Raw genomic sequence first — 57,671 nt, forward strand, 5'->3', positions numbered from 1 at the left:
GACCACAGTTACCCGTCGGCCGGCAAGCACCGAAGCCACCGCATGGTCCCTTATCTTCTGTGTTGATCGTTGAACCACCACGAACCACCTTTCTGGTTTGTGGTGCATTCACAGCTTGACACCGCCCAGGATGCCCCCAACCCCCAAAACCAACCACCTGCAAAGTTCGGCAACAAGGGTTCGCCAACAACCCCAACGCAAAAGCACCGACCCCCGATAAAGGGAGCCGGCGCTAGAGAAAACTACGAAACTACTTAGCGATCGCCACGAAATCCGCCGCGTCCACCGCGGAAGCCACCGCGATCATTACGGTCATCTCGGTTGCCTCGGTGTCCGCGATCATCACGATCTCGGCCGCCACGGTAGCCACCACGGCCACCACTTTCTTCCCGATTTTCCCGGCCACCACGGTAACCACGGCGATCATCGCGGCTGCGACGACCGTCAGAGTCCCGATTACGGAAGCCACCGCGTGGTCCCATATCGGCGCCTGGAGCAGCCTCAATGTGGATCAGCTGACCGGAGATGCGGGTGTCTGCTAGGCGCTCCAGCACGGAGGTCGGCATGTTCTTAGGCAGCTCGACTAGCGTGTGGTCAACGGCGATGGTGATGCGACCGAAGTCCTTGGAATTCAGGCCGCCCTCGTTCGCCAGCGCGCCAACGATGGCACCCGGGCGCACGTTCTGGCGCTTACCGACGGCCAGCTTGTACACTTCCATGTCCTCGCTGGAACGCTCGAAACGATCCCCGCCGCCACGTGGGCCACGGTCTTCACGATCAAAGCGGTCACGTCCACGGCGGTCATCCCGCTCGGGGCGATCGTTGCGCTCACGGCGACGCTCTGGTGGGAGTTCTTTGAGCAGGAAGTCGTCGCCAGCTTGTGCTTGAGTAGCCAGCGCTGCGGCGATGTCCTCGAGAGGCACGTCGTGTTCCTCGGAGTATTCCTTGACCAGGTTGCGGAACAGCGAGATCTGGGAATCTTCCAAAGACTCCGTGATCGAGTCAGCGAACTTCGCCTTGCGAGATTCATTGACTTCGTCGACAGTCGGCAGTTCCATTTCGATGAGGGTCGCGTTGGTGGCCCGCTCGATGGAACGCAGCATACGGCGCTCACGAGGGGTCACAAACAGGATCGCCTCGCCGGAGCGGCCTGCACGGCCGGTGCGGCCGATGCGGTGCACGTAGGACTCGGTGTCGTGCGGGATGTCGAAGTTGAACACGTGCGTGATGCGTTCAACGTCGAGGCCACGGGCAGCGACGTCGGTAGCCACGAGGATGTCCAGGCGACCGTCCTTGAGCTGATCCACGGTGCGCTCGCGCTGTGCCTGTGCGATGTCGCCGTTGATGGCGGCAGCGGAGAAGCCACGGGCGCGCAGCTTTTCGGCTACTTCTTCGGTTTCATGCTTGGTGCGCACGAACATGATCATGGCTTCAAACTCGGTGACCTCGAGGATGCGGGTCAGCGCGTCGAGCTTGTTGCGGTGCGAGACGTTGAGGAATCGCTGCGTGATGTTCGTGTTGGTGCGAGTCTCGGACTTAACCGTGATCTCTGCAGGGTTGTTCAGGTACTGCTTGGACAGGCGGCGGATGCCGTTTGGCATCGTTGCAGAGAAGAGGGCTACTTGCTTCTCTTCTGGGGTGTCTTCGAGGATGCGTTCCACATCTTCTTGGAAGCCCATGTTGAGCATCTCGTCTGCTTCGTCGAGCACCAGGAAGCGCAGGCCGGAGATGTCCAGCGTGCCCTTCTTCAGGTGGTCGATGACGCGACCTGGGGTGCCCACGATGATCTGTGCACCGCGGCGCAGACCGGATAGCTGGATGCCATAAGCCTGGCCACCGTAAATTGGCAGCACGTTGATGCCACCGAGGTGATCAGCAAACTCCTGGAAGGCATCTGCAACCTGCAGTGCCAGCTCGCGAGTTGGCGCCAGTACCAGCGCTTGTGGCGCACGGACAGACTTATCAATACGGGAAAGCACAGGCAGCGCGAAGGCTGCGGTTTTACCGGTACCTGTCTGGGCCAGTCCGACGACGTCGCGGCCTTCCATGAGGACAGGGATTGTCTCTGACTGAATTGGGGACGGGGTTTCGTATCCGACCTTGGCGATTGCCTTCAGCACTTCTGCAGGCAGTCCTAGGTTTTCAAACCCTTGCGTGGAGTCGTCCTCAGAAGTGTTCGCATCCCTGATGTCTTCTGCAGCCTGATCGGCTACGACATCCTGCGAATTATCCTGAGATTCCGACGTTGTAATATTTTCCAGCTCTTGTTCGCCGCTGGCAACGTTCTCGATGTTACTCATTGTCTCCCCACGGTACGCTATCTGCAGCATTTTTGCGAAGCCAACGCTGCAGCGCATGCTCCGTCGCAGTGCAACCTCGCTTCTTGCGACTGAAAAAGTGGTGGCTACAAGTGGGCTGCGCAGCATCCCGACCCCCGCTAGAATACTGCGCAAGCACTGCTCAATGAGGAGGTCAGGATGCCTGCACGCGGCACCGCCAGCGCTACGCTAACTGTCGTGGTGCTGTTTGTATCTCTCTTGGCAGGCACGGCGATCGGCTTAGTGATTAATTTTTACCGCTCCTACCAATCGAGTATTGACAGGGCTTATAGCGATCTTGCCGAGCAACACGAGGTCGTCGAGTTTGCTAAAGGGTTTGTGCACAACACCCCGGAACCGTGGGTGCTAGAGGATGCCTGGCATTTCGGCGGCACCACCACTTTTGATATGTCGCTATCCCCTACCACCGCGGCAGCGCTGCCAGCGCACTGGGACGAGCTGGAGTCAGTGCTCCCGAAGATTGGCCCGAACACCGTGGTTCACACCACCTCAATAGTGGATTCGCAGCGCATGACCATCGTGGGCATTGACCGGCAGCGCTGGGAGCAGCTTGCCCCTGTGCTTGCTGAAATTCCTCCGGCGGAGTCGATCTACATCCCGATGTATTACGAGGAAGTTTTCGTCTGCCCACCTGCAGAGGTTGATCCGGCGTTCCGCTCGCACCTGGCTGGGCTGGCGGAGCAGCATGACATTGCGATTCAGCTCAACCCAAAGGCGTGCTCGCATGCGTAAGTGGCTGGCACCGATCTTCTTTTTCGCGCCGATACTGGCGTTTTCTCTCATCCCTTACGAGATGGAGGACCCCGCGTTGGACCCGGCCCGGGAGGTGGCAGCGGCGGCGCAAGCGATCGACGACGCGCTCCCCGATGGCTCCTACGCCTACATCGATAATGACCATCACTACCGTGTGGTCGTTCGATGCACGCATCCCTCCCCCGCTTCTGAGGCGCCGCGGCTCTACGCCGAGTGCAGTGCGCTTGCCGACGCCCACATGCCTAGCGCTCGCCCACACCGAGTCATTGTGGTGACCAAGCAGGATGAAAACTACGCCACCTACGCCCCCGCACCCTGAATGTATTTTTTCAATCCACTGAATAACATGTAGGATTTGGGCTGATCTCACCCCTCTCAAATACCTAGAAGGCAGATATGTCTACACAGGCCACAGCCCCTGCACCACTCCCACGCGGAGCTGGACTCAAAGCGCGACACATTCATTTCATTGCGTTGGGCTCGGCCATCGGCACTGGCCTGTTCTACGGCTCGGCTGGCGCTATTCAGGCCGCCGGTCCGTCAGTGTTGTTGGTATATCTCCTCGGCGGCGCGGTGGTCTATTTCATGCTGCGCGCCTTGGGCGAGATGGCAGTCCACCTCCCGGTTACCGGCTCCTTTGCTGATTATGCACGCCGCTACCTTGGTGGTTGGTCTGGCTATATTACTGGCTGGATGTACGCCTTCGAGATGGTCATCGTCTGTCTAGCGGACCTTACCGCCATCGCGGTGTATATGAAGTTCTGGTTCCCGGATTCACCGCAGTGGATTTGGGTGGCGGTGACTTTGCTGATCGTGGGTGCCGCGAACCTTGCTAGCGCTCGCTGGTTTGGCGAGCTTGAATTCGGCATGACGATCATCAAGGTAACCGCCGTAGTGGCCATGATCATCGGTGGCGCCGCAATCCTCATCTTCGGCCTGGGCAGCGGTTCCCAGCATGTGGGGGTGGACAATCTGTGGAATGACGGCGGCTTTATGCCACATGGTTTCGGTGGCATGATTTCGGCCTTCATCCTGGTCCTCTTTGCGTTCGGCGGCACAGAGATTATCGGTGTGACCGCTTCTGAGGCGGAGAAGCCGGAGAAGTCCATCCCGGAGGCCGTCAACACCGTCCCGGTCCGCATCCTGCTGTTCTACGTTTTGGCGATCTTCGTGATCGTGGCGATCAACCCGTGGCGCACCATCACTGGCGACGAGTCCCCCTTCGTCCAGATTTTCACCGCATTGGGCGTTAACTGGGCCGCTGCACTGCTCAACGTGGTGGTCATCTCTGCCGCGCTTTCCGCCATCAACTCGGATCTCTTCGGTGCCGGCCGCGTGATCACCGGCATGGCACGCACCAACCACGCCCCGAAGTTCATGGCGACGACCAAGCGTGGCGTGCCCGTCATGACCACCATTGCCCTGCTCATCGTCCTCGTCATCGGTGTGGCGCTGAACTACTTCTTGCCGGAATCGGTCTTCGAGACGGTCGCCGCCCTGGCCACCTTTGCCACCGTCTTTGTATGGCTGATGATCCTGCTGGCGCAGGTTGCTTCTCGACGCCACATGTCTGCCACCGAGCAAGCTGCGCTGAAGTTCCCAGTTCCACTGTGGCCATACGGCCAGTACTTCGCCATCGCATTCATTATCTTCACCTTCGGCATCATGGCCTGGCAGCCAGATTTCCATTCCGCACTCATCGTGGGCGTGGCATTCACTCTGGTTATGACGGGGCTGTACTTTGCCACCGGGGCTTCCAAGAGCCAGAGCGCCCCGGCTGAATAGCCAGCCCTCCCCTAGCTTGAACAAGCACCCACGACCGCAGGAACAAGTCCTCCTGGTCCTGGGTGCTAATTTTTCACTTGAAGCCACCGCTTGAAAACTCCTCTAAGCGGGAGCTTTTCGACGCCGGCTAAGTCTTGCGCCGTGCTGGGAACATCAGGGTACAGATAGCGCCGATGACGGTTGCCACAGCAAACACCATGAAGGCATCTGACGCGCCGAGCCCCATCGTGATGAGAATCCCGCCCAGAGCTGGGCCTGCGATGCCACCAAGTCGACCAAATCCAGAGGACCAAGACATGGAAGCTTGGCGAGCCTGGGTGGGGTAATAATTCGAGGTCATGCCGTAGATCAAAATTTGGGTGCCGGTACAGCCCATTCCGGTGAGCGCGACTGCAGAATACATTACAGCCGGCACCGTCAGATATGGCATGGCAAACATACAGAGCGCGGCGGTGGCGAAGGTGAAGACGATGACCGGCTTCGGCCCAATCATGTCAGCGACTTTCGAGGTTGCGAGTGCGCCAACAGCAGCACCAAAATTCAGCGCAACCAAGGTATAGAGGGAACCGCTAGCGGACATACCATTGGCCTTCATGATTTGCGGCAGCCAAGTATTGAGGCCGTATGTAGCCATGATGGCCATGAAACTCATGATGCCGATCAAGACAGTGGGAACTAAATACTTGCCAGAGAAGATCGCCCCGAAGCCAATCTTTTCCTTCTTCACCACTTCACCTGAGTGAGTTTCCTCAAGGACCACCTTTTCCGCAACGAATTGGGATTTAGGAAAGTCGAACTTTTCGCAGATCGCGTTGGCTTCATCGCGGCGCCCCATGGCCGTGAGCCAACGCGGAGATTCCGGAAGCATTACTAGAGCCATCGGGAACAAAAACAGGATCGGGCTTGCGCCAATAAGGAACAGGCCACGCCAGCCAATGAGGTCTTGGAACCAGATGGCAGACAGAGAGGCTACAACGCCGCCGATTGGAATACCCACGGCAAGGCGCACCCCCTACAACACGCTGTGCGTGCTGGCACCGGCGGGAATGGCAGTGGAAACTATCGGTAGCAAGTTCATGGTTTTGGCGGTATCCGACGATCAGACGGCCAGAACCTAGTACTCAAAGTCACGACGTTCGCAATGTGCAAACACTCTCAAGATCGAATGTGCTCGGGCTGCTCTATGCCGGCAGACTAAAGATCGTCATCTCCCCCGTGGAGACTGCCACTCGAGAGGTCTCCCGCGTCGAGGCCAGACGGTCGGACGACAACGTACTGCACATGACCAGCTGAACCTGCGCTTATCGAGGGCGTTAATGCTTGGAAAGTTTAAGTAGGCTAGCGCATTCCAAAGCCAATCTCTAGCCAACTTCCAAGAAACGACGCGACGCTTGGACCACGAGACGCCGATGGGGGTAGGGTGTCCCTAGGAAACGTACGACAATAGCACGTTTGTTCCAATTCAAAAGGGGAATGTCCTCCCTATGATGCATAGTGCATTTGTAGTGAATTTCGATCCCAGAGGCTAAAGGAAATATCGTGAACGCAAAACCTCGAGTAGTTTCAACTTTCGCTGGATGCGGAGGACTAGACCTCGGCTTCGAACTGGAAAACTTCCGGACCGTATGGGCAAACGACTTCTCTGAATTTGCCTGCGACACATATCGCCACAATATTGGCGACCACATTGTCCATGGCGACATTACTAAAATCGACCCGTTCAACGACAAAAGCATTCCAGATGCAGATGTGGTGACAGGCGGATTTCCCTGCCAAGACTTCTCGGTTATCTGGAAACGTCCGGGACTTGATGGTGAACGTGGAGGACTCTACAAGAATTTTCGCGACTTCGTCGCAGCCAAGCAGCCAAAAGTCTTCGTTGCGGAAAACGTAAAGGGGCTTCTGACCGCCAACAAGAAGATGGCAATCAAAACTATCGTAGAAGATCTGGAGTCACTAGAACCCGGATACATCGTAAAACCTCGCCTATACAATTTCGCTGAATACGGTGTACCCCAATTTCGCGAACGTGTATTGATCGTAGGCATTCGACTCGATACAGGCTTCAATTTCAAGCACCCAAAGCCCACTCATGGCCCACGCGGCGATCAGCCATACCTGACCGCCGGAAAAGCACTCGAAGGAGTCGAGTCAGCCAAGTTCAACAACGAACTCATGCGACAAATGCCTCGAACTCGAAAGATCATCGAAATGATCCCAGAGGGGGGAAACTTCACGGACATTCCGAAAGACCATGAGTTCTATGTAAAAGGAATGATCAGCCACGTCTACAGAAGAATCCACCGAAACGAACCAGCAAAAACGATTATCGCTGCAGGCGGAGGGGGAACATGGGGATACCACTATCCCGAGCCACGAGCACTCACAAACCGCGAAAGGGCACGACTACAATCCTTCCCGGACTGGTTCGAGTTCCTAGGTTCCACAACCGAAGTACGACGCCAAATCGGCAATGCGGTTCCGCCAGAAGGCGTTCGACCTTTGGCCAAGCGAATTCACACGCTCTTCAAAGGCGATTACGAACCAGTTGATCTTTCAAAAGAGAAGACTCATTTGGAATCACTGTCAATCGCTGAAAGGCTCCGACTCTCAGAAGAAGAAGTCAATTAGATGTGCAGTTTACGACTATCGTTTACATCTGCAAATCCAAAATTCAGAGAACTTGAATTTTGCAAATACTTCTGGGACATGGCTGCTGCAGCCAAACGAATAGACATCGCTGTTGGATATATCAACCCAGGAGCCTTAGCTGACATTTCAGGATTTCTGCATGACTACCCCAAAACCGAGCTCCGGATGCTTGTTGGAATGCAATACTTGGAAGGATTTACCCAACCACAAATTGATGCACTCGAAAAGCTGAATGAACAACTCCAGGGTCGAATGGAAAGCTCTCTCCTAGTTTCAACACGAGTCAAATACCACGGAAAAGTTTACCACTTTACCGAGGAAGATACCTCAGAATCTGCATATATCGGGAGTGCAAATTTAGCTGCGATTCAGGATGCGTATCGATCCACATTTGAGGCTGGCGTTGTCATAACATCTGAAGCCTACGATATTGGCGAATATTTGAAATCACACGTCTTTCCACTGGGAACTGAATTCGATACTCTCGAAATCCAGGCTACTTGCACCGAGACCACTCCATTGGAGAATTTGGTGCGAGACCGGTTAGTCGAGAAAATTCCAGAAGGAGAACCTAAGGAGCTTACCAAGTATCAACCGAAGTTCTCATACGAAATCCCTTTAAAAGACACGCCATCCAGCAATCTTAACTGCTTTTTCGGCAAGGGACGTGAACACAAGCCAACCGGCAAAATTTTACGTCGCCCTTGGTACGAAGTCGAGTTAATCCCCGGCGTTGAAATTACTCGACAAGAAGGCTACCCCCAGAACAAGGCTCGCTTTGAAGTTGTGACTGACGACGGCTATTCATTCGAATGCAATGTGAATGGCCAAAATGGAAACAAGAATTTTCGGTCGTCAGAATCACTGTCGATTCTCGGTACTTTCCTTAAAGGAAGACTCGAAGCGCAAGGAGTTCTGAAGGTGGGCGAACCCGTCACCAAAGAACATCTGGAGAAATACGGACGTTCGACAGTTAACTTATCGTATTATGAAGAGACAGGCCGCTGGATCCTCGATTTTAGGAATTAGGAATGCTCGAATTAAACGCTCATTACCAGGCATACCTCGAGAGGTTTTCTGATCTGAAGTATCGACAAGCTGTAGAGAAAACAGCTGAAGACTTCAGTCAAAATGTTCTGGATGGTTTTGACTTTTTTTCATCCAAGCAGTGCTTGATGTACGGAGATGTACAAAGCGGAAAAACATCCCATGTGATGGGCGTTATTGGCAAAGCCATCGAAGCTGGGTTTGAAGTAATTATGTTCTTAACTTCAGACAACACTCGATTGGTAGATCAATCGTTCGATCGCATTGACGACACTTTCCCTTATGTTTCGGTCTTGCGCTCTGACGATGATCGTCGCTTCAACAATAATCTAAAGCGTAAAAGTGATCGTAAGCCGATGATTATTGTGCTCAATAAGAACAAATCTGTACTGACAAGTTGGAAACGCAGATTTCAAGCAACCGGAATTCTCCATGGCATGCCACTATTTATCGTCGATGATGAAGCCGATGCTGCAAGCCTCAATAATAAGGTCAATTCAGGTGAGGTGACAGCGATTAACGAGCTGTTAACTGAAATTCGGAGGCTATCCACTGCTTGTGTCTACCTCCAAGTAACCGGGACTCCCCAAGCGATCATCTTGCAGTCCCAACTTCATGGTTGGCGACCCGACTATGTATTTTCATTCGACCCTGGTCCGAGCTACATTGGCGGTAATCTACTTTTTGGCACAGACTACGAAAAATATGTGAAAGTATATCCGCCGTCCGAGGAATCCGAGCAACGCGAATTTTCATCACAGATATTTTGCCATCTCGTAACCTCAGGCATTTCAAGACTTGACGGTCTCGAATGTTGCAATATGCTCATCCACCAAAGTCGTTTCAAAACTCAGCATAGTGAGGCGGCAAAGATGGCTAATAAGCTTATAGACAGTTACAAGCAGGAATGTTTTACAGAATCGTTTCTCAACTCGGTGAAGGAGTGCCTGGACACTCGCTATCCACTTTACGATCATTCCAAGCACAGTTCGTCTGACGTCGTTCGCGCAGTTCAAGACAATTTCAATGATGGAATGGTTAAAGTTCTTACAGTAAACTCCGAGTCAGAAATCTCAGACGATGACAATACAATCGAGCGAGGCATCAACATAATAATTGGAGGAGACTCCCTCGGCCGGGGACTCACTATACCTGCACTTCAGACAGTCTTATACTCACGACCAACTAAATCACCTAACGCGGATACCCTTTGGCAGCATGCACGCATGTTTGGTTACGATCGCAGGGCCGAACTCTTGAACATCTCATTGCCTGGACCAATTTTCAAAGCATTCCGCGAGGTGAACGAAGGAAATGAGGCAATTAAGCGCCAAATTTCTAAGAATTCCAATATCGACGAAATTGGGGTTATTCTTGACAAATCTATCAATCCAACTCGAACCTCTGTAGTGTTTAATTCGGCTACTCGCAAAATTGTAGGTGGCGTAAATTACTTCGCTTCGGATCCAAGGATCAAAGACTTCCGACATTTGGATGCACTGTTGAGGAAGTTCAAGAACGATCAAGAATCGTTCATGGTTTCGCTCAAGGCACTTTCCACAATTCTTGACTATTTCGAAACTGATTCTGAAGATTTCCCAATTCAAGGATATCAGTCAATACTCAACGATTTGCACAACAAGGACCCACGCAACCTAGGTGAGCTCTTGATCAGAACTGGCCGGCAAGTCAGTCAAGGGAAGGGAACACTGCTTTCACCTAACGACCGTAAGATCGCTGATGAGGTTAAGCAACACGTAATTCTGATCTTGTACCGAATCGAGGGACCGTTGGGGTGGAGTTCAGATCCAGTTTGGGTTCCGAATATTAAGTTCCCCGAGAACAAAGTACATTATCGTTCTGTTCTTTGATGAGACTTCAAGTGGATTCACCGATGTCGTCATAGCATTTGGACACTCCAGATGGGCGAAAAAGGTTTGTACCTGGCATTTTGTTGTCACGTACAAACCTGTGATTAATCCTGCTCCATCAGATGAACAACTGACGATCTGAGTATGTGTCTCAGTTCAGCCGGCTCAAATGTATCTAGATTCTGATAGCCTGCAATTGCATTCGTTTCTCGTGCGATGCTCTTGATAATCTCCTTATTTTTGGTGCCTTCATATTCCGCCGCAACCTCACAGATGGCCCACCGCACTACCTCAGATGAACCGATTTCGTTTTCAAGAATGTTTTGAACGCGGTCTTGTTTTTCAAGAACCCACTTGGTAAATGCAAACTCGTCTGAGTTCTTGGCAGAGAGGGAGTATTCCTTTTTCGGATCGAAGGTCAGGTATGCCACCCACCAAAGACGTGCTATCCCGTGCCGAATCAACTTCCTTCTCGAACTGTTGGTCAGCATCCAACGGTTTTCAATTGTTTTCTTGAAGTTTTCTTTTTCACCTAATGGCCAACGCTGCCACATGTAGCTTCTAAAAGGAACCAAAGCAAGATACGTCCACAAACGAATGTCGGAAGCGTTTGCACGGTCTAGGTCCCCAACGGCCTCGAAAAGAGAGATCGCAGATTCAGAATCGAATTTGCTATTTGGACGTAGGTCTTCTCCAAAACTGATAGGCTGTGGCAAACGCAATAGGTATTTCGGATCTCTTGCTAGATCATCCACGTAAGCGAAGAACTCGTCTGCGCAGTCAACTCGGTCCAGTTTGATTGCCAGAAGAACGACCGCGTCTTCAGTAAAAATACTTTCAACTTCGTTACTCACCATCATCCGTCATACCTTCCAGTTTTGCCATGAAACCAACAATTGGGAATTGGAGAATTTCCTGAGCTGCCTTAAATGATTCCTCGTAGTTCAGCGAACGTGAATCGAGCATTTGCTTGATGGTCCGATACCAAATAAAGTCCTGCTCATCTACGAAATCCGGCATTTTTTCGCTCATTGCAATCTTATCGATGGTGCCAATTAGGGCAGGTAGTATCACACAATTGATAGCAAATTCCGGCATATCGGGATGTGCCGAAAGAAAATCCGCAGTTTCAGTTGGAATAAGTAGGGTGATCTGTTCTTCGTTTGAAAAACTAATTTCCATGCGCTTCTTCAAGCGGTCATCAGGCACCAGACGAAAACATGAACCTAGTGGCGGATCAAGAGGATCGTAGCTCTTTGCTGCATCGAATCTAATCATTCCTCCGTCTGCAAGCACATCGCCACGCTTTAGTGAAAAGGTTGCATCGCCGTACTCACTATGCTGCCTCTGCCATTTGAAGAAGTCTTCTGGCACTGTTGACAGAAGCAAGAACTGAGCATCGACATTTCCACGCAAATCACGTTGGTCAAACGAAATCTCGTACTTGCCACCGTTCGTCTTTCTGCTCTTAGGCTGCAGCAACAAGGTCTGATTGTAAAAGGTTGTCGCACAGCTCACCTTGACTGCCACGATAGCTAGTTCTTTGTCCATTCGCTCCAGGACATCTGGGTCATCCGTTTGAAGCTCAAACTGCAACTCCACAAAGTCGGTGTCACAAGAAATCACCACGTTGAATACACGAAACGTCGAATTCACGTCGTCCAAATTGCCAAGAACAGGGTGCGGATAAGAACCGTTAGAGTTTGACATCACTGAACCTCCAGTCTGAAGCGACGATCATTTCTGAACTTGATCCGAAGCTCAGTGGCATGCTTTGGGCCTCTCAACCTAATGTCCTTCAGCACATTTCCAGCAATTTGAATTTCGGAAATCCCAGTCGAAGTTTCTAGATTGACATATTCGATTGGCAAATTATATGAATTATCGGGTCGTCCATCGCTTCCAATCGCTACAAGCGCCAAGTCGCCTCGAATTTCCTCCTTCGAGTGAATTTTAAACACGGTTTCCTTGGTTGCAGCATCCGCCCAGGATCGAATCGAAAGCCTTCCACCATCAATTCGGCCATTTCCTTCTCCGGCAGCGCCAGCTCCAGGCAGATCTCCCCCCTTTTGCTTCCGATTGCCTTCACCTCCGGATTTCTTACCTTGATCTATTTCATTGTCTCCGGGGGAATATGCCAATTCATGAACTTTGGCGGCGCGTCTGACGGGTGAATTTGTCTCAGGTGCTTCTTGTTTGCGATGCCCAGAGACACGAGCAGACTCCTGCTTATCAGGTTCACCAATTGATGGCGTACCGCCCTTAACCTGAAGAGACTCCGAAGTGCGGGCAAAATTCATTACTGGAAGGTACTTCTCAAGACCTTCAATTTTAATCTCCTTTCCAACTTCGGTTTTGATTCGAGCACGCAAGCTGTCCAGTATGAACTTCCGGATCGCCTTATGAACTTTTTCACCACCGGAAGTTCGATCGGTTTGCCAATTGTCATGGCTCGGCGCTTCCAAGCTACGAAGCAACTCATTGCCCACTGGGTTTTCGCAAATAAAGACGGCTGCATACTTTGCTTGAATTGCAGTAGAAGAGTATTCTTTGATTCTCATCAGAGGACTTCGCATTGCAACGGTGTGCAGCTTCTTTGGCAATTGGTCGTCAAACCGAACGAGCAGCTTAACTTCTCCGAGGTACGGGATTTCTCTGATTGTGGGCGACTCATCTTGCAATGCCTCGACAAACGGACGAACTTCGTCTAAGTGACGAACGTGTTCCTCCAAGGTTTCGCCGCTCAACTTCCAAGTTCCGTTCGGTGAGCGTCCCTCGACAATCAAATTCCCTTGGAAAATTGCAGCGAAAAAGTTCTTGCAAAATGCATCTCTGATTTGAAGCAACTCTGGATCCTCCTCTGCCGCTTCATATCCAAGAATGTAGGTATCTGTTCCCGGGCTAGTACGCATTGCAAACGGTCCCACTGGGGCTGGATTTCTTAGATAACGAACGTCGTCATCTAGATCTAAATCCATGAATAGACCAGCTGCTTCGTACCGATTTTTGTTCTCATCAGCATGAGTTGCCAACTGGCTGTAACCAGCGAATACAACATCCTTAGCCTCCTCTGCCAAAGAAGTCCACAGAACCGTATGAAGTGTGGAAGCCAAAGGCCCAACAGCCGAGCCAATACCGAAGCTGCCTCCACCTCCATCACGCTTGACACTGATGCCTGCGCCTCTGGTCAGGGCGAAAAGTGGACTCTCCTGGTCATCATTACTCTCGCTACCTTTGAGACCAACCGTGCCGTAGTCGCTGATTCGCAGAACAGGTACTGTCGGCTTTTCCACTTCTTGCCCAGCCCGTTGAAGCCGTGTTTGCTTTCCATCTTTGCTTCGAGTTGCTTTATCAGCCCACTTGATGTGATTTTTCAAGTTCTCAAAATCAGGAATACTGCTGGTGTTCATTTTCGCGAGCTCGAGGACCAAGCGAACCGCATTTTCGTCATTCGCCCGAGCATCAATTGAATTCTGGCCAAGCTCGCGTGCGAGAGCTTCAGCGAGCTTCATTCCTTTGAAGTGCTCTTCTTCAGCAGATTTGTCCCCGTGAGTGCGTCCTCGGCTCGACCGTTCGAAATGGAATCCAAAATTGCTACCCATCGAAATCAACTCTCCTCTCTGAAGGAATCTGTGGGTCGAACATTGCTTTTACTTCACGAAGCTCACGTTCCAATGGTTCAAACAAGTTCTTCACATCCTCCGGTTCGAAGTCATAGTTCTTAGTGTTCGATAGGTTGCCTAGAAGCCTAATTTCGCGAAGCATTCGCTCTCCGCGACTTTTTCCCAGCCTCTTGAACCGCTCGTGCTTTGTTTCCGACACACTCTCACCTCTACAGATTAGCTACATATCGGATATCTAGACAATAGCTAACTGGATATTCCCTGTCAAGAGTTAAGATCCCATCAATTTGACGGATCATTTTGAGGCCATCACTACCCCGCAACCCGCGTAACCTTTCCGGCATTCCCCAACGTCTCTTTCCCATGGAAGATCCACACCAGTGCGGAGATCAATGCGACCCCGGAGCAAGCCAGGAACGCCGTAGAGTAGCCATAGACGTCGGCAAGCATGCCCACCAGGATCGGGCCGGTGATGGCGCCGAAGTCTTGCGCCATCTGGAAGTTTGCAAGGACTTTGCCACCGGAGCGTTCGTTGCCGATCAGGTCGGCGAGGGTTGCCTGCTGCGCCGGGTTGAGTAGTCCACCTCCGATGCCGGCGAGGAAACTGAAACCGATGACCATGGCTGAGGTCGTCGCAAAGCCCAGCACGCCGGTGAACACCAGGTTCACCAACAGCCCGGCGACGATCAACGGTTTGCGGCCGTTGCTGTCGGCTAGGCGTCCGGAGAATTGGATGGAGATTGCGCTGCCGAGGGCGAACGCGGCCATCGCGAGACCCGCGATCGCGCCGCCTTTGTGGAAGATCGAGGCGGCAAAGAGTGGGAGGATCGCCACGCGGACGCCAAAGTTGACCCAGCCGTTAGCAAAGCCCGATAGCAAAACTGCCTGGTAGGACGGATTGCTGATCACCTCGTTGACCTGCATCGCAGGGATCGTCACCTTGACGGTTTCCACCGCGTCTGGCTTCGGGCGCAGCATCGTGCCGACGAATCCGGTGACCACCAGCAGCGCCACTCCGTAAATCAGAAATGGGACGCGCATACCCAGTGGCTCCACCAGCGCTCCCAGCACCGGACCGAGCACATTACCGATCAGGAACGCCGAAGCATAAGCCGAAGACGCCTTGCCGCGAATGTTTGGCGGAGAATGCTGCACAATAAAGCCCATCGCGGACACGGTGAACATCGTAGAACCAACCCCGCCGAGCAGCCGCAGCACAATGATGTGCCAAAACTCCTGCGTAAAAGCGATGCTGCCGCTGGTCACCGCCACAATCACTAGCCCCAGCATGTAGACCCGCCGGCTACCGAGCTTATCGACGGCCCTGCCTGAGGACGGCGCAAAGAGCAGCCGCGAAAGCGCGAACACCGAAACGACTGCGCTGGCGGCAGCGGCGGAAACATCAAAGCTACGGGCAAATTGGGGCAAGATCGGCGCGATTATGCCGAAGCCAAGAGCGATGACGAAGGCACCGCTGACCAGGACCCAGATCTCATAGGGGATTTTATCTGTGCTTTTTGTTGACATTGCACCCTATAGGCTAGCCCTTCCCCTCCGACTGAGCACATTTCGAACGCCTGTTCTATACTGGTGGATAACATGTCCGCCTCCACCTCTAGAGTCAGAGCCATGAAAAGTCTAAACAACACAACCCACTTGCCCATCGACATCGCCGCAGCTACCAGCACCATTCGGTCCCGATGCGCAGATAGCCTTGACCTCATCGAGATGACTATCAAACATCCCCGTTCGCTCGCCCGCGAGACCGCTGCTTGGCGACCCCCAACACTTCGCATGCCTCCCCAGTTCGGACTCTCCCCTATCAATGTCACCATCACCCGGCGCCGCGTCGGACACCTAGCCCGCGCCCGAATCCGTGGCTACGGCGAATCACGGACTCCCGCCTACATGCTGATGCTGCGCCTCACTGCCACTGATGGACGGGTACTAGAACACGGCGAAGCAGAAGCCTGGCTGCGTGCAATCCTTCCCGATGCCGGCACGTATTCCATCCACGAACTCTCTGGGCTAGGTGCCCCAACCTATTGCTGGATCGTAGACCAACATTTCACGCCCATCGCTTCCCCATCATCACTATTTAAGACGGAGAAGTCAGCTGCTTAAAGATTGTCGAATACAAAGGTTGGGGATGCTCGCGCTGAACATTACCCAGCCAGCGATATCGCAAGGCGCTGAATTGCGTGCGCAACATCCTCCACAGCAAGATGATGATCAGCGAAATCAAGTGCGTCATGGTTGCCCACGCAATAGCTCACTCCCGCCCGTTCAAGCATGAGCATATCGTTTGCGTCATTGCCAAATGCGACATACCTCCGATCAGCAATACCAAGTCTGCAGATCGCATCATGCTTCGTAATCCCAGCGGGAGCGATGTCAATAATGCTCTCGTCAGGGTGAACCGTGAAACTCAGCGAGGTTCTCCCCAACTCTTCAATAACGGCGGAGTCCTCAGTAAACAAAACTACTTTGGAGTAGGTCGCAATCTGATCGCGCGCTACATTCTTAGCTAGCCTTCCGGCATCCAATTGCCGGAAGATGCGGTGGGAGCTGTCGCCACTAAAGGAATAGTCCCAATCGCCGTCGACTAGCACCCTCAAGCCATGTTCCTCGATGATTGCGTCCAGAGCCTGCCGCCCTTCCCGCGCAATACCAAGCACCGTCAACTGCCCACCATCTCGCAGAAAAGCGCCATTGCCTCCGATCAAGGCACAGTCGTGAAGATCCTCGGGCAGCACCGGGAGCAAATCGCGGACAGGGCGAGCAGACGCAAACACTACCCTGACTTGCTCTCTTAGACTTCGCAATGCTGTGACAATCTCAGGAGACACGGACGTGCCATTAAAGCAGATCGTGCCATCAACATCGAAAACCACAGCATCCATAGCCATTAGTAAACCTTTCGCATTTTCATAGCCCCTAATACGAACTTTGTTGCACCGCCATACTCGACGGCGCGACAACCTAAGGTACCAAACCAAACCTCAGCCAAACGCAGGCTGCTACCGCCTGCAGCCATCCCGATCTCGAACATGACAAACTCCAGTTGAAAAATCGACCCGATTCCAAATTTACGTAATTTCGAACTTTCGCTATATTGACATCATGGCTACACAAACGGACCTAGAGGAACTCAACACCAGAGTCACACTGCTAGAGCAGCGGCTCACCGCTATCGAAAATCAGGATGAAGCTGCCGAAACTCATAGCACCAGTTCAGCAGAATCTCCCCAACAACGCGGCACCAGCGACCACCTCTGGGCCCTACACGGCCTAAAGGAACGCGAAGGCGAGAGTAATGGCGGGACGGTTATGGTCGTAGGCTCCATCAATCTCCCCAGCACTGGCCCAGTTTCGTGGCAAATTGGCGCCCACGCCGAAGAATTCCTCCACGACTACTGGGACGAGGCAGCCACAGTACTAGACGCGCTAGCCCACCCGGTGCGGTTACGCATCCTAAAAGAAGTGCTTGAAGGGCGAATGCATACTGCAAAAGAACTCGCAGAGTCTGAATCAATGGGATCAAAAGGTCAGGTGTACCACCACCTCAGAGTCCTCGTCTCAGCAGGATGGCTCCGCTCAGGCCCCGGAGGAAAGCACGCCGTTCCCACCGAACGAGTTGTCCCACTTCTCACCACCCTGTTGGGAGCTCGCCGATGATACGCACTGTTAAAGCGCTATACACGTGGCTCATTTGGGTCTTTTTCCTGCTCGTATTGGCGAGCCTCTTATTTCCGATCTCCTGGTGGCTAGTGTTCTTCCCGCTCATCCTCGCAATCGTGACCCCGTCACCACGCGCAGACCGGCAGCCACCACGAACCATCCGACCACCAGTGATCGGTCGCTGGATCACTGGTAATAGTCCTGCTAACAAAGTACCCAGTCATGGAGTCCGAACTCTCGGCCAGGCTTTCGCTATCGACATTCTCCAATCACCGAATTCCCCCGAAAGGACTTCACCAGGTTGGGCACTGCGCCAAGCCCCGCCGGAAGACTACGCCTGTTTTGGTCAACCAGTGCTCGCCAGTAGCTCAGGAACTGTCGTCGCCAAGCTCGACAAAATGCACGATCATCGAGCTCGAAATACCTGGCCCGGGCTGATCTTCATGATGTCGATCGAAGCCTTCGTGAGAGGACTAGCGAGTCCTCGATTCACCCTCGGAAACCACGTAATTATTGATCATGGCGATGGCGCGTTCAGCCTTTACGCCCACCTAAAACACGGATCCGTCAGCATCACTACAGGTCAACAAGTTCAAGCAGGTGACTTTCTTGGTCAGGTCGGAAATACTGGCAACTCCAGCGAGCCGCATCTCCATTTCCAGCTAATGGATCGAGCGAACCCCACAATGGCTGCTGGCCTACCATTCCGATGGGCTCACATCACTACCGATCCGGAGCCAGATCCATACTGGACTCCTAAGAAGCCAGCTCTTGAGCAAGTTGCAGGCTTGCCAGCGACGGGACAGGTTTTCCATTGCCCTGGTTAGGTTGGTTCATCGCTACACGTTCTCCCTCCAGCCATCGGAAGTCCAAGAAGGCATAACCGGCAGAAAGCTGTAGCCAATTGTCCCGGCGGCGCAACTAAGTGCTCCCGCAACCGAATTGGGAATCAGAGGTCTCCTCGGACTTCAGCCGCTGCTTGCACACGAGTCCTGGAAAGCAGGTGTCGGCGCGATGCGACGACTATCCTGCACCACTACGCGCGCACGTCCACCAATCGGGAAAGCCGTCAGCAGACTCATATGCCCGAAATCGACATTGCCCAAGACACCGTAAAACTCCGCACAGATTTACACGGCGCGCTACTCGAGCGACTCAGCCACACCAATGTCGAGCGCAGCATATGCAGCACGCATCTCTGTTGCCACGTCAACCCCCGTGCACTCGATCTGACTCAACGTTGGTTGTCGCCCGTTCGTGTGCGCACTGTACCCAGAGACTGCTTCAACGTCCTTCGCACTGACCTCACGCGCGAGGATTAACTCGAAGCTCTGCGACTCAAAAACCAGGAACACTGCAGTGTCAAAATCGAAACTACGAAACGGACTGAACTTGCCCTTCTTGCCACCCATCCGCCTACCCATGGCCTTGACCTGAATCCTGTGTCCTCCGGGGGTGGTGACATCATGCGACTTTGTAGAATTCGGCTCGAGGATACCGCCACGAGCAGCAAGAACCACTTGTTCAGCGATGTCCCCTAGAGGCTTGTTGTTAGTGCGCACCAAGCCCCGCTGTCGCAACTCTGCGACAATGGCAGCTTCCGTTTGGAGCAGCTCCTTCACACGAAGCTTGGATACGTCAGGTAGCATCGGTTCCTCCCTTTCCACCAAAGGCTTGTCCACGACGGAATTCCACCGATCCACAAAACCATAAATCATTACGAGACAGGGCGTGAACAACTCCGAACAACCCGCACACTGTTTTCGCGTCGGATCCCGGAGTGCGACTAGTCGCTCCTGCAAGCACAGCACTCGCGTGTCTACGAAAGTACTGCAGCCAGCTTCGCCTGCATCGCAGAGCCAAACAAACCCCAACTAGGAACCACCGACCTTGAAAGCTTGAACTACGCGTTAAAGCGGAACTAGACCGAATTCCGATGGATAGAACCATCTGGCGAGCACGCCTCACCATGGCTCCGACTCTGTGTCAACCATGAGCGGAGCCTCCTGCCACACGAAGTGGGCGGAAGCGGCTATGTACCATGATCACATGCAGAAGCGAAACATCCTATGCGTGGGAGACAGCCTCACCCGCGGTGGAGTCGGATGGTCATACGTCCATTTCTCCGAACACCGGGAGTGTCTTCGCAACGAAGGCGTCGATGGCAACACATTGTGGGGGCTCACGCAAAGACTCCCCCTCCTACTCCACTCCATCCGAGCAGAGTCAGTCTGCATTATTGGCATCGGCACGAACGACACACTGCTCCCCCACCTGGCAACTGTTCGCGGTTGGAAGACATCGATGTCCGTGCGTAGCACCAAGATGCATTGCATCCGCGACGACTCAGCGTTCGCCCACGCATACCGCAACATGCTGAACATCGTGACGAACGCAGGTCTTACGCCGGTGATCCTTGGCCTGCCACTCACAGAGATGGAGGACTACCCCATCGCGGAGCACGAGGCCAGGAATCTGCTTCTTCGCCAGATCGCGGCCGACGACGGGCACTCCTTCGTAGATACCGCCGCAGCGATGAGACGAGCAGTCGCATCAGCTGAGCGTACTATCCGCTGGTCAAGAACTCCCATCCCGCGCATCATCGATGCGGCCACCATGCAGACGGTTCCCGCAACCAAGGACATGTGGGCGCATCACCGGCAGCTCAATCTCACCGTCGACGGAGTTCACTGGTCCAGCAAAACTGCGAAGGCCGTCGCATCGGAAGTGGACGTTGCACTCCGAGCACTGAAGACCAAAGGCACCCAGTCCTAACCGGATGACCGCCTGCATGTTGAAGCGGAACTCCACCGCATTCCGATGGATGCGGCCATCATGCGACGAGACCGAGCGGGTCGCCGCCTGGCAGCCTGAATACGCCGTATTCAGCCGTAGGAGATACGGACACCATGCCAGTGCGCATGAGCGGACAGGATGTCGCCCTCGTCCGCAAGTTCGAGGGGCGTCACCGTCAATACTTTCCCTCATAGTTGCCGCAACCCGACCTAAGTCAAAAGCGCAAGAGAACTGTCGGTTGGCCACAATATCGCCCGCTTACAGACTCGAACGCAGATTATGGATACGCGGATAGTGCGTTGCGTTGATTTCGGGCTCCCACGTGGGTGCATGCTGGAGAGCAAGTTCTACAAGCTCGGGTGGAGTGACAACCCTGTACTTTGCTGCCTGATCGAAAGGCGGATGGGTAAGCTCGGCGACGTGCTTTGACGTTTCCTGACCGTCAGCTTTACGGACTACCGGGCCCCAGACATACACACTCTCTAAATTCCATCGGCCATCAGAGTAGCCCCAATGGGCAACCGCCTTCTTGATCAGAGCGCTCCGAGCCTTGATCGGGGCGATGAAGTCGACCGGCGAGAATTCTACTTTGACCTTGAGGAGAACCTGCGTTGTGGTTGAAATATGTTCGATGCTCACAGGCTTGACTCCCGCTCCGGATCGCGCTCATACGGAATCTCACTCATCTCCGGAACCCAGTCAGGCTTCCATTCAAGCGCAGCCGCCTCGATCTCCGCTGGCAGCGCAGGATTGGATGGGCGGGAAGAACTGAGCTTCGTCGCAAACGAGGCGGTCTGCTTGGAGTCCGACCCATCCTTTTTGATGTAAGGGCCAGAGAGTTGAATAAAATCAATGCACCAGTCGCTGCCAATGTAACGCCAGTACACCTCAGCCTCCGCGACACGAACTCGGAGACCATCGCGCTCAACTTCGACCCCCGACACAGCCAACGCCGTGTAGGCCTTTATCTCCACCCTAGCGAGCGGGGCATAAACCTTTGCCTCGAGACTCATACTCAAGGAGTCTACAGCTACACGTTGAAGCGAAACTCGACCTTATTCAGGTACAGATGAGCATGACACCCGACCGCACGGAGCCGCACCACGAACCTCGGAGCAACCGATCGATAGGCCAGTCCTTCAATTCGCAGAGGTTTGCCGTAACCAGCTGGACGTCACGGCCTGCTGCGCATCCAGCTCCGGTGTGGTCACCCCGAGTTGCCGTGCAGTAGTACAGATGTCATTCAGCCCGGTGATCCAGTCCGCCAGACCATGGCGCATATGGCCCGACACCATCCGAGCCGTTTCTGGTTGCTGGAACATGCCGCTCATCAGCTTGGCCACCACCGGAGTCGGCAGCCAGAACAGCGCCGCAGGCCAAAGCCGCCATGTCCCGATTCCTCGGCGTCGGCAAACGGTTAGGCCCTCCTTAAACGCGCGGACAAGTCTCGTGACGGCGGCCGGATCATGGACGAAGTTCTCGTAGCCGCCTGCCTCCAGCACAGGGGCCGCCGTCAAGGATTGCTGCATGCTGTGGACCGCCAACCAGCCAGCCATGTCCGACTGCCACCGCACATGCAGACCGGCAGACTCGAAGACACCCCGAACACTGTGGAGAATATCCCTCGTCATCGCTGTTGGTGCCTCCAAGATGGTGCCCTTCGGAAAGACGGTCACCTCAAGGCAGTGACCGTCCCGGCCACCGCCGATCTGTGACGGAAAGCCCAACAGATAGGCGCTACGCGGTAGCACCTGACCCAGCTCACCTTCGATGTCCCAATGATTCAGCATGAACACCGTCGGTATGCGCTCCACAAGTGGCGACACGACAGGCAGAACACTCGCCAGGTTGGCGCGATCGACCATGACCAACACCAGGTCGTAGCGATCCGCCACGGCAACCTCGGTAACTGCGGGGCGAAACGAACAGGTCTGGTCATCATGTTCAGTACGGAGATCATGCACAGCCAACTGAAAGTCATGGTCGTAGAAGCGCACCCGCTCGGGCCTCACCAGGAACGTCACCTCGTTCGCCTGAGACAGCAACCAGCCATGACTCAGCCCCATCGCCCCGGCACCGACAATGAGGATCCGCATGCCCCTTATTCTACGCCGCAACCTATCCATCCTGACCATGAAGCTGTGCCCTCAAACGAGCAATCCAGGCCAGAGAGCGAGCCCAGTGCCAACTGTCTGAGGTCAATTATTGAATCTGAACTCGACCGAGTTCCGATAGATACGGCCATGATACGGACGGGGTCACTGGTTACCACCCCGCACCGGAAACGTACGCAGGCCGTCTCCCCACTCGGTGGCAGCCGCTTCGATCACAGGAAGACCCATGCATAGTGGAACATAGTTCTCGAACCTGCCTGCAGCGCCAGCAACAACGAAAGGCGGCTCGGCTTCGAGAGACAAATAGACCCGGAGCTCAACATCATAGCCATCCAAGGGTGACGCGGCGAAGGCTAAGCAGGGCTCCACGAAATCGAGTGTCGGGCCCTGCACCTGGTCTGGGACAGATCCACACGCCACCCCCCTGGAGCCACTCATGGAGCTTGGCCGCCTCCCAAGTCATCAGACAGGTATCCATGAAGGAGTGATGGCGTCCGTCGCTCAACGTCAGGTCCCCGGAGACAATCAGCCAATTCGCGTCCCACCCATAAGCGCCCGGGGGCTGAGGATTCGGGAGCTCGCAGCCGTGCACAGCGAGAGTCAGCTGTGTCCCGTCCTTCGACCGCACTCGCATATGGCAACAGTACCCCCATCCCGTTGCGCGAAAGCGACAAACAACCCAAAGCCAGTGCGGGCTGGACCTGAACTCGACCACGTTCCGAAACCTCAGGCACCACTGAATTGGCAAAATTTCCAGCGTGACCCGAACCCCACACAATGCCAATAGCTCCGAATAGGAAGCTAGCATCCCTCCACCCGGCAAGCTGCGGAAGTGAAGCCCGCCGACCATTCCAGGTTGCAAGGCTGCCGCGAAAGGACGGACACTTGGCAAGTACGGTGTATGCACCACAACACTCCGCAAAATACACATCTCTGCAGACGGCGACATAGGATCGAAAGGCCCCTCAGACACTGTAGGGCTGGGATCAAAGTTCAGCCCTAATGCCAAGATCTAGAACGTGCACAAACCTGTTGTTCTACATAGCTCGTCACCAGCACAAGTTCGAAGAAATCACTCTGGACAAACTTGGTTCAATGCCTTAGCAACTAAACCAGCTCCGGCGCGCCCCTTTCCCCTAATCCAATTGATCCATGCACCTCAGCAACAGGCGCAGCAACTGGGATTGGTCCTTCTCGCTTAGGCCCGCAACCATCCTCTCCTCTACCTCCAACACGGCTTCCCGCGCAGGTGCAAGGCCATCCTCTCCTTGAGGGGTGATTTGAAAGGGGCGGACCCGACCCCCACCTGTCACGTCCACCGCTTGCACCCAACCATGCTTTTCCATGGTCTTGAGCATCACATTCATCGATTGTCGCGAGACGAAGGATGCTCGGGCCAGTTCAGCACTTGACTGCGCCCCTCTCTCATCCAGCACCTCCAAGCAAGCGTACTGAGCGACGGTTAAGCCTAAAGGTCGCAGCACATTCTCCATTTCAGCTCGCAGCAACACATCCACTTGTTTAAGGACGTAGCCGATGCGCCCTTCCAATTGCTCCAATTGACCCATGTCAACATAATGACATATGCTCACTGTCAAGATATTGACATCTATTCCTGAGGAGGAATTTTGAGCACTTTCGGCCCAGACTTTATCGGTCTCCAAGTTAGCGATCTTGAACGCTCCGCCACCTTCTATGAAAGGCACCTTGGCCTCACCCGTGGCCAAACCCGACCAGATGCCATTGTGTATTTCACCGAGCCAATCCCCATGGCACTTCGCACCCCGCTGCCACACACCGACCTAAGCGCGGGCCCTGTCGGCCTAGGCATCGCAGTATGGATTCGAGTCAGCAACACACGCGAACTCCACGATCGTCTAACAAAAGCCGGGGTCCAAGTTTTGACCAGTCCAAGCGAAAGCCCCTTCGGCCTTCATTTCACTTTCCGCGATCCCGACGGCTACGCCATCACCATCCACGACGGCCAATAGCTGCGATCCCTTCTATCAAGTCGGTATTTCGATCAGGCAGAAGGTAGCCACAATCAATGTGTTCCTGGCGTAATAGCCACTGCCTGTACTATCGAACCATGCCAACCCCGTTTCGCATCCGCGTATTTGTCGATGAGCTAGGTCGCTATGGCAGTCCGCTGCTTGTCATCATGAATTCAGCTTCACTCAGCGATGCCGAATGTCAGAGCATTGCTCGCGAATCTGGAACGAGTGAAACTGTCTACGTCGATGACACCAAGGATGGGAGCCTTCGCATCTTTGTACCTGCTGGGCGTATCCCCTTCGCTGGATATCCACTCATAGGTGCGGGATGGTTGCTACGGAATCTGGGATACCCACTTGATACGCTCAACACCGATGCGGGAAGTGTGCCAATCGAAGTCACCGAGGACGCCTGCGCCATCAGCACAGCACCAGGACGGGGCCTACCTTGGAAACTGATCCCCACTGCGTCGATTGTCGAACTAATGCGTCTCTCTGCTGCCGGCGAGAATCGCCATGATTACGCTTGGGCCTGGGCGGATGAAGCTACTGGACACGTGCGTGCCCGAGCGTTCACATCTGCCTCAGGCGCTCTCGAAGATGAAGCCACCGGATCTGCTGCAATCGAACTTTGCGCGGTTTTAGGCAGAGAACTAACTATCGCGCAAGGTAGTGGCTCATTAATACACGTAGAACCGACCGGATCAGTAGTCCGGCTCAGCGGACGCGTTATTCGAGAGCGATAAACTCTGCGCACATACAACTAGGGCGCCGAGAAGTCCTGATTAATCGCCCGCCGGCCTGAGATAAAAGCTCAGCCCGGCACTACCCTCATTAGCGACGCCCAGAGACCAGAAGAATAACTAGGACTTCACCTCAGGCTCGTCCTCATCCAGGTCTTCGAAGCCATCCTCGTCTTCGTCCTCATCGTCGAGGTCTTCCAGGTCATCTTCCTCAGCAAGCTCATCGGCGAAGATGTCATACACCTCGGGTTCAAACTCGTCTTCGTCGAAGGCGGTCAGCTGTGCTTCCCAGTCATCGGCCTGGTCAGCAGCCAAGGAGAGCACATCAAAGAGGCGATCGAAGTCGGTGAAGCTGCCGAGGTCGAGGATCTCGCTGACCTGGGTTGCTACGTCCTCTTGAATGTCTTCGAAGAGTCGGGCGCGGTCTTCATCGGAAATGTCGATGTCATCGTCGGCCTCCCAGACTTCGCTGATGGCTTCATCGATCATGTCCTCGTAGGTGGCATCCACCGAGACGAATGCAACGAAAGCGGTCGGCACGTCTTCGTGCACATCCACTAGCACCCGGACCTCAGAGTTTTCGGCCACGTCTGCGATCACCAGGTTCGGGTCATCTGTGCTCTGGTAGAACTCCAGATCAGTGATGCGCTCGTCGGTGCCGAGCAGTAGATCGCTAAGTAGCGTCACCACTTGATCCGTGGCTACATGTCGATTCACCGTGGTCAGGGCATCCTCAACGGAGAACACCACAGAGACCAAGACGGCTTCAAAATCTTCATCGTCTTCGTCCACGTCGGCGGCGGCCACATAGACATTTGCGGCCGGCAAGATGGGGTCAATCTCAACGAATTGGATTTCTAGTTCCGCGGTGATCGGGACGAACATGGTGTCGTCGTTGACTCGAGACTCAATGCCCTCCGCATCTAGCGCAGCAGCAATATCTTCAAAAAAGCTCATAACGTGACACGTTCCTTCCGAAACATCATCTGGGCCGGTCGCTGGCATACAAAGGATCCAACTCGCATCAGCCTAGTCGCAATCCCGGCCTCTCGCTTCCACACGCAGCTAGGAGTACTCAGCCAGCGTCATCAAAGCACGATCTCGGGTGGTGGCATCCTGCTTCGGGCAGGAGGTACACAACCCCGACCCCGGCGATCGGTAGACCATGCAGCAGGAGGTCCGGCGCACCAGCACATACATCTCATCAGTGACATCCTCAGCCGATTCCACAGGAAGAAAGGCCCCGTCCACAATTGCCTGATACTCCACCGCCGGCACCTCCCCCGGCGCAGCCGCAGCAAACCCAGTGCTCAGCGCCGCGGCCACCCGAACCCCAGCCGCCGGATCAAAGGAAGCATTACCCGCCTCCAACGCGGACTGGCGTAACCCATCGGCAACGATCGCCCAGAGCGGGGCTGGCCGCACCCCGAATTCGGCACTCAGGGCGTCGATAAGCGGGGCGATGGAGCGCGCCAAAGACGCGCCCGACTCCTCCTGGGAGGACGCCAAGCTAGCGGTAGAAAAGCTGCCCCAAAAGCCATTGGCAGACAGGGATCCAGAGGCGAAGTCCAAGGATGGCAGCTCTTCAAACTCCACCATCAGGAAGACTGCGGGCGTCACCACGGCGTTGCAGAAGCTGTACAGCCACAGCTGGGCGAGGGATTTCTCGCTAGGCATCCGAAATTGATCCGCCCCGGCGCGCACCGACTCGGCGACCCATTCGGTGCCGGTCACGGGCTGCCCCTCGCCGAACACGAACTGCTCGAAACGCGGGTACTCCGCCACGAGTGCGGACCATGACAGGGACACAACTTCCTCCGAAACCTCGATCACTACTACCCTTGTCATTATGGTTAATATCGTCGATCGCGACACCACTTTGTGTATTTCTCTCGCCGCCCGCCCCTCAAATCATGGGGTGCGCTTTCACAATTGGCTGTACGCCGAGCTCGGACTCAACTACCTCTACAAGGCGGTGGCCCCCACTGACATCGTGGCCGCCATCGCGGGCATGCGCGGCCTCGGCATCCGGGGCGCAGGCGTCTCCATGCCCTACAAGAGCGACGTCATCGCGCTCATCGACGAGCTGGATCCCTCCGCGGAGCGCATCGAGTCTGTGAACACCATCGTGAACACCGACGGGCATCTGAAGGGCTACAACACGGACTACATCGCCGTTGCGCAGCTCCTGCAGGCCCACCAAGTGCCAAGCCCCCTCAGAGTGGCGATCAAGGGCTCGGGCGGCATGGCCAACGCCGTCGTCGCAGCGCTTGCTGACCACGGCATGACGGGCACTGTGGTGGCCCGAAACCACGTCACTGGCAGCGCACTCGCGAGCCGCTATGGGTGGGATTTCTCCGGCGAGGTGCCCGCCGATGCGGAATTGTTAGTAAACGTCACCCCGATCGGAATGTATGGGGATGCCCAGGACCTGCAGGCCTTCTCCGACGAGGAGATTTCCCGGGCCAAGATGGTGTTCGATGTAGTGGCGTATCCAGTACAAACACCGCTCATCCAGGCTGCCGAGCGCCTCGGCGTCCCGAAGATCACCGGTGGCGAAGTGGTGGCTCTCCAAGCAGCGGAACAGTTCGTTCTTTACACCGGTGTAACCCCAACAATCGAGCAAGTGATGGCGGCGGAGGAATATTCGCAGCAGAATTGATGTTGAACCAATCCTGGCCACCTTTAGCGTCAGGATGACAAAAGAAAGGTTGCAACACAATGGCTAAAAACACCATCACCGACGCTCTTGGCTCTGACTCCGCAGCACTCGAAGACAACGCCGGCGTTACCGGACGTATGCTGATCGGCGGCCTGGATAACGCTGTGCGTCTCCAGACCTCCGTCGTGGAAAACTACGTCAAGTGGCTCCGCAGTAACAATCCGAATGCCACCCCAGCGCAGATCCAGGCGGACATGGATAAACACTTCAAGCGTTTGGCTACCGGCTCTGGTGGCGCTGCTGGTCTTGCTGCAGCCTTCCCCGGCGTTGGCTTCATCACCGGCGCTGCTGCTGTGGGCGCAGAGTCCCTCGTCTTCCTCAATGCTGCGGCGCTGTACTCTACAGCCTCTGCGTTGCTGCGGGGCGTGGAAGTGCGCGATGCTGAGCGTCGTCGCGCGTTGATCTTGGCTGTGGTCCTGGGCGCGCCGGGCACCGCGGTAGTTGATGCCCTGCTGGGCGACGTCAAGAACAAGGAACTCCAGAACGCCTCCGTCGCGAACAAGATCAACCGCATCAGCATGCCGGGCCTGAACACCATTAACACCCAACTGATGAAGATGGTGCGCAATCGCTTTGCCAAGAGGCTGCGCACCATGTGGATCGGCAAGATCATGCCACTGGGTATTGGACTCGTGGTGGGTACCATCGCCAACCGTAAGCTGGCAGATCAGGTTATCCAGAACACCCGCGAATCCATGGGGCCGATCCCGGCGCAGTTCACCGAGCCACTGCCGATGCAGCCGGCTCCGGAACAAGGCATTCTCGCCAAGATTAATCCCCGTAAGTGGAGCCTGCCCAAGTTCGGCAAGTAAGCAAACAACCAGTGCGAGCTTAGGGCTCCACCTCTGAAGCCGCCCCAACGATTTGGGGCACCTAGCTAACCTCCGGCCCTGCGTGACTGCACGGCCGGAGTCAATCTCTTTCTCACAACTGAACATCAATGCAAAGGACTCATCCACGATAGTGAACTCACCCAGCAGTGCGAAAAACAACCAGCGCATGTGGGATCTGTGGCGCATCATCGCCTCGTATCCGAAGACCACCACTGTGGCGACCCTCGCCACCATCGCCGTGGTCACCATGGAGCTGTCGATACCACTGCTTACCCGCGACGCAGTCGACGTCGCCACCGGCCAGGCCCATGGTGGCCCCGCCGCTTCCTTATTACCCCAATACTCTGAACTGACCGCCATCATCGTGGTGCTCATCGCCGTAGCCCTGGCGCGCTTTTTCGCCCAGTTTGGCCGCCGCTATACCGCCGGCCTGCTCTCCATCAATACCCAGCACCGCATCCGAGTCCGCCTGCTTGAGACGCTGCATAAGCTGGACGGCCCGGGGCAGGACCGGATCCGAGTGGGGCAGATTGTCAGCCGTTCGATCTCCGATATCAACATGGTCCAGGGCTTGGTCGCGATGTTTCCCCTCGCGGTGGGGCACCTACTCAAGTTGGTCTTTACCGTCGTCGTCATGCTGGCGATGTCACCGCTGCTGGCCTTGGTCGCCCTCGCCTCCCTTCCCCTGGTTTTCTTCGGCGCGCTGTACTCTCGTAAGCCAATGTTCGCTGCTACCTGGGCTGCCCAGCAGGCCGCGGCCGACCTCGCGACCCACGTTGAGGAAACGGTGACCGGCATCCGAGTGGTGAAGGCCTTCGCACAGGAACAGCGTGAGATCGACGCCATCGAAGAAAGCAGCCGCAAGGTCTACGCAACCCGGATGCGTTCGGCCCGGCTGAACGCAAAATTCCAGCCGCTGGTAGACCAGTTGCCGCAATTGGCCTTGGTCGCAAACATTGCGCTTGGTGGCTGGCTCGCCATGTCCGGCCACATCACCATTGGCACCTTCGTGGCTTTCTCCGCGTACCTGTCCTCATTGACGGGCGTGGCCCGAATGCTCTCTGGCATGGTGCTGCGTATCAACATGGCGCGTTCTTCGGTGACTCGTGTCTTTGAGGTGCTTGACCTGGCACCGGAACATAGCGATCCCACCGTGCCCACGCCGATCCCGGATGGCCCCTTAGGCATCGCACTGACCGGCGTTGATTTTCACGACCAGGACCGCACTATCCTCAGCGACCTCAGTCTTAGCGTCCAGCCAGGTGAGACCTTGGCTTTAGTCGGCCCACCCGGTGCCGGAAAGACCATGGCGGTGCAGCTACTGGGCAAGTTCTACCAGCCTGCCGCCGGAACAATCGAGTTGCTCACCCCGAGCGGCACGCGCATCAATACCCGCGATGTCAGCGACCATGAGCTGCGCCGCTGCCTCATCTGCGTCTTTGATGAAGCCTTCCTGTTCAGTGCCTCCATCCGCAGCAACATCACCATGGGTGGGAACTACACCGATGCGCAGGTCCGCGCGGCGGCTACAGCCGCCCAAGCGCATGACTTCATCAGCAACTTGAGCAATGGTTATGAAGAAGTGGTCGGCGAACGCGGCCTGACGCTTTCTGGTGGCCAGCGTCAACGCATCGCGTTGGCCCGTGCCTTGCTGGCCCGCCCCCGCATCCTGATTCTTGACGATGCCACCTCCGCTATCGATGCCACCACCGAAGCCCGCATCTACGAGGCACTTCGCACAGAGTTCTCCGATGTCACAATCCTTGCCGTGGCACACCGCCAATCCACCCTGGACCTTGCTGATCGCGTGGCGCTGATTGAGGATGGCCACGCTACGGCCGTCGGCACGCTAGCGCAGATGCGGACGCAGCAGCGCTTTGCCCACCTCATGGACCTGGACTTCCAATCGGAGGACGCTACCGGCTTGCCTTTCGACGACGGCACCCACGATCCCACCTGGGAAGAGCTTTGGCCAGAGTATTCAGCGCATGGCCCTGCCGGGATGAACTCCGCGACAGTTCGCGCTGCGGCCTCCGCCGTCGCTGGACCTGGTGGCCGGGGTGGAGGCCGCGGCGGCGGCATGGGCATGGCAGCAGCAATGCCTGCCACCCCGGAGCTCATGGCTCAAGTGGCCGCGCTGCCACCGGCCACTGAGCAACCCAAGGTGGACGCCCATTTCGCCCGATCCACTACCGCCCCTTTCCGGCTGTTGCCGCTGTTTCGGCAGGTGCGCTGGCTGATCCTCGCGGTGATGCTGTGTCTGCTCATCGGAGTGGCCACCGACCTAGCGTTTCCTTCGCTGGTTCGCTTCGCCATCGATAATGGCGTGCTGCAGCAAGACCGCGACACGTTATGGATCATCGCGATCCTGGGTACCGCCGTCGTTCTCATCAGCTGGATCACAGCGATGGTGCACACTGTCCTCACCGCCCGCACCGGCGAACGGCTACTCTTCGGACTCCGACTGCGCACCTACGCGCATTTGAACCGGCTGAGCCTGGACTACTTCGAACGCACCATGTCCGGGAAGATCATGACCCGCATGACCACAGACGTTGATGCCCTCTCTTCCTTCTTGCAGACCGGCGTGGCGCAAGCAATTGTCTCGCTGGCAACGCTGCTCGGAATTTCCGCGATGCTGCTGGCCACCGATTTATCGCTTGCGCTGCTAGCGCTCGCGGCGATCCCGATCTTGGTCGTGGCCACCGCCATATTCCGCCGCATTTCCTCCCGGCTGTACACGGCAGCGCGCGAACAAATCAGCACAGTCAACGCCATGTTCCAGGAGAGCATCTCGGGGTTGCGCATCGCGCAGATGCACGGCATGGAAGAAGCCTCCTTACTCGCATTCGAGCAGGAAGCAGAACGCTACCGTCGCATCCGCGTCTCCTCCCAGACCGCGGTAGCACTGTACTTCCCCGGTATCAATGCTCTCAGCGAGCTCACCTCAGCTGCGGTCCTCGGATTCGGCGCCCTCCAAGTCCAGCGCGGTGAGCTCTCCCCTGGCGTATTGGTGGCGTTCGTGATGTACATGGGACTGCTTTTCGGGCCGATTCAGCAGCTTTCGCAGCTTTTCGACGGCTACCAACAGGCCGCAGTCGGCCTGCGAAGAATCTCGGAGCTGCTGGGAACCTCGGCTTCGGTCGTCGATAGTGGCACCGCACCTGGCGCCGCTGTGGCCGCCACCGGCGAGCTCGCGCTGTCCGATGTTGCCTTCGCCTACGGCCCCGAACTCCCGGCAGTCACCTCGCATTTCCACCTAGCGATTCAACCGGGCAGTACCGTCGCTCTCGTCGGCGCCACGGGTGCCGGGAAATCAACCACGATCAAGCTCCTCGCTAGGTTTTATGACCCCCAGGCGGGTGTAGTCAGCGCAGCAGGCACCGACATCCGCACGTTCCCGCTCCACGACTGGCGTCGGACGATCGGCTTGGTTCCGCAGGAGGCGCATCTTTTCAGCGGCACCGTCGCCGAGAACATCGCCTACGGACGGCCCACAGCAACTCCGGAGGACATCACAGCGGCCGCCCGCCGTGTGGGCGCACTCACCGCGATCTCGGCGATCCCCGGTGGCTTCAATCATCCCGTCGGCGAGCGCGGCCGTGGCCTTTCCTCCGGTCAACGCCAGCTCATTGCGCTGGCACGCGCCGAAATGTGCGAGCCAGACATCATGCTGCTCGATGAGGCGACTGCAACACTTGATCCCGCAACCGAGGCCACTATTCTGAGCGCTTCCGACCGGGTGACTTCCACCCGCACCTCTGTCATCGTGGCGCACCGGTTAGCCACCGCGGCTCGTGCTGATCGCATTGTGCTGATCGACGGCGGGCGTATCATTGAGGAAGGTTCCCACGATGAACTCTTAGCGCGCAATGGTCGCTACGCGGACATGTGGCGGGCGCACTAGCACCACCAAAATTGGGGTAACTGCGAGATGCGCAGCGACTCCCCGGAAATCTGTGTGACTTTATGGGCTGAAACACGTTAGCCTGTATGGAACTACTACAGTTGACTACTGACGTAAATATTTACAACGGAAATGAGGCGAGACCCTGCCGTGAGCAGCGCTAGTAACTTCGGCCAGAACCAGTGGCTGGTTGACGAGATGTTCCAGCAATTCAGCAAGGATCCACAGTCCGTGGACGCCGAATGGCGGGAACTTTTTGAGAAGCAGGGCGCTCCCAAGGCTGCGCCCGCATCCGCTCCTACTACCCCAGCACAACCGGCCGCCACAGCAACTTCTTCCGCCCCTGAGGTGTCCGCGCCGGCAGCAGCTGAGCCACCTGCTAAGGCGGCCGCTGAATCTGCTAAGAAGGCTCCAGCTAAGACGCCGCGGAGCGCAGGCCCCGCCTCTAGTTCTTCTGCGGCAGCACTCAAGAAGGCTGCTGAGCAGAAGAAGGCTGCTTCCCCGCTGAATCGCGCTGGTGAACTGCCTGGCGGTTCCCAGACTGCCCTGAAGGGCATTTACAAGGCCATCGCCAAGAACATGGACATCTCCCTGGAGATTCCAACCGCAACGTCGGTTCGCGATATGCCAGCCCGCCTCATGTTCGAAAACCGCTCCATGGTCAATGACCATCTGAAGCGCACCATTGGCGGCAAGATTTCCTTCACGCACATCATCGGCTACGCCCTGGTCAAGGCCATCATGGCCCACCCAGACATGAACAACTCCTACGATGTTGTTGACGGCAAGCCAACCCTGATCGTGCCGGAGCACATCAATCTTGGCCTAGCCATTGACCTGCCACAGAAGGACGGCTCCCGCGCCCTCGTTGTCGCAGCCATCAAGAAATGCGAGAAGATGAGCTTCTCCGAGTTCCTCGCAGCATACGAAGACGTAGTCAAGCGTGGCCGTGAGAACAAGCTCACGATGGATGATTACTCCGGTATCACCATCTCCCTGACTAACCCAGGCGGCATCGGCACCCGCCACTCCGTGCCACGCCTGACCAAGGGCCAGGGCACCATCATCGGTGTGGGCTCGATGGATTACCCAGCTGAGTTCCAGGGCGCCTCTGAGGATCGGCTGGCGGAACTGGGCGTCGGTAAGCTCGTCACCATTACCTCCACCTATGACCACCGCGTCATCCAGGGTGCCGAGTCCGGCGAGTTCCTGCGCACCATGTCGCAGCTGCTTATCGACGACCTGTTCTGGGATCACATCTTCCAGACCATGCACGTGCCTTACACCCCAATGCGTTGGGCACAGGATGTACCGAACACCGGCGTGGACAAGAACACCCGCGTCATGCAGCTCATTGAGGCATACCGCTCTCGTGGCCACCTCATCGCAGACACCAACCCGCTGCAGTATGTCCAGGACGGCTTGCCGATCCCAGACCTTCGCGACCTCGACATTGAGAACCACGGCCTGACGCTGTGGGATCTGGATCGTACCTTCCATGTCGGCGGTTTTGCGGGCCGCGAGACCATGACGCTGCGCGAGGTTTTGAAGACCCTGCGCGCTGCCTACACGCTGAAGGTCGGCTCCGAGTACACCCACATCTTTGACCGCGATGAGCGCCTTTGGCTGCAGGATCGTCTCGAAGCCGGTATGCCTAAGCCGACCCGCGCTGAGCAGAAGTACATCCTGCAGAAGCTCAATGCCGCTGAAGCATTTGAGAACTTCCTGCAGACCAAGTTCGTCGGCCAGAAGCGCTTCTCCCTCGAGGGTGCCGAGTCCCTGATCCCGCTGATGGATGCTTCCATCGATACCGCTGCCGGCCAGGGCCTCGACGAAGTTGTCATCGGCATGCCACACCGTGGTCGTCTGAATGTGCTCGCCAACATCGTCGGCAAGCCATTCGGCCAGATCTTCAACGAGTTCGAGGGCAATATGTCCATCGATACCGCTGGCGCTTCCGGCGACGTGAAGTACCACCTCGGCGCCGAGGGCAAGCACATCCAGATGTTCGGCGATGGCGAAATCAAGGTCACTCTAACCGCGAATCCATCCCACCTCGAGGCCGTTAACCCGGTCATGGAGGGCATCGCCCGCGCCAAGCAGGACATTTTGGACAAGGGCCCAGACGGCTACACCGTCGTGCCAATCTTGCTCCACGGCGACGCAGCATTCGCCGGACTCGGCATCGTTCCCGAGACCATCAACCTTTCCCAGCTGCGCGGCTACACCGTGGGCGGCACCATCCACATCGTGGTGAACAACCAAATCGGCTTCACCACTACCCCAGACTCCGGACGCTCCAGCCACTACGCCACTGACCTGGCTAAGGCTTATGGCTGCCCGGTCTTCCACGTCAACGGTGACGACCCTGAGGCCGTCGTATGGGTAGGCCAGCTGGCTACCGAATACCGCCGCCGCTTTGGCAAGGACGTCTTCATCGACCTCATCTGCTACCGTCGCCGTGGCCACAACGAGGCCGACGACCCATCGATGACCCAGCCAAAGATGTACGACGTCATCGACGAGAAGCCCGGCGTGCGCGCACAGTACGCCGACTCGCTCCTTGGCCGTGGTGACCTCTCCGATGCAGAGGCCGAGGCTGTAGCACGCGATTTCCACGATCAGATGGAATCCGTCTTCAACGAGGTCAAGGGCGCCGAAAAGGATCCGCTAGGCCAGCAGGAAGGGATCACTGGATCCCAGAAGCTGCCGCACGGCCTGGAGACGGCTATCTCCGCAGCCGACCTCGCCGAAATCGGTGGCGCTTGGCACAACATCCCAGCCGGCTTCAAGGCACACTCTCGCGTCGCACCGATCGCAGAAAAGCGCGCCAAGTCTGCCCTCGAAGGCGGCATCGACTGGGGCTGGGCTGAGCTCATCGCCTTCTCCTCTCTCGCGAACTCCGGCAAGGTTGTGCGCTTGGCAGGCGAAGACGTGCGCCGCGGTACCTTCACCCAGCGTCACGCCGTCATGATTGATCCGGAAACCGCAGCCGAGTACAGCCCAATTCACGAGCTGGCACAGGCTAAGGGCAACGGTGGCAAGTTCATGATCTACAACTCGGCACTGACCGAGTACGCCGCCATGGGCTTCGAATATGGCTACTCTGTGGGTAACCCGGATGCCGTTGTAGCTTGGGAGGCACAGTTCGGTGACTTCGCCAACGGTGCACAAACCATCATCGATGAGTACATCTCTTCTGGTGAAGCCAAGTGGGGCCAAGAGTCCAGCGTCATCCTGCTCCTGCCGCACGGCTACGAGGGCCAGGGGCCGGACCACTCTTCTGCCCGCATCGAGCGCTACCTGCAGCTGTGTGCTGAGGGCTCCATGACGGTGGCTCAGCCGACGTCCCCAGCTAACTACTTCCACCTGCTGCGTCGCCACGCGCTGGGTGAGCTGAAGCGCCCACTGGTGGTCTTCACTCCGAAGTCCATGCTGCGCATGAAGGCTGCAGCTTCCTCCGTTGAGGAGTTCACCGAGGTCAAGAAGTTCCGCTCCGTGATCAACGATCCGGCGATCCAGGATGCCCTCGGCAACGTGATCGGCGATGCCGCGAAGATCAAGAAGGTGCTGCTGGTTTCCGGCAAGCTGTACTACGACCTCGAGAAGCGCAAGAAGAAGGACGGCCGCGAGGACGTTGCCGTTGTTCGCCTCGAGCAGCTGCATCCGATACCGCATAACCGACTGCGTGAAATCTTCGCGATGTTCCCGAACCTGGAGGAAGTCCGCTTCTGCCAGGATGAGCCTGCTAACCAGGGCCCATGGCCGTTCTATGCACTCAACCTGCCAGAACTGCTTCCTGATATGCCGAAGCTGAAGCGGGTCTCCCGCCGAGCACAGTCCTCCACCTCGACGGGCATCAATAAGGTGCACCAGCTTGAGCAGGCTGCGCTTATCGACGAAGCCTTCGCTTAACGCTTAAGGCGCTATGCACTACCCGGTTCGCAATTTAGCGAGCGGGTAGTGCTTTTTCATGAAAGGCTCGATATTTATTGCAGATCGATCACAAACCACACCTTTTTAAGGATTTACATACAAAATCATTCGACCATTGTAATGATTTGATAAACTTGTTTGTCTGACAACAGACCAGTTCGGCAGTACGGAGAAGGTGTGGCAGATCGAGATCTAGGGACCATTTTCGACCTACGCGATCAAGGCCTAGCCATGCTCATCACAGCTGCTGGATGGGCGGGCTATCTAACTTTGGTTGCTATCGCGGATGCGAATTGGTCCACTTCTATAGCGCTGGCGCTTACTCGTTTCGGCGGCATTTTGTGCTTTTTCGGTGTCCTCATCGCCTATCTAGGCACCATGCCGACATACCTTCGCACCCCGAAGCTCATGACTTTCGGAATCGCCTGCGTCTCGGGCATGATTCAGCTCTACGGTGTGTCGGAGCTCATTCAGCGTGTCCCAAACTTCGATGGTTTCGAGACCGCCTTCCTCATAGCTCAATTTGTTTTCGCCATTGCGTTACTTCCGTGCGCATATTGCCTCTACCATCACCCGCTGTTTCCGCGCTGGCTTGCCTACGGAATCGCACTCGATGGCGCGTTCTGGCTTTGTTACTCCTGCGCCAACCTCAGCCGTCGCTGGTATACGTTCTTCGAAATCTTGGCGTGGGGGCCATCCCTGACGATCGAAGTCCTATTCGGCATCTACTTCGCACGAGTTGGCCTCAAGCTGCGAAGAATGTCAGAACCAGCAGCATAATAAAGCAATGAAGGGGCCCGCAGGCCCCTTCATTGCTTTATTGGATAGAGCGTTAAGCCTTTGCCACGCTGGCGGTCACACCTTTGAGCACCTCAGCGCCCTCAACAGCGTCGGTACCGACTTCGAAGGAAGTCGCCAACACCTCGGCAGCAATGTGCTCAGCATGACGCTGCGCCCATTCCAGCTTCTCTGCCGGCACACTGAGAACTACGGAAATCCGGTCGGTGACGTCAAAGTCCGCCGCCTTGCGGGCATCCTGCAAACCACGGATGAGGTCAGCAGCCCAGCCCTCAGCTTCCAGTTCCTCTGTGACAGTCATGTCTAGGGAAACCAAACCGCCGAAACCGTCGACCTGCGCGGTGGACTCCGGGTTCGCGGCGACAAGACGCTCGGTGAACTCCCCCTCATGCAACTCGATGCCGTCGGCAAGCACGACGTTGCCGGAGCGGGTGTAGTCACCGGCCTTAACGGCCTTGATCACACGCTGCACGTCTTTGCCCAGGCGGGGCCCGGCGGCCTTGGCATTAACGACGACCTCAAAGCGGCCCACGGAGTCAACGTCATCGGACAGCTGGACATCCTTCACGTTAACTTCATCGCGAATGATGGCAGCAAAATCCGCGAGTCGATCCGAGCCCGGCATAGCCACGGTCAACGCCGGCAACGGCAAGCGGTTACGCAGCTTGTTGGTCTTACGCACAGAAGACGCTGCGGAACACACGCTACGAACGCCGTCCATCGCTTCGACGAGATCGGCATCAGCTGGGTAGTCCGCCGGATTCGGGAAATCCGTGAGATGTACAGAACGATCCCCGGTCAGCCCCTTGTAGATGACTTCCGTAGCCATCGGCAGCAGCGGAGCAGCTACCCGAGTCAGCGTCTCCAGCACCGTGTAGAGGGTATCGAAGGCAGCCGGGTAGGCTTCATCGCCAGCCCAGAAACGGTCGCGGGAGCGGCGCACGTACCAGTTGGTCAGCACATCACAGAACACACGTACCTGGTCGCAGGCGCTCGCGATATCAGTGCCGTCCAAGCAAGCCTGGACTCCAGCGACAAGGTCGTGTGTCTTGGCCAGAATGTAGCGATCCAGCACGTCGTCGGAATCCACCCGCCACGTTGCCGGCTTGGAGGCGTAGAGCTGCAGGAAGCTGTACGCATTCCACATCGGTAGCAGGGCCTGGCGCACGCCCTCACGGATGCCCTGCTCCGTGACAATTAGATTGCCGCCGCGCAGGATTGGCGAGGCCATCAGGAACCAACGCATTGCGTCGGAGCCGTCCCGATCGAACACCTCGTTGACGTTCGGATAGTTGCCCTTGGACTTGGACATCTTCAATCCGTCGTCGCCAAGCACGATGCCGTGGGCAACCACCTTGGAGTAGGCAGGACGGTCGAACAGCGCGGTGGAGAGCACGTGCATGGTGTAGAACCAGCCACGGGTCTGGCCGGAGTACTCCACGATGAAGTCAGCTGGCGCGTGGGTATCAAACCAGTCCTTGTTCTCAAACGGGTAGTGCTTCTGGGCGAACGGCATGGAGCCAGATTCGAACCAGCAGTCCAGAACCTCTGGGACGCGGCGCATCATGGACTTGCCCGTCGGATCGTCTGGGTTCGGGCGGGTCAGCTCATCGATGTATGGGCGGTGTAGGGACTGCGGGCGCACGCCAAAGTCGCGCTCCAGCTCGTCCAGGGAGCCATAGACATCTACGCGTGGGTAGTTCTCATCATCGGACATCCACACTGGGATCGGTGAGCCCCAGTAGCGGTTACGGGAGATGTTCCAGTCGCGGGCGCCTTCCAGCCACTTACCAAATTGACCCTCGCGGATATGCTCCGGCATCCACTCGATGCCCTCCTTGTTCAGCTCCACCATGCGATCACGGAACTTGGTGACAGCGACGAACCAGGACGGCAGCGCCATGTAGATCAGCGGCTCGCCAGAACGCCAGGAATGCGGGTAGGAGTGTTCGATGGTTGCCTGACGCAGCACGCGCCCAGCGGCCTTGAGGTCCTTGATGATCTGCTTGTTCGCATCGAAGATGAGCTGGCCTTGGTAAGGAGCCGCCAGGGAGGTGAATTTTCCATCCATGCCGACCGGGATGACCGGCTCGATGCCGTATTCGGCGCAGGCAAACATATCGTCCTCACCAAAGGCGGGGGCCTGGTGGACAATGCCGGTGCCGTCCTCGGTAGTGACATAGTCAGCAACGATGATCTGGAAAGCGTTCGGCTGGTCCAGGAAGAATTCGAAGAGTGGCTGGTAACTCAGGCCTTCCAATTCGGCGCCCTGGTAGGTAGCAACCACGGTGTGTTCGGTGCCCAGTTCCTTCTCGTGTGCACCGATGAGAGCCTCGGCAAGCAGCAGTCGCTGACCGCGGAACTCTGCGAGACCGTCCTCCCCTACCTCAACGACCGCATAAGTCACCTCTGGGTGAACTGCCAACGCAAGGTTAGAAGGCAAGGTCCACGGCGTGGTGGTCCAAGCCAGGACACTCGTACCGATCAGCGCATCCGGAGCCGCGGAACCAGCGACCTTAGCGGTGATTGGGAAGGTGACCGTGAGGGTTGGATCCTGGCGCATCTTGTAAGAGTCATCCAGGCGGGTCTCCTGGTTCGACAGTGGGGTCTGCTCCGCCCAGGAATAAGGCAGGACCCGGAAGCCTTGGTAAATCAGGCCCTTGTCATAAAGCTCCTTGAACGCCCACATGACGGACTCCATGAAGTCCGTATCCATGGTCTTATAGCCGTTTTCAAAGTCCACCCAGCGTGCCTGACGGGTGACGTACTCTTTCCACTCCTCCGTGTACTTCAGCACCGAGGTAGCACAGTAGTCATTGAACTTGGCCAGACCCATGCCTTCGATCTCACCGGTCTTGATGCCGAGCTGCTTTTCAGCTTCCAGCTCCGCTGGTAGGCCGTGGCAATCCCAGCCGAAGACGCGTGCGACCTTCTTGCCGCGCATGGTTTGGTAACGCGGGATGATGTCTTTTACGTAGCCGGTGAGCAAGTGCCCGTAGTGTGGCAGTCCGTTAGCGAACGGTGGGCCGTCGTAGAAGACGTACTCCCCAGCCCCGTCGCGATTGTCTAGCGAGGCCTGGAAAGTCTTATCCTTGGCCCAGAAATCAAGAACCTGCTGTTCCATCTGTGGGAACTGATTGGTTCCGCCTGATAGGTCTTCGCGGGGGTAAACGCGGCCCGTGTTGTTCATAAAGTGGCTCCTAGCAGCTAAGTTCATCTTCTGCCGCGGGGACGCCCGATGTGGACGCGGTACCACCCTGCTTGGCCAGCTACACATTTGCAGCGGACCCACTTTATTGGCCGAAAAGGTATCTCACGGTCCCACCCGTCCGGTTCTACTGGGCCCCTGTGAGGCCGTTCTTCCGGAAAGCTCCCCGGTGATGGCCGGATCTTTGCTTGTTTGGCTCAGTATAACTGATCGCTGAAAGTTAGCGCTTCTTAGAACGCAAGTCCATCACCCACAGGATCAACCCTGTGATGGTCAGGATAATCACGAGCATGTACCACAGCACGTCCCCGGTGACAACGCCAGCAACAAACGCAGCAAATGCAGCGAGGGCGAGAATCAAAGTGGTCAGAGTCATGGTGCCTTCCAAGAAACACGGTAGTAAAACGCAAGATCTCCCTCTTGCGCCAAGAGCTAAGTCTAGAGCAAGAGGGAGATGAGGTTGCAATTACTGGTTCTCAGCGCCACCATTCGGTGCGGCTGGGCCACGGGAGACCAGCTCTTCCAGCTGAGTCTCAAGCAGCGTCTTCATGCGAGTGCGGTACTCGCGTTCGAAGGTACGCAGCTCGGAGATACGGCCTTCCAGGGCGTTCTGCTGCTGCTTGACCGTTGCCATGGTCTCAGTGTGCTTGCGCTCTGCGTCGGCCTGCAGTGCGTTAGCCTTGTCCTCAGCCTGCTTGATCTGGGCCTGGGACTTAGCGGTAGCGTCGGCGAGCATTGCGTTGGAACGCTGAGTTGCATCGGCGATGATCTTGTCAGCCTGTGAACGGGACTCGGCCAGGGTCGCAGCGGAAGCGGAGTTCGCATCGTTGATGGTCTTCTCAGCGGCGGCACGTGCCTCGTCCAGCATGGACTTGGACTCTTCGCGGGCTTCGCTGGTGAGACGATCAGACATCTCCTGTGCCAAGCCGAGGATGCGGGCTGCCTGCATGTGGGTATCAGCACCAGCTGCGGCGCCGCCTGCAGCTGCGCCAACGCCTGCACCGGCAACTGCAGCAGCGGCTGGAGCAGCAGACTTGTTAGCGGAAGACTTCTTGGCGTTCTCAGCTTCAGCGCGGGCTGCCTGTGCTTCGCTCTGCGCCTTCTTAGCCTCGTCTTGTGCCTTCTTGACCTGATCCTGTGCGGACTTGGTAGCTGCTTGTGCTTCGTTGAGCTTCTTTTCGTATTCCGCACGAATCTTGGCCTCGGCCTCAGCCGCTGCCTTCTTCTCGATGGCAGCTACGTCGACATCCTTGGTGGCAGGTGCGACGGATGGGGCCTTGCCGCCATCCTTCTCAAACCCTTCTACCTTGGTTCGGAGATCGTCGTTTTCTTCCTGCAGCTGTGCAAGAGTGTCTTCGACGAGATCGAGGAACTGATCAACTTCGTCCTCGTTGTAGCCACGCTTGCCAATTGGAGGCTTGCTAAAAGCGACATTGTGCACGTCAGCTGGAGTCAGCGGCATTGACCGTTCCCTTCGCGATAATTTGCAGCCCCCAACTGGAATTGGAGGCACGCTGCAGGAAGTCCCCACAGCAAATTTCTTTACAGTTTAGTTACTTTTCTTAAGCCACGGTAGCGATTCCCCGACTAATGCCGGAAAGTACTTAATCTACCGCAACAGCAAAACGCAGTTTGAATTTATCATTTTCATCGCAGAAACTCACTTTAAATCGCCCGTGCCCGGCAATCTAATGCGAGTTTTAGATCATGTGCAACACTGCGATCAGCAACTGCAGTCCGATGAATAGCACCAGGATCGACACGTCAAGCGCCACACCACCCGTGCGAATTGGCGGAATGAGACGTCGCAAAGCCTTTACCGGCGGATCCGTCACAATGAACACTGGCTCGGCGATGAGTGCAAACCAGCGCGGCGGACGGAACTGCCGGGAAAATGACTGGATCATTTCGATGATGATTCGGATGATCAGCAGATACAAGTAGATCTGCAGGATCATCGCCAAGATCGCGGTAATGCTATTCACGTGCACGACACTAGCGCATTTGCAGGAGCTGAGATACTTCGGACGCGCGCTCCAGCTGGACAATGTGCCCCACTCCTGGGAATTCATGCACGCTGGCCTGCGGCAAAAGTGCCCGGGCTTGTGCGAGCTGTCCGATTTCAAGCACAGCATCCGCACTGCCCCACACTAGGTCCACGGGCAGGTTGAGTGCTGCAAATGATGCTGCCACGCCCGTCCGCTGCTGTGCTGGGACGGCAACCAGCTCGCGGGACAGGGCGATGAAGGTGCGGACGTGGTCAGGTCGTCGCGCGTTACGACGCCCAATGCGCAGGCGATACTCGCCTACTAGCGAGCTATCCGCCACTACTGTCTCTTCCACTTTCCGGAGCATCGGCCCACCCATGATCTCCAGCAGCGCGGGCCCAGCTTTACCCGCCGCCAGTGCCACGGAGGAGGTTATTTCTTCACTGAAGCCGCTGGGCGCGATCAGCACTACCCTTTCCACACTATCCGGACGTTGGATACTCATCCGCATGGCGATCGCGCCGCCTAAAGAGTTCCCCACTAGGGTGATTTTCCCTGGCAGTTGGAGGCTATCGATGGCATCCCACACCGCCGCGGTTACCCCCGACATCGTGGGATTGGCTAGTGCCGCAGTGTCCCCGAACCCGGGCAGATCGAGCGCAATGAGTCGCGCGCCTGGAACATCCAGCTGATCAAAGTCCTCTAGGCTGCGTCCGATGCCGTGAATTAATACGATGGGATGCCCGTCTGCCGGACCGTAGATCCGGGCCCGCAGCTGCTGGGTGCCGAGTCGCTGAAAGCCGAAGTCCAGACCAGAGAATTCATCGCTACCAAAAGCGCGCATTTCCTGGAAATGGTCATTGTGCAGCGCCCAAGGTTCTTGGTCGGTGACATAGGGAAAGGCAGCGATGCCGCGCTGGACATAACCTGCATTCAGGTCAATGATCCGCTTGCGTTTACCCCGCGGCTGGCCACTAGCCCGGACTACCGGAAGACGGCCTGCCCGCATATGCGCCACGAGGCGGCGTACATAGACCGCCACGAGTTCAGCACGGAGGGTGAAGGATTCATTGACGTATCCCAGGGTGAAGGTGAGGTTAGGTACGTCCGCAAGCAGGGTGCCACGGTAGGCTGCCCGCGTGCCGACGTCCACCGCCGTCCCATCCATCTCCAATGTCAAGCCGCCGAGCGCCTGGAGCTGCAGGCCAGTAGCTAGCACGATGATGTCAGCGGGCACATCCACTCCGGATCCCGTAAGAATTCCACTCGGGGTGAACTGTGCCACGGTGTCAGTGAGAATCTGTGCGTTTCCCGCGGCCAACATACGGAAGAGGTCACCATCTGGGATGCGGCACACTCGCTGCTCCCACACCGGATAGTCCGGCTCGAAGTGGTGACGCAGCGGTTCCGGGAGGAGTCGGGCACGGAGCGAGCTCAGGGCCTTAGCTGTCAGGGCGGGGAAATGCTGAGCTGCGCGAATGATCAGTTGGTTGCCCAGTATCGCGCGGGCCCGCCGCACCCGCGCGCTGGTGTTCAGCGCATCAAAAGGCTGGTGGTTCGGCAGTGGCGCCATGTGACTTGGCGTGCGCTGCAGCATGGTCACGTTAGCCGCCTGCGCTAACTCGGGTACTATTGTGGCGGCGGTAGCTCCAGAACCGATGACCACGATGTCTTTGCCTTGCCAGGCCAGATCCGCTGGCCATCGCTGTGGCTCAACGATGCATCCGCGGAATGTTTCCCGGCCGGGAAAGTCCGGAATATAGCCGTGTTCCTGGTCGAAATAGCCTGCTGCCACGTGCAGAAAGCGGGCCTCGTAGGCCCCTCGGTCACTATGGACCGTCCACGTGCTGCTTGCGGAGGACCAAGTCGCGCGGGTGGCACGGACCCCGAAATCGATTCGTTCGAGCAAGCCATGCTTTCGCGCTGTCTGCTCGAGGTAGTTGCGGATCTCCGCCCCCTTACCCAAGGGCCGGCTCCCCCGCCATGGCTCGAAGGAGAAGCAATAGGAGTCCATTTCACTGTCGCTGCGTACGCCTGGGTAGGTGAAAATATCCCAGGTCCCTCCGACTCGTTCTCTCTTGTCCAGGATTTTAAAATCCAAACTGGGAAGCTTCGCTAACTCACAACCGAGTGCGATTCCTGAAATGCCGGCGCCGATTATCAACACATCGAGAGGTTGTGGCATAGGGGTTCCTTTGCAGAATTAAACACTGTTCAATCGCATTAGATTAACACAACCACCAATGGCAAAACCCCAGCCTTTTCAGACTGGGGTTAGGTGAAGATAGGTCGCTGCACAGCGACGTCATCAAAGGCGTCGAAAAGCGCCTAGCGCAGACGCGCTGCCCGATCAAGCTCGTAGTTGGTCACGGAAGCGTTCTCAGGAACGATAGCGAAGATGCGCTTGTCCAGCTGCTCCATCCGGCCACGCAGTGCGAAGCACAGACCAGCTGCGAAATCAACGATGCGCCGCGCATCGGCTTGTGGGATTCCCACCATGTCAAAAACAACAGCGTCGCCGTCGCGGAATGGTTCGCCGATCTCGGCAGCATCATCGAAGGATTCCAGAACAACGCGCACGATGCTAGCGGCGTAGGCGCGCGGAGCTGGCTCATAGGCACGCGCGGTTGCTTCTGCACTGTAGGCAGGGGTAGCGAACTGATGCTCATCGGCGTAGTACGCCTCGTCCTCGCCCTCGAAAGGTGCCAGACCGAAAAATTCCTTGAACTTGCGAACACTCGACATGTGTTTTTCCTTTGCGGTGATGGTTTCGTGATGTGCAGCGTTTGTGGTTTTTACCGTAACTGGCGCGTGCCTAAAATCGCCGTTCCGACACGCACGATTGTCGATCCACAAGAAATTGCTGTTTCCAAATCCCCAGACATTCCAGCGGAGAATTCCATCGGCCTTCCGAAAGCACCTTCCAGCCGCGACCGCACCGCCACTGCCTGCAAAAACGCCTCGGCAGGGTCCCAGCCTTTCGGTGGCACGCACATCACTCCCGACAGCCTCAAATGGGACGATTCTTCCATCGCCGCAGCCAGCTTTTCGACGCCCTCAACCTCAATTCCCCCACGCGTAACATCCCCATCCAAACTGAGCTGAATAAAACAAGGCAACAGCCCGCTTTGACGATCCCCGCGCTCGATTGCAAGCCCCATCGCACGGTCCAAAGCCTGTACCAATTTCAGGGAATCCACTGAATGCACACACGCAGCCCACCTGGCAACAGAATTGGCCTTCTTCGTCTGGATTTGGCCCACCATATGAATCCGAGCCGCAGGACAACTAGCTGCCTTCTCCCGGGCTTCTTGCTCCCGGTTCTCCGCAACATCGCTAACCCCAAGGCGGATCAATTCAGCTAGATCACTCGCCGGATGAAACTTAGTCACCGGCAATAGTTGTACTTCCCCGGAGGTTCGCCCAGCTGCAGCCTCCGCAATGGCAATTCTTTCCCGCACTGCAGCCAGATTGGCCGCTAACTCCGCCGCGCGACTCATAACGCAGGCAACCAGATGACACCCGCTTGCCGCCCCGTAGTGCCTTCCCTTCGATAAGAAAAGAAGCTCTCGTCCGCGATGGTGCAGCGCGGATCGGCGTCGATAGCCGTCACCCCTTGGGACAGCAATTGGCGCACCAGGCCGGCACGCACATCAATGCCCCAAGTTCCCTTAGCCGTGCGAACCCGACTCCCCGGCAACTTGGTCTCAACGTCATCCGCCATTGCTTTGGGAACCTCGTAGTTCTTCCCGGAGGCAGCTGCGCCCATCAACGCATGGATGCGCTGTGGCTGCGCTCCAAGGTCCTGCATCGCAGCCAGCGTTTTCAACACGATCCCGTTGCGCGCCCCCATGCGACCCGCATGCACTGCTGCGATGACGCCGGCATGGTCGTCGGAAAGCAACAGCGGCACACAGTCAGCAGTTAGAACCACCAGGGCCAATTCGCGCTGCATCGTCACCACGGCATCGCTCGCCTCGACCGGATCCGCGGATGGTCCTGTTACTACCGTGACGTTGTTGGAGTGAATCTGCTCCATCCACACCAGTCGTTCCTGCGGCAGCTCCAACACACGGGCCAGCCGCGCTCGGTTGGCGGCGACATCAGCTGGGTTATCACCAACATGATCGCCAAGGTTAAAGGACTCATAAGGGGACGCAGAAACCCCGCCCGCACGGTTGGTGAAAACCTTGCGGACGGGGCGGAAATCTTCAGAAAGGGCCATGCGCCCTATGGTACTAGCGCAAGAAGCTTGGGACTCCTAGGTCATCATCGCCGAAGTCATCCCGACGCTCATCCCGGCGGTCATCCCTGCGGTAGTCGCGGGAATCCCGACGCTCATCCCGGCGGTAGTCGCGATCGCGGGAATCGGTGAACATGCCACCGCGCTCCCCTTCGAGACGATGCCGGGCGGCATCTGCACGACGGTCGTAATCGGACTCTTCCCGGGAAGACTCGGCCGCGGACTGCTGCTCGGCAGGAGCCTCATTGAACAAGGTAGAACCTGCTGCAGGTGCCGGAGTAGCGGCTGCCTGTGGCTGCTGCGCGCCTGCCGCAGCGTTGACGTTCGCGGTGTTGTTAGCGGTGCCGTCAAATCCGGCTGCGACAACAGTCACTCGAACTTCGTCGCCGAGGTTATCGTCGATGATGGTGCCGAAGATCAGGTTGACCTCAGGGTCGGCCTGCTGCTGGACCATTTCAGCGGCCTGGTTAACTTCGAGGAGACCCAAATCGGAGCCACCAGCGAAGGACAACAGCACACCCTTGGCACCTTGCATCGTGGATTCGAGCAGTGGCGAGTTGATTGCCTGCTCGGCAGCGGTAAGCGCGCGGTTCTCGCCGCGTGCAGAACCGATGCCCATGAGAGCGGAGCCAGCATCAGCCATCACGGAGCGTACGTCCGCAAAGTCGACGTTGATCATGCCCGGGGTGGTGATCAGGGAGGTAATACCCTGAACGCCGTTGTAGAGCACCTCATCGGCAGAGCGGAACGCATCCATCATGGACAGCGAGGAATCGCCGAGCTGCAGCAAGCGATCATTCGGGATCACGATGAGAGTGTCACACACCTCGCGGAGCGCATCGATGCCCTCGACAGCCTGCTTGGTGCGACGCTGTCCCTCGAACTTGAACGGCCGGGTAACCACACCAACAGTCAGCGCGCCCTGCTTCTTAGCAATGTTCGCCACTACCGGGGCAGCGCCAGTACCAGTGCCGCCGCCTTCACCTGCGGTGACGAACACCATGTCAGCACCCTTGAGGGTCTCTTCAATTTCAGACTTGTGGTCCTCGGCAGATGCCCGACCAACCTCAGGGTTTGCGCCAGCGCCCAGGCCACGAGTGGCTTCGCGCCCAATGTCTAGCTTCACGTCTGCGTCGGAGAACATCAGCGCCTGAGAGTCAGTATTGATGGCGATGAACTCGACACCCTTCAGACCTTCTTCAATCATGCGATTGACAGCGTTAACGCCACCGCCGCCGACACCGACGACCTTTATAACGGCCAAGTAATTGTTCGGAGAGGTCATGTGCTTCTCGTCTCGCCTTTCGAAGTTTCCGGATGCTCGCGCCAGAGTTGTGTGGTTTAAATGCTTTCGCGCCGGGCTAAGCCGACCTTAAGCGTTTGTGCTTTCCATCTTCTAAGAAACTCGCCAAAAATGTGGGGACATTTCTCTTGGCGTGTCGGTACCCTCAACTAGAGGTTTAGGGTTTTGACGTGCTCTTTCTTCCCGATCAGGGAAGGACGGTGACCATCCCTGGCGCGCTGACATTCCAGCGCGCGCCATCCCGCTGAATCACCGTAGAGGTTGCCTTAGCTTTGTCATGCGCCTGCTCGGTGGAGCCCCAGTAGACTTCCTTGCCACCTGCAAAATGCAGGCGAAGTTCGAAGCGGTTCGGAGCGTCCACGCGTTCTAGTTTCTCGCGCGCCCCCGGGTCCAAGGCGGTGATCGCCGTGGCGACGTCAGCAAACAACACCGGGTCATCCTCTTTGGTGCCGGTTACTTCCGTACAGCCCAGTGGCGGCGTCTCAATAACGAAAGGCCGACCCGTTGCGTCGAAAAGATGCTCCCCGTCACTGCGACGCGCAAACATCAGCGCCTGACGCTCCTCCACTGTCACCTTGACGGTGTCCGGCATCGCCCGATCGACGGACACCTTGGCAATCCAGGGCAGCTGCGCCACATTGTGAGCCGCAGTAGTGGTGTTTACCCGAATCAATGGCGTGCCAAGGGCAACGCTGCTCGCGGCGTCGATTTCCTCTACTGCGGTGTGACTGTTGCCGCTCACCTCAATCTTTGCCACTTGAAACAAAGGTAGAAACAGCGCTGCGACGACGGCAAGCGCCGCCACCAAGTTCACTCCAAGGCCAATTCCCAGGCCCAACTTGCGGGACTTCTTCATCTAGGCCAGCTCATTCAGGATCGCTTGCGCCGCCATAGTCACGCTCCCGGCCCCCATAGTCAAGATCAAATCATCTGGGCGCGCAATCTCACGTACTACCGTGGCAACCCGATCAAACTCCGGCACATAATGCACCGGCTTGGTCACCTTTTCTGCGATGAGCTGACCGCTCACACCTGCTACTGGCTGCTCTCGAGCACCATAAATGTCCAGCACCACAACCTCATCCGCCAAGGAAAGTGCGGCGGCAAATTCTTCCGCGAACTCGATGGTGCGCGAGTAGAGGTGTGGCTGGAACGCCACCAGCACGCGCCCAGCGCCCTCCGCAGCTACCTTCTGCTGGGAAGCCTCCAACACTGCAGCAACCTCAGTGGGGTGATGAGCATAATCATCAAACACGCGGACTCCGGCAAACTCACCCGCAGTAATGGTGCCGCGGTGCTCGAAGCGACGACGCACTCCGGTAAATTCCGTCAGCCCAGCGGCGAGCTTTTCGGCATCGCCCCCGACCAGGATCCCAGATATCAAAGCGGCCGCCGCATTAAGTGCCATATGCGCACCCGGAATATGCAGATCAACGTCCAGATCCTGGCCCGCCACACGCATTCGCACTGCGGATCCAAAGTCAGTGGCCGCTAGGTTGGTGATCTCCACCCCCACCGGCACCTCGGGATAGTTCGCGACAGCCTCGCTCGTGCCATAGCCGAGCACTGCGATGCCCCGCTGCATCGTCCGCACAGCCAGCGCGGCGGCGTGGGGATCATTGAGACAGGCAACTAAGGTTCCGCCAGCGGGAATGCGATCTGCAAAGTCATCAAATACCTGGAAGTAGGCTTCGTGGGTCTTAAAGAAGTCCAAGTGATCTGGCTCGATGTTGGTCACTACGGCAACATAGGGCTCATAGCGCAGCAGCGAAGCATCCGACTCGTCGGCTTCTGCCACAAAGGCATCTCCGGTGCCGTGATGCGCGTTGGTGCCCGCCTTGCTGAGCTGGCCACCGATAGCAAAGCTAGGATCCAGGCCTGCCGCCTGCATTGCGACGACGGTCATCGAGGTAGTGGAGGTTTTGCCGTGCGTGCCGGCCAGCAATACTTGCTTGTACCCAGTCATGAGCTCTGCCAGCAGATCAGAACGCCGAATTACCGGAATTCCGGCCTCCCGCGCACCTGCTAACTCCGGGTTATCCTGCGGAATCGCCGCAAAGGACGTCACCACCACCGTCGGCAGTTCACCCGAAAGCTCAAGGTTCTCGGCAGCGTGGCCAATCGCAACCTTGGCCCCCGCCGAAGTAAGAGCCAATATGATTCGAGAATCCTTGGCATCGGATCCGGTAACCGTCATCCCGCGATCCAATAGGATACGGGCCAAACCGGACATGCCAGCGCCACCGATGCCGATGAGGTGGACTCGAGAAAGGTCAATGGGGGCGTTCACGGTGCTTGAGAATCCAATCTAACTAAGAGTGATAACTATTTTTTGTTAGAAGCAACATCAGCAACGATGCCTGCCACTTCTGTTGCTGCCTGCCCAAATCCGGTGGATTGCGCAGCGCGGATCATGTGAGAGCGAAGATCGTCGTCGCGAAGCAATGCGATGACGCTTTCCGCCAGCTTCTCGCCGGTGAGCTCAGCGTCGTCGATAAGCTGCGCTCCCCCAGCCTCCACCACCGGCATCGCGTTGAGCGCCTGCTCACCGTTGCCGTGTGGCAGAGGCACATACAAAGCTGGGATTTCCGCCGCGGTAACCTCAGCCACGGTCATCGCACCAGCACGACTCACCACGAGGTCAGCCACAGCGTAGGCCAAATCCATCGTGTCGATATATGGCACCGGGACGTAACCCGGGAAGCTCTCCGGGGCACTGTTCTTTTTGCCATAAGCATGGAGGATCTGGAATCCGGCCGCAACGATTTCTGGAGCAGCCGTCAGCAGCGCCTGGTTGATTGAACGTGCACCCTGCGAACCGCCAGTGACAAGCAAAGTCTTCTTGCTGGAGTCAAGCCCCCACTTCGCGAATCCGGCTGCACGCTTTTCCCAGGAGGCTTTCTCTGTGAGGGAGGCTTGGATCGGCACACCGACTACCTTGCCCTTCATGCCAGAGTTAGCTACCGCATTCAGGCCGGTACCTCCCAGCCAGACACCGAGCTTGTTAGCCAGACCTGCACGAGCATTGGCCTCGTGGATGACAAAAGGAATCTTGTTTAGCTTGGCTGCCAAGTAGGCAGGTGCGGAAACATAGCCGCCGAATCCCACCACTACGTCGGCTTCGGCTTGGCGCAGGATCTCCCGGGTTTGCTTTACCGCACGCAGCACGCGGAACGGCAGTTTGACCAGGGCGATACCAGGTTTACGTGGCACGGGCACCGGGTCAATTAGCTCCAGCTGGAAGCCACGCGCAGGGACAAGCTCACGCTCGAGACCTTTAGCAGTACCCAGGGTGACCACCCTGGCATCATGCTCGGTGACGAGTGCGTCTGCGACGGCAAGCGCAGGCTCAATATGACCGGCGGTGCCACCGCCGGCAACAACTACTGACAATCCTGACTTGGCCATAGCTATCCTTTCCTCTTCCGAACAGGTCGCTGCTGATTCTTAGGCTGTGCCACTCGCGAACCCTCCTGTCGGAGCGGTGTCTGCCGCACCCCATCGCCACGCTGAGTGCGGGTCTCCTGACGCCGACTTTGCCTGCGTTGTTCGCTTCTGGAGTCGACGCTACCACCGCGCACTCCACGTGGCTCGAGGTCACGATCACTGACTCGACGCGTCACCGGTTCCCGGCGCGGAGCTTCTTTGCTCTTAGCCCGAGTGGAACTATCTCCCGCACCGATTTCCACATCCCGGATTTTCGGCTCCTTCAGACGCAACAGCTGATCCACCAACGGCCGACCATAGTTTTGCATCGCCGAAATCGCTTCCGGCTCGTGGCGTGCACAGCTCGCTAGCAACCCCATGGAACCGAGGGTGATGATCGCCGAAGTACCTCCGGCAGAAAGCATCGGCAGCTGAATGCCGGTGACCGGGACGAGCCCAATTACATAAGAAATGTTAATGAATGCCTGCGCCACCACGCTGGCCGTCAGCGAGGCTGCCAGCAGGCTCATGAACTTGTTGTGGGAGTTCATCGCGCAACGGATGCCATAGAAACCGAGCAGCAGAAACGCCAGGATGACCAGCGCGCCGCCCCACAGCCCGATTTCCTCACCGATAATCGCGAAGATGAAGTCGTTCTTCGCTTCCGGCAAGTAGAACCATTTTGCGCGCGACTGCCCCAGACCAACACCAAACGCTGACCCGTCCGCTAGGGAGAGAAAGCCTTGGTAAGACTGGAAAGAATTGGAATGGGTATCTTCAAAACGCCCGAACAAGGCATCGAAGTACACGGTGAAACGCTGGGAACGGAAACCGCCTCCCATCATCAGAGCGACGGCGCCGAGCGCTGCCAATCCGCCTGCGGCAACTAGGTAACGCCAGTCGATGCCAGCGAAAAACACTACGATGCCCACCATCATGAAGAAGGTCAACGCCATACCAGCATCGCCCTCAGCGGCGATGAGCAACACCATGAGTGCAGCTACACCGGTAAACAGCATGAATCGCCGGTTCGCAGAGACTTGTTCATCCGGAACTCCGAGGAAAGCCGCACCCCAAATCGCGATCGCTACCTTGGCGAACTCGGAGGGCTGCAAGCGCAACGGCCCCAGCACGATCCAGGACTGCGATCCCACTTCCTCGCGACCGGTACCGATGCCTGGAATGAGCACTGCGACCAACAAAATGACTGCGATGAGCATCAACCACGGCGCTATCCGACGCACGGAAGCAGGCTTGATACGCATAGCCGCCCACATGACGAACAAACCAATAATGACCATGAGAACCTGGCGGATCGCGGTATCCCACACCGAGCTACCATCGACAACCGACCAGGTCATAGAAGAGCTGAACACCATGATCACTCCCAGCCCCGTAAGGAAAGCTACGGAGATCATGATCATGGTGTAGTTGGCCAAGGGCCGGGCATTCAAGTCCGCCACGATGCCTGTGATCTTCTGCCATAGGCCCTGGCGGGGGTTCACGTTCGTCGCGGTCATGGGCTCACTCCTTCTCGCTTGGCTTGCTCAAGGCTTGGGCTGCGGCGGCGAACATGTCTCCGCGTTGCCCCATTCCGCTGTACATGTCCAGTGAGGCAGCCGCTGGCGCTAGTAACACAGTATCGCCGGCAGCCATCACCGTGGCCGCGGCTGCTACTGCTTGCTCCATCGCTGCTGCGGGCTCCGCGGTATCGATCAGCGTGATCGATAAGTCTGGGCGGACGGCAGTGAGGGCGTCGGCAAGCACTCGCCTATCGACGCCCAGCAGCACCGCATGCTTGATGCGAGCCGCGTGCTTGGTCACCAATTCGCTGACATCAGCGTCTTTGAGTTGTCCGCCAGCTACCCACACAATGCTCTCCAGCCCACGCATCGCGGTGTCCGCGGCGTGCGGATTGGTCGCCTTCGAGTTGTCGATGAAGGTAACTCCCGCCATCTCATGGACCACTTGACCACGATGCCCAGATACCTCAAAACCGGCCAGTGCCTGGGCGATAGCCTCTCCGGACACACCGAGCGCCCGAGAGATACCGGCTGCTGCCAAGGCGTCGAGTTGCCCGGCAGGACCTGCAGGAGAGATCTCTGTGGCAGGGGCCAAAACCTCACGGGAGCTGAAAGCACAATCCACCAGCTTGTCTGCTGCAACACCGAGCTGTTCTGTCTCGGGCTCGGCCAAGGTGAATCCGACAGTGCGGACGTCGGCAAGCTGCCGCGAAGCCCTCAGAAGCGCGACCTGTTCCAGGACCGCCGCATCATCCGCGCCAAAAATGGCAACTTCAGAGAGCAAGACTTTAGCTTTCGCGGCCGCGTACTCGAGGAAAGATCCATGCCAATCAATATGGTCGTCGGCAATATTCAACAGGCACCCGACGGCCGGACGCAGCGTGTCAGACCAGTGGAGTTGAAAACTGGAAAGTTCCGCAACCAAGACGTCGATACGATCGGTGGCTTGTAGAGCATCTCCGATGGCGACGCCAATATTGCCGACGGACGCAGCTTTGATACCACCTGCCTGCAGCATCGCAGTGGTCATCGCAGTAGTGGTGGTTTTGCCGTTGGTCCCGGTAATAGCAACCCAGGTATGTGGCTCCCCGAATGCCCCTGCTTGATCTAAGCGCCACGCTAGCTCAACATCGCCGATCACCGGGATGTTCGCCTCGCCAGCAGCTACCAGCAGCGGGGTCCGCGGGTTCCACCCTGGTGAGGTGACGATCATGGAAAAATCATGCAGCCGCGTCCTCGCATCAGCAACGCTGAGGTGGGACACCCCCAGCGCCTCTGCAATGCGCAGCCGGGCGGTTTCATTGTCATCGGCGACGCTAACGTTCACACCCAGCTGAACCAGCATCCGGGCACAGCCCACGCCGGAAACACCGGCGCCGGCAACCAAGACTTCACCGCTGAGATCTGGAGGAAGCTGGAAAGTGGTCATGGGTTAGACTCCTGCCGCAGACAGCCAGTCGCTGTAGAAGATCGCCAGGCCTGCCATGCAAGCCATCGCGGTCAGCAACCAGAAACGGATAACGACGGTCGTTTCGGCCCAGCCGCCGTTTTCAAAGTGATGGTGGAACGGCGCCATTCGGAAGAAGCGCGTACCGCGCGTACGGAACACCGCTACCTGGATAACCACCGAGGCTGCCTCAATGACGAAGAGTGCACCGATGATCACCATGAGCAACTCCGTGCGGGAGGCCACAGACAGGCCTGCTACCAGACCGCCCAGTGCCAAGGAACCGGTATCACCCATGAAGATCTTGGCTGGTGCGGCATTCCACCACAGGAAACCGGCACACGCGCCAAGTCCAGCAGCGGACAGTACGGCCAAGTCGAGCGGATCCCGCACTGCGAAGCACCCTGGCTCCACGGTGACATCACAAGAGTTCCGGAACTGCCAGAACGTGATGATGGTGTAAGACCCCATCACCATCGCGGTGGTTCCAGCGGCCAAACCATCAAGGCCATCAGTGAGGTTCACTGCGTTGGACCAAGCGGAAATCAGCACATAGATGAAAAGCAGGAACACGATGGTGCCCAAGATTCCGCCACCCAAAGCGATATCGAAGGTGTCAATATCACGCAGGAAAGACAGGTGGCTGGACCCCGGGGTAAGCCCATGGTCGTCTGGGAATTGCAAGATGGCATAGCCAAAAAGCAGGGATACGGCCAACTGGCCGATGAGCTTCGCTTTCTTGTTCAGGCCCAGGTTTCGCCCCATCGCGAGTTTGATGTAGTCATCAGCAAAACCCAATCCTCCCAATGCCAGCATCAGGGAGAGCACCAACAAACCGGTGGCGGTGAATGCTTGCATGCCGGTAGCTAACGCATAAAAGTTCGCAGCCAGATATGCCAAGACGATGCCGCTCAGGATGGCGATGCCACCCATGGTTGGGGTGCCGCGCTTGCGCATATGCGAACGTGGCCCGTCTTCCCGGATTTCTTGCCCCAAGCCCTCGGCGCTGAAATAGCGGATCAACAACGGAGTCATGAAAATGGCAACGAGAAAGCTCACTGCTCCGCTAATAATGATCTGAGTCACAATAGTCTACTTATCCTCATCTTTGCGCGAGCGACTAGTTCGCTGCGCCGCTATTCTTAGCAAGCTGATCGGCTGCACTTTGTCCCAACAATCCCTCTGCAACGCGCCACAATCTGGCGGAATTTGAGGCCTTAACCAGGACAACATCCCCTGGTCTCAGCTCGCGGTCCACAACGTTGATTGCGGCGTCGGCAGAATCGACGGTCATGGTAGTTATACCCCGTTGCTCTGCCGAAGTGGCTAAGGCATGGCTGTTGACGTCACCGCCAACAACAACAAGCCGGTCTACCTGCATCTTCACCAAGACCTCAGCCAACGCTTCGTGTTCGGTGATGGCGTTGTCCCCGAGCTCACCCATTTGTCCTAAGATTGCCCAGCTGTGGACGTCGTTACGCCCATGCGCGGTGTAGGAAAGCGCCGCGATCCCAGCCCGCATCGAGTCTGGGTTGGCGTTGTAGGAATCGTTGATGATGGTCACGCCATCCGCGCGGGTCTGTACATCCATGCGGTTCGCAGAAGCAGTGTGGTGCGATGACAGCGCCGCGGCCACCTGCTGAGCGCTCAGCCCGGCTGCGATACCAACGGCCGCAGCCGCTAGTGCGTTAGACACCTGGTGCTCACCAAAGACTTGCAGGCTTACCGGATACGCTTGCGTTGTTCCTGCGACGTGGAGGTTGAAGCTCGCTCGTGCGACTTCATCCAGGCGGATGTCGGTAGCGTAATAGTCCGCAGGCTCGCGGACCGAGGTGTACACCACGCGTGCCGACGTCCGCCGTGCCATCGCTTTGACAAAGCTATCGTCCGCATTCAACACAGCCAGGCCATCAGCCGGCAAAGACTCGATGAGCTCTCCCTTAGCCTGGGCGATGTTTTCCCGACTGCCGAACTCACCCAAGTGGGCGGTTCCTACATTCAAAACCACGCCGATGCGAGGCGGAGCGATCTCCGCCAAGCGAGCAATGTGGCCGATACCGCGGGCAGACATTTCCGCTACCAAGAATCGCGTTTCTTCATCGCAGCGCAGTGCAGTGTAGGGGTGCCCGATTTCATTATTGAAAGATCCAGGGGGCGCCACCGTTGCGCCAGCGTTGCCGAGCACAGTAGCCATCAGGTCTTTCGTAGACGTCTTGCCAGCAGATCCTGTCACACCGACAACCGTCAAGCCACTGTCCGCTGCGCAGCGCTCGATCACGAACCGGGCCAGCCGGCCGAGAGCGGCCAGTACGGCTGCCATAGCTTCGGCTTTTTCCCCAGCCATGGCAAAGGCATCCGCATTCGAGGTGGGAACCTCAGTGCTAGGAACGACGATTGCCGGCACTCCAACATCCCGGGCGGCTAATACGGCTACTGCGCCTGCCTGGATTGCCTGTTCAGCAAAGTCATGACCATCTACCCGCTGGCCTGGCAGCGCTACGAACAAGGAGCCGGGCTGCAGTTTGCGCGAATCGAATTCCACGCTTGAAGTCACTTGGGTAGCTTGGTCGGCGCCGCCGCTGAGGGTCCCTCCGACCGCATCAGCGATCTGTGCGAGGGTGAGGTTGATCATTTCTTAGCTCCCGTTTCGTTCCGCGCGAGCTCGAAGCGCCTCACGCACATGCTCTCGGTCATCGAATGGATGGTTAACCTCTCCCACCAACTGACCATTTTCATGCCCTTTACCGGCAACGATAATCGCATCGCCTTCTTGTGCCCACTCGACAGCGGCAATAATAGCCTCTCCCCGATCGCTGATTTCGATGACGCTCGGGTTATGTGCTGCCGTGGCCAGTGCGTTATGTGCGCCCTCCAGGACAGCGGCGCGAATAGTGGCGGGATCTTCCGAGCGTGGATTGTCATCCGTGACCACCACATAG

Annotated in this window: 50 protein-coding genes (1 of these 50 running past the window's edge); 17 read left to right on the forward strand and 33 right to left on the reverse strand. The window is 57.0% G+C overall.

The features are described from left to right. Positions 1-254: 254 nt before the first annotated feature. Positions 255-2,300 carry a DEAD/DEAH box helicase gene (locus WG915_RS09440; RefSeq protein WP_339565130.1) on the reverse strand — a complete coding sequence of 682 codons (2,046 nt, stop codon included), beginning with the start codon at positions 2,298-2,300 and terminating at the stop codon, positions 255-257. A gap of 177 nt (positions 2,301-2,477) precedes the next feature. Between WG915_RS09440 and WG915_RS09445 the strand changes: the two genes are divergently transcribed. The 3 genes from WG915_RS09445 to WG915_RS09455 all read left to right on the forward strand — a co-directional run bounded on the left by WG915_RS09445 (position 2,478) and on the right by WG915_RS09455 (position 4,877). After that, complete coding sequence (locus WG915_RS09445) at positions 2,478-3,071, forward strand: hypothetical protein (RefSeq protein WP_339565131.1); 594 nt, start codon at positions 2,478-2,480, stop codon at positions 3,069-3,071. Next, on the forward strand, positions 3,064-3,411 hold the full coding sequence (locus WG915_RS09450; protein ID WP_339565132.1) for a hypothetical protein: 348 nt from the start codon (positions 3,064-3,066) through the stop codon (positions 3,409-3,411). The genes WG915_RS09445 and WG915_RS09450 overlap by 8 nt, the downstream gene beginning before the upstream one ends. A 77-nt stretch (positions 3,412-3,488) precedes the next feature. Then, the gene (locus WG915_RS09455; RefSeq protein ID WP_339565133.1) at positions 3,489-4,877 is read left to right on the forward strand and encodes an amino acid permease; all 1,389 of its coding nucleotides are present in this window, start codon (positions 3,489-3,491) and stop codon (positions 4,875-4,877) included. A 127-nt stretch (positions 4,878-5,004) separates the two neighbouring features. On the opposite strand, the gene WG915_RS09460 is transcribed toward WG915_RS09455, so the two are convergent. After that, positions 5,005-5,874, reverse strand: a complete 870-nt coding sequence (locus WG915_RS09460) for an MFS transporter (RefSeq protein WP_339565134.1) — start codon at positions 5,872-5,874, stop codon at positions 5,005-5,007. Positions 5,875-6,416: 542 nt separating this feature from the next. Between WG915_RS09460 and WG915_RS09465 the strand changes: the two genes are divergently transcribed. From WG915_RS09465 to WG915_RS09475, 3 genes are all read left to right on the forward strand, one after another. Next, positions 6,417-7,508 (forward strand): DNA cytosine methyltransferase, encoded by a 1,092-nt coding sequence (locus WG915_RS09465; RefSeq protein ID WP_339565135.1) that lies wholly within the window; start codon positions 6,417-6,419, stop codon positions 7,506-7,508. Between the two features lie 78 nt (positions 7,509-7,586). Then, complete coding sequence (locus WG915_RS09470; protein WP_339565136.1) at positions 7,587-8,558, forward strand: restriction endonuclease PLD domain-containing protein; 972 nt, start codon at positions 7,587-7,589, stop codon at positions 8,556-8,558. Positions 8,559-8,560: 2 nt separating this feature from the next. Then, positions 8,561-10,447 (forward strand): Z1 domain-containing protein, encoded by a 1,887-nt coding sequence (locus WG915_RS09475; protein ID WP_339565137.1) that lies wholly within the window; start codon positions 8,561-8,563, stop codon positions 10,445-10,447. A gap of 104 nt (positions 10,448-10,551) precedes the next feature. Here WG915_RS09475 and WG915_RS09480 read toward each other — a convergent pair whose 3' ends face one another. From WG915_RS09480 to WG915_RS09495, 4 genes are all read right to left on the reverse strand, one after another. Next, a complete protein-coding gene (locus WG915_RS09480; protein ID WP_339565138.1) occupies positions 10,552-11,307 on the reverse strand; it encodes a DUF6339 family protein in 756 nt (251 codons plus the stop codon). After that, positions 11,294-12,157 (reverse strand): hypothetical protein, encoded by an 864-nt coding sequence (locus WG915_RS09485; RefSeq protein ID WP_339565139.1) that lies wholly within the window; start codon positions 12,155-12,157, stop codon positions 11,294-11,296. Before WG915_RS09485 ends, WG915_RS09480 begins: the two co-directional genes overlap by 14 nt. Further along, positions 12,157-14,049, reverse strand: coding sequence for a hypothetical protein (locus WG915_RS09490; protein WP_339565140.1), 1,893 nt, complete (start codon positions 14,047-14,049; stop codon positions 12,157-12,159). The genes WG915_RS09485 and WG915_RS09490 overlap by 1 nt, the downstream gene beginning before the upstream one ends. 333 nt (positions 14,050-14,382) lie before the next feature. Beyond that, positions 14,383-15,597 carry an MFS transporter gene (locus WG915_RS09495; RefSeq protein ID WP_339565141.1) on the reverse strand — a complete coding sequence of 405 codons (1,215 nt, stop codon included), beginning with the start codon at positions 15,595-15,597 and terminating at the stop codon, positions 14,383-14,385. 102 nt (positions 15,598-15,699) lie between these two features. Here WG915_RS09495 and WG915_RS09500 point away from each other — a divergent pair, with 102 nt between their 5' ends. Continuing rightward, positions 15,700-16,194 (forward strand): hypothetical protein, encoded by a 495-nt coding sequence (locus WG915_RS09500; RefSeq protein WP_339565142.1) that lies wholly within the window; start codon positions 15,700-15,702, stop codon positions 16,192-16,194. Between the two features lie 41 nt (positions 16,195-16,235). On the opposite strand, the gene WG915_RS09505 is transcribed toward WG915_RS09500, so the two are convergent. Further along, complete coding sequence (locus tag WG915_RS09505; protein WP_339565143.1) at positions 16,236-16,979, reverse strand: HAD-IIB family hydrolase; 744 nt, start codon at positions 16,977-16,979, stop codon at positions 16,236-16,238. Positions 16,980-17,193: 214 nt separating this feature from the next. Here WG915_RS09505 and WG915_RS09510 point away from each other — a divergent pair, with 214 nt between their 5' ends. Then, positions 17,194-17,748 carry an ArsR/SmtB family transcription factor gene (locus WG915_RS09510; protein ID WP_339565144.1) on the forward strand — a complete coding sequence of 185 codons (555 nt, stop codon included), beginning with the start codon at positions 17,194-17,196 and terminating at the stop codon, positions 17,746-17,748. Beyond that, positions 17,745-18,578 carry a M23 family metallopeptidase gene (locus WG915_RS09515; protein WP_339565145.1) on the forward strand — a complete coding sequence of 278 codons (834 nt, stop codon included), beginning with the start codon at positions 17,745-17,747 and terminating at the stop codon, positions 18,576-18,578. The genes WG915_RS09510 and WG915_RS09515 overlap by 4 nt, the downstream gene beginning before the upstream one ends. A 315-nt stretch (positions 18,579-18,893) precedes the next feature. Here WG915_RS09515 and WG915_RS09520 read toward each other — a convergent pair whose 3' ends face one another. Next, positions 18,894-19,400 carry a hypothetical protein gene (locus WG915_RS09520; protein ID WP_339565146.1) on the reverse strand — a complete coding sequence of 169 codons (507 nt, stop codon included), beginning with the start codon at positions 19,398-19,400 and terminating at the stop codon, positions 18,894-18,896. Between the two features lie 400 nt (positions 19,401-19,800). Here WG915_RS09520 and WG915_RS09525 point away from each other — a divergent pair, with 400 nt between their 5' ends. Beyond that, entirely contained in the window at positions 19,801-20,526 is a 726-nt protein-coding gene (locus tag WG915_RS09525) for an SGNH/GDSL hydrolase family protein (protein WP_339565147.1), read from the forward strand. 279 nt (positions 20,527-20,805) lie between these two features. On the opposite strand, the gene WG915_RS09530 is transcribed toward WG915_RS09525, so the two are convergent. The 6 genes from WG915_RS09530 to WG915_RS09550 all read right to left on the reverse strand — a co-directional run bounded on the left by WG915_RS09530 (position 20,806) and on the right by WG915_RS09550 (position 24,229). Continuing rightward, positions 20,806-21,186 (reverse strand): hypothetical protein, encoded by a 381-nt coding sequence (locus WG915_RS09530; protein ID WP_339565148.1) that lies wholly within the window; start codon positions 21,184-21,186, stop codon positions 20,806-20,808. Then, complete coding sequence (locus tag WG915_RS09535) at positions 21,183-21,560, reverse strand: hypothetical protein (protein ID WP_339565149.1); 378 nt, start codon at positions 21,558-21,560, stop codon at positions 21,183-21,185. Before WG915_RS09535 ends, WG915_RS09530 begins: the two co-directional genes overlap by 4 nt. Positions 21,561-21,686: 126 nt before the next feature. Continuing rightward, a complete protein-coding gene (locus WG915_RS09540; protein ID WP_339565150.1) occupies positions 21,687-22,643 on the reverse strand; it encodes a ketopantoate reductase family protein in 957 nt (318 codons plus the stop codon). 162 nt (positions 22,644-22,805) lie between these two features. Then, a complete protein-coding gene (locus WG915_RS09545) occupies positions 22,806-23,099 on the reverse strand; it encodes a hypothetical protein (RefSeq protein WP_339565151.1) in 294 nt (97 codons plus the stop codon). Beyond that, entirely contained in the window at positions 22,984-23,610 is a 627-nt protein-coding gene (locus WG915_RS11635; protein WP_445227819.1) for a WapI family immunity protein, read from the reverse strand. The genes WG915_RS09545 and WG915_RS11635 overlap by 116 nt, the downstream gene beginning before the upstream one ends. A 187-nt stretch (positions 23,611-23,797) precedes the next feature. After that, complete coding sequence (locus tag WG915_RS09550) at positions 23,798-24,229, reverse strand: MarR family winged helix-turn-helix transcriptional regulator (protein ID WP_339565152.1); 432 nt, start codon at positions 24,227-24,229, stop codon at positions 23,798-23,800. Positions 24,230-24,289: 60 nt separating this feature from the next. On the opposite strand from WG915_RS09550, the gene WG915_RS09555 reads away from it, so the two are divergent. After that, on the forward strand, positions 24,290-24,652 hold the full coding sequence (locus tag WG915_RS09555) for a VOC family protein (protein WP_339565153.1): 363 nt from the start codon (positions 24,290-24,292) through the stop codon (positions 24,650-24,652). 98 nt (positions 24,653-24,750) lie between these two features. After that, positions 24,751-25,401 (forward strand): PhzF family phenazine biosynthesis protein, encoded by a 651-nt coding sequence (locus tag WG915_RS09560; RefSeq protein ID WP_339565154.1) that lies wholly within the window; start codon positions 24,751-24,753, stop codon positions 25,399-25,401. Between the two features lie 117 nt (positions 25,402-25,518). On the opposite strand, the gene WG915_RS09565 is transcribed toward WG915_RS09560, so the two are convergent. Next, positions 25,519-26,355 (reverse strand): hypothetical protein, encoded by an 837-nt coding sequence (locus WG915_RS09565; protein WP_339565155.1) that lies wholly within the window; start codon positions 26,353-26,355, stop codon positions 25,519-25,521. 108 nt (positions 26,356-26,463) lie between these two features. After that, a complete protein-coding gene (locus WG915_RS09570) occupies positions 26,464-27,246 on the reverse strand; it encodes a (2Fe-2S)-binding protein (protein WP_339565156.1) in 783 nt (260 codons plus the stop codon). 1 nt (position 27,247) lies between these two features. On the opposite strand from WG915_RS09570, the gene WG915_RS09575 reads away from it, so the two are divergent. The 5 genes from WG915_RS09575 (at position 27,248) to WG915_RS09595 (ending at position 37,576) form a co-directional block, all read left to right on the forward strand. Then, positions 27,248-28,060 carry a shikimate 5-dehydrogenase gene (locus WG915_RS09575; protein WP_339565157.1) on the forward strand — a complete coding sequence of 271 codons (813 nt, stop codon included), beginning with the start codon at positions 27,248-27,250 and terminating at the stop codon, positions 28,058-28,060. 59 nt (positions 28,061-28,119) lie between these two features. After that, complete coding sequence (locus WG915_RS09580) at positions 28,120-28,932, forward strand: hypothetical protein (protein ID WP_339565158.1); 813 nt, start codon at positions 28,120-28,122, stop codon at positions 28,930-28,932. A gap of 187 nt (positions 28,933-29,119) precedes the next feature. Further along, positions 29,120-32,860 carry an ABC transporter ATP-binding protein gene (locus WG915_RS09585; RefSeq protein WP_339565212.1) on the forward strand — a complete coding sequence of 1,247 codons (3,741 nt, stop codon included), beginning with the start codon at positions 29,120-29,122 and terminating at the stop codon, positions 32,858-32,860. 150 nt (positions 32,861-33,010) lie between these two features. Beyond that, a complete protein-coding gene (locus WG915_RS09590; RefSeq protein WP_339565159.1) occupies positions 33,011-36,775 on the forward strand; it encodes a multifunctional oxoglutarate decarboxylase/oxoglutarate dehydrogenase thiamine pyrophosphate-binding subunit/dihydrolipoyllysine-residue succinyltransferase subunit in 3,765 nt (1,254 codons plus the stop codon). A gap of 198 nt (positions 36,776-36,973) precedes the next feature. Next, the gene (locus WG915_RS09595; protein ID WP_339565160.1) at positions 36,974-37,576 is read left to right on the forward strand and encodes a hypothetical protein; all 603 of its coding nucleotides are present in this window, start codon (positions 36,974-36,976) and stop codon (positions 37,574-37,576) included. A 52-nt stretch (positions 37,577-37,628) separates the two neighbouring features. On the opposite strand, the gene ileS is transcribed toward WG915_RS09595, so the two are convergent. From ileS to WG915_RS09680, 17 genes are all read right to left on the reverse strand, one after another. Then, on the reverse strand, positions 37,629-40,784 hold the full coding sequence (gene ileS / locus WG915_RS09600) for an isoleucine--tRNA ligase (protein ID WP_339565161.1): 3,156 nt from the start codon (positions 40,782-40,784) through the stop codon (positions 37,629-37,631). A gap of 238 nt (positions 40,785-41,022) precedes the next feature. Continuing rightward, positions 41,023-41,178, reverse strand: coding sequence for a hypothetical protein (locus WG915_RS09605; protein ID WP_339565162.1), 156 nt, complete (start codon positions 41,176-41,178; stop codon positions 41,023-41,025). Positions 41,179-41,268: 90 nt separating this feature from the next. Beyond that, positions 41,269-42,264, reverse strand: coding sequence for a DivIVA domain-containing protein (locus WG915_RS09610; RefSeq protein ID WP_339565163.1), 996 nt, complete (start codon positions 42,262-42,264; stop codon positions 41,269-41,271). A gap of 238 nt (positions 42,265-42,502) precedes the next feature. Beyond that, positions 42,503-42,787 carry a YggT family protein gene (locus WG915_RS09615; RefSeq protein ID WP_339565164.1) on the reverse strand — a complete coding sequence of 95 codons (285 nt, stop codon included), beginning with the start codon at positions 42,785-42,787 and terminating at the stop codon, positions 42,503-42,505. 10 nt (positions 42,788-42,797) lie between these two features. Continuing rightward, entirely contained in the window at positions 42,798-44,975 is a 2,178-nt protein-coding gene (locus WG915_RS09620) for an alpha/beta fold hydrolase (protein WP_339565165.1), read from the reverse strand. Positions 44,976-45,118: 143 nt separating this feature from the next. Then, positions 45,119-45,535, reverse strand: a complete 417-nt coding sequence (locus WG915_RS09625) for a cell division protein SepF (RefSeq protein ID WP_339565166.1) — start codon at positions 45,533-45,535, stop codon at positions 45,119-45,121. A 50-nt stretch (positions 45,536-45,585) separates the two neighbouring features. Further along, on the reverse strand, positions 45,586-46,290 hold the full coding sequence (locus tag WG915_RS09630) for a YggS family pyridoxal phosphate-dependent enzyme (RefSeq protein ID WP_339565167.1): 705 nt from the start codon (positions 46,288-46,290) through the stop codon (positions 45,586-45,588). Beyond that, entirely contained in the window at positions 46,287-47,015 is a 729-nt protein-coding gene (gene pgeF / locus WG915_RS09635) for a peptidoglycan editing factor PgeF (RefSeq protein WP_339565168.1), read from the reverse strand. The genes WG915_RS09630 and pgeF overlap by 4 nt, the downstream gene beginning before the upstream one ends. Before the next feature lie 13 nt (positions 47,016-47,028). Further along, a complete protein-coding gene (gene ftsZ, locus WG915_RS09640) occupies positions 47,029-48,318 on the reverse strand; it encodes a cell division protein FtsZ (protein ID WP_339565169.1) in 1,290 nt (429 codons plus the stop codon). Between the two features lie 205 nt (positions 48,319-48,523). After that, the gene (locus WG915_RS09645; RefSeq protein WP_339565170.1) at positions 48,524-49,192 is read right to left on the reverse strand and encodes a cell division protein FtsQ/DivIB; all 669 of its coding nucleotides are present in this window, start codon (positions 49,190-49,192) and stop codon (positions 48,524-48,526) included. After that, complete coding sequence (gene murC / locus WG915_RS09650; RefSeq protein WP_445227821.1) at positions 49,193-50,569, reverse strand: UDP-N-acetylmuramate--L-alanine ligase; 1,377 nt, start codon at positions 50,567-50,569, stop codon at positions 49,193-49,195. Between the two features lie 92 nt (positions 50,570-50,661). Then, complete coding sequence (gene murG / locus WG915_RS09655; RefSeq protein WP_445227822.1) at positions 50,662-51,750, reverse strand: undecaprenyldiphospho-muramoylpentapeptide beta-N-acetylglucosaminyltransferase; 1,089 nt, start codon at positions 51,748-51,750, stop codon at positions 50,662-50,664. Further along, positions 51,747-53,282, reverse strand: a complete 1,536-nt coding sequence (locus WG915_RS09660) for an FtsW/RodA/SpoVE family cell cycle protein (protein WP_339565172.1) — start codon at positions 53,280-53,282, stop codon at positions 51,747-51,749. Before WG915_RS09660 ends, murG begins: the two co-directional genes overlap by 4 nt. 4 nt (positions 53,283-53,286) lie before the next feature. Beyond that, a complete protein-coding gene (murD, locus tag WG915_RS09665) occupies positions 53,287-54,714 on the reverse strand; it encodes a UDP-N-acetylmuramoyl-L-alanine--D-glutamate ligase (RefSeq protein WP_339565173.1) in 1,428 nt (475 codons plus the stop codon). A 3-nt stretch (positions 54,715-54,717) separates the two neighbouring features. Beyond that, positions 54,718-55,818 carry a phospho-N-acetylmuramoyl-pentapeptide-transferase gene (gene mraY / locus WG915_RS09670; protein ID WP_339565174.1) on the reverse strand — a complete coding sequence of 367 codons (1,101 nt, stop codon included), beginning with the start codon at positions 55,816-55,818 and terminating at the stop codon, positions 54,718-54,720. Between the two features lie 34 nt (positions 55,819-55,852). Continuing rightward, positions 55,853-57,364, reverse strand: coding sequence for a UDP-N-acetylmuramoyl-tripeptide--D-alanyl-D-alanine ligase (locus tag WG915_RS09675; protein WP_339565175.1), 1,512 nt, complete (start codon positions 57,362-57,364; stop codon positions 55,853-55,855). Between the two features lie 3 nt (positions 57,365-57,367). Beyond that, positions 57,368-57,671, reverse strand: the 3' portion of a protein-coding gene (locus WG915_RS09680; protein WP_339565176.1) for a UDP-N-acetylmuramoyl-L-alanyl-D-glutamate--2,6-diaminopimelate ligase. 1,217 nt of this gene lie beyond the right edge of the window; 304 of the gene's 1,521 nt are visible here — the last part of the coding sequence; its start codon lies beyond the right edge, outside the window — the gene reads right to left on this strand; it ends in the stop codon at positions 57,368-57,370.

It is taken from the genome of Corynebacterium sp. H128, from assembly GCF_037482625.1.
Classification (GTDB): Bacteria; Actinomycetota; Actinomycetes; order Mycobacteriales; family Mycobacteriaceae; genus Corynebacterium.

Bases quoted from the DNA above. Each gene is read 5' to 3' on its own strand.
- WG915_RS09525 (WP_339565147.1), top strand. From the start codon at position 19,801: ATGCAGAAGCGAAACATCCTATGCGTGGGAGACAGCCTCACCCGCGGT.
- WG915_RS09620 (WP_339565165.1), bottom strand. From the start codon at position 44,975: ATGCCACAACCTCTCGATGTGTTGATAATCGGCGCCGGCATTTCAGGA.
- WG915_RS09550 (WP_339565152.1), bottom strand. From the start codon at position 24,229: ATGGGTCAATTGGAGCAATTGGAAGGGCGCATCGGCTACGTCCTTAAA.
- WG915_RS09470 (WP_339565136.1), top strand. From the start codon at position 7,587: ATGGCTGCTGCAGCCAAACGAATAGACATCGCTGTTGGATATATCAAC.
- WG915_RS09610 (WP_339565163.1), bottom strand. From the start codon at position 42,264: ATGCCGCTGACTCCAGCTGACGTGCACAATGTCGCTTTTAGCAAGCCT.
- WG915_RS09495 (WP_339565141.1), bottom strand. From the start codon at position 15,597: ATGTCAACAAAAAGCACAGATAAAATCCCCTATGAGATCTGGGTCCTG.
- WG915_RS09490 (WP_339565140.1), bottom strand. From the start codon at position 14,049: ATGGGTAGCAATTTTGGATTCCATTTCGAACGGTCGAGCCGAGGACGC.
- WG915_RS09445 (WP_339565131.1), top strand. From the start codon at position 2,478: ATGCCTGCACGCGGCACCGCCAGCGCTACGCTAACTGTCGTGGTGCTG.
- ileS (WP_339565161.1), bottom strand. From the start codon at position 40,784: ATGAACAACACGGGCCGCGTTTACCCCCGCGAAGACCTATCAGGCGGA.
- WG915_RS09565 (WP_339565155.1), bottom strand. From the start codon at position 26,355: ATGAGCTTTTTTGAAGATATTGCTGCTGCGCTAGATGCGGAGGGCATT.
- WG915_RS09675 (WP_339565175.1), bottom strand. From the start codon at position 57,364: ATGATCAACCTCACCCTCGCACAGATCGCTGATGCGGTCGGAGGGACC.
- WG915_RS11635 (WP_445227819.1), bottom strand. From the start codon at position 23,610: ATGTCGCCGTCTGCAGAGATGTGTATTTTGCGGAGTGTTGTGGTGCAT.
- WG915_RS09625 (WP_339565166.1), bottom strand. From the start codon at position 45,535: ATGTCGAGTGTTCGCAAGTTCAAGGAATTTTTCGGTCTGGCACCTTTC.
- murD (WP_339565173.1), bottom strand. From the start codon at position 54,714: ATGACCACTTTCCAGCTTCCTCCAGATCTCAGCGGTGAAGTCTTGGTT.
- WG915_RS09475 (WP_339565137.1), top strand. From the start codon at position 8,561: ATGCTCGAATTAAACGCTCATTACCAGGCATACCTCGAGAGGTTTTCT.
- WG915_RS09540 (WP_339565150.1), bottom strand. From the start codon at position 22,643: ATGCGGATCCTCATTGTCGGTGCCGGGGCGATGGGGCTGAGTCATGGC.
- WG915_RS09660 (WP_339565172.1), bottom strand. From the start codon at position 53,282: ATGACCGCGACGAACGTGAACCCCCGCCAGGGCCTATGGCAGAAGATC.
- WG915_RS09560 (WP_339565154.1), top strand. From the start codon at position 24,751: ATGCCAACCCCGTTTCGCATCCGCGTATTTGTCGATGAGCTAGGTCGC.
- WG915_RS09440 (WP_339565130.1), bottom strand. From the start codon at position 2,300: ATGAGTAACATCGAGAACGTTGCCAGCGGCGAACAAGAGCTGGAAAAT.
- WG915_RS09645 (WP_339565170.1), bottom strand. From the start codon at position 49,192: ATGAAGAAGTCCCGCAAGTTGGGCCTGGGAATTGGCCTTGGAGTGAAC.
- WG915_RS09450 (WP_339565132.1), top strand. From the start codon at position 3,064: ATGCGTAAGTGGCTGGCACCGATCTTCTTTTTCGCGCCGATACTGGCG.
- WG915_RS09520 (WP_339565146.1), bottom strand. From the start codon at position 19,400: ATGCTACCTGACGTATCCAAGCTTCGTGTGAAGGAGCTGCTCCAAACG.
- WG915_RS09575 (WP_339565157.1), top strand. From the start codon at position 27,248: ATGGTTAATATCGTCGATCGCGACACCACTTTGTGTATTTCTCTCGCC.
- WG915_RS09545 (WP_339565151.1), bottom strand. From the start codon at position 23,099: ATGAGTGGCTCCAGGGGGGTGGCGTGTGGATCTGTCCCAGACCAGGTG.
- WG915_RS09480 (WP_339565138.1), bottom strand. From the start codon at position 11,307: ATGATGGTGAGTAACGAAGTTGAAAGTATTTTTACTGAAGACGCGGTC.
- WG915_RS09455 (WP_339565133.1), top strand. From the start codon at position 3,489: ATGTCTACACAGGCCACAGCCCCTGCACCACTCCCACGCGGAGCTGGA.
- WG915_RS09580 (WP_339565158.1), top strand. From the start codon at position 28,120: ATGGCTAAAAACACCATCACCGACGCTCTTGGCTCTGACTCCGCAGCA.
- WG915_RS09570 (WP_339565156.1), bottom strand. From the start codon at position 27,246: ATGACAAGGGTAGTAGTGATCGAGGTTTCGGAGGAAGTTGTGTCCCTG.
- WG915_RS09605 (WP_339565162.1), bottom strand. From the start codon at position 41,178: ATGACTCTGACCACTTTGATTCTCGCCCTCGCTGCATTTGCTGCGTTT.
- WG915_RS09500 (WP_339565142.1), top strand. From the start codon at position 15,700: ATGAAAAGTCTAAACAACACAACCCACTTGCCCATCGACATCGCCGCA.
- WG915_RS09515 (WP_339565145.1), top strand. From the start codon at position 17,745: ATGATACGCACTGTTAAAGCGCTATACACGTGGCTCATTTGGGTCTTT.
- WG915_RS09630 (WP_339565167.1), bottom strand. From the start codon at position 46,290: ATGAGTCGCGCGGCGGAGTTAGCGGCCAATCTGGCTGCAGTGCGGGAA.
- WG915_RS09535 (WP_339565149.1), bottom strand. From the start codon at position 21,560: ATGAGTCTCGAGGCAAAGGTTTATGCCCCGCTCGCTAGGGTGGAGATA.
- ftsZ (WP_339565169.1), bottom strand. From the start codon at position 48,318: ATGACCTCTCCGAACAATTACTTGGCCGTTATAAAGGTCGTCGGTGTC.
- pgeF (WP_339565168.1), bottom strand. From the start codon at position 47,015: ATGGCCCTTTCTGAAGATTTCCGCCCCGTCCGCAAGGTTTTCACCAAC.
- WG915_RS09485 (WP_339565139.1), bottom strand. From the start codon at position 12,157: ATGTCAAACTCTAACGGTTCTTATCCGCACCCTGTTCTTGGCAATTTG.
- WG915_RS09510 (WP_339565144.1), top strand. From the start codon at position 17,194: ATGGCTACACAAACGGACCTAGAGGAACTCAACACCAGAGTCACACTG.
- WG915_RS09585 (WP_339565212.1), top strand. From the start codon at position 29,120: ATGTGGGATCTGTGGCGCATCATCGCCTCGTATCCGAAGACCACCACT.
- WG915_RS09505 (WP_339565143.1), bottom strand. From the start codon at position 16,979: ATGGCTATGGATGCTGTGGTTTTCGATGTTGATGGCACGATCTGCTTT.
- murC (WP_445227821.1), bottom strand. From the start codon at position 50,569: ATGTCCGGTTTGGCCCGTATCCTATTGGATCGCGGGATGACGGTTACC.